Origin of the sequence: Cryobacterium sp. Hh11 (assembly GCF_004404045.1) — a bacterium.
Classification (GTDB): Bacteria; Actinomycetota; Actinomycetes; order Actinomycetales; family Microbacteriaceae; genus Cryobacterium; species Cryobacterium levicorallinum.
In genome coordinates this window covers 1-57,443 of record NZ_SOHF01000034.1, presented here as the reverse complement: position 1 = coordinate 57,443, position 57,443 = coordinate 1, and the positions used below count along the sequence as shown (strand labels likewise).

At 64.7% G+C, this 57,443-nt stretch carries 55 protein-coding genes and 1 pseudogene (1 of these 56 running past the window's edge); 6 read left to right on the top strand and 50 right to left on the bottom strand.

Going from position 1 to position 57,443, the window contains the following annotated elements; genetic code table 11:
* From rplE to E3T46_RS18765, 31 genes are all read right to left on the bottom strand, one after another.
* Positions 1–351, bottom strand: the 5' portion of a protein-coding gene (rplE, locus tag E3T46_RS15520) for a 50S ribosomal protein L5 (protein ID WP_092451141.1). The gene continues 258 nt to the left of window position 1, outside the view; only the first 351 of its 609 coding nucleotides appear in the window; its start codon is at positions 349–351; its stop codon lies off the left edge, out of view.
* Positions 351–710: a 50S ribosomal protein L24 gene (gene rplX / locus E3T46_RS15515; protein ID WP_134579240.1), complete on the bottom strand. Its 360-nt coding sequence runs from the start codon at positions 708–710 to the stop codon at positions 351–353. Before rplX ends, rplE begins: the two co-directional genes overlap by 1 nt.
* A gap of 2 nt (positions 711–712) precedes the next feature.
* A complete protein-coding gene (gene rplN / locus E3T46_RS15510) occupies positions 713–1,081 on the bottom strand; it encodes a 50S ribosomal protein L14 (protein ID WP_092451145.1) in 369 nt (122 codons plus the stop codon).
* A gap of 34 nt (positions 1,082–1,115) precedes the next feature.
* Entirely contained in the window at positions 1,116–1,415 is a 300-nt protein-coding gene (gene rpsQ / locus E3T46_RS15505) for a 30S ribosomal protein S17 (RefSeq protein WP_092451147.1), read from the bottom strand.
* 2 nt (positions 1,416–1,417) lie between these two features.
* Positions 1,418–1,762, bottom strand: a complete 345-nt coding sequence (gene rpmC / locus E3T46_RS15500) for a 50S ribosomal protein L29 (RefSeq protein WP_104132055.1) — start codon at positions 1,760–1,762, stop codon at positions 1,418–1,420.
* On the bottom strand, positions 1,762–2,181 hold the full coding sequence (gene rplP / locus E3T46_RS15495; RefSeq protein ID WP_092451151.1) for a 50S ribosomal protein L16: 420 nt from the start codon (positions 2,179–2,181) through the stop codon (positions 1,762–1,764). Before rplP ends, rpmC begins: the two co-directional genes overlap by 1 nt.
* Entirely contained in the window at positions 2,181–2,951 is a 771-nt protein-coding gene (gene rpsC / locus E3T46_RS15490; protein ID WP_092107240.1) for a 30S ribosomal protein S3, read from the bottom strand. The genes rplP and rpsC overlap by 1 nt, the downstream gene beginning before the upstream one ends.
* Positions 2,951–3,316, bottom strand: a complete 366-nt coding sequence (gene rplV, locus E3T46_RS15485) for a 50S ribosomal protein L22 (protein ID WP_092339439.1) — start codon at positions 3,314–3,316, stop codon at positions 2,951–2,953. The genes rpsC and rplV overlap by 1 nt, the downstream gene beginning before the upstream one ends.
* A 26-nt stretch (positions 3,317–3,342) precedes the next feature.
* Positions 3,343–3,624, bottom strand: a complete 282-nt coding sequence (rpsS, locus tag E3T46_RS15480; protein WP_092107237.1) for a 30S ribosomal protein S19 — start codon at positions 3,622–3,624, stop codon at positions 3,343–3,345.
* Positions 3,625–3,633: 9 nt separating this feature from the next.
* A complete protein-coding gene (gene rplB, locus E3T46_RS15475) occupies positions 3,634–4,473 on the bottom strand; it encodes a 50S ribosomal protein L2 (RefSeq protein ID WP_134579239.1) in 840 nt (279 codons plus the stop codon).
* 22 nt (positions 4,474–4,495) lie between these two features.
* Positions 4,496–4,798: a 50S ribosomal protein L23 gene (gene rplW / locus E3T46_RS15470; protein ID WP_092107233.1), complete on the bottom strand. Its 303-nt coding sequence runs from the start codon at positions 4,796–4,798 to the stop codon at positions 4,496–4,498.
* A complete protein-coding gene (gene rplD, locus E3T46_RS15465) occupies positions 4,798–5,448 on the bottom strand; it encodes a 50S ribosomal protein L4 (RefSeq protein WP_092451155.1) in 651 nt (216 codons plus the stop codon). The genes rplW and rplD overlap by 1 nt, the downstream gene beginning before the upstream one ends.
* A gap of 5 nt (positions 5,449–5,453) precedes the next feature.
* Positions 5,454–6,113 (bottom strand): 50S ribosomal protein L3, encoded by a 660-nt coding sequence (rplC, locus tag E3T46_RS15460; RefSeq protein WP_092451157.1) that lies wholly within the window; start codon positions 6,111–6,113, stop codon positions 5,454–5,456.
* A gap of 8 nt (positions 6,114–6,121) precedes the next feature.
* Complete coding sequence (rpsJ, locus tag E3T46_RS15455; RefSeq protein WP_035834607.1) at positions 6,122–6,430, bottom strand: 30S ribosomal protein S10; 309 nt, start codon at positions 6,428–6,430, stop codon at positions 6,122–6,124.
* A 491-nt stretch (positions 6,431–6,921) separates the two neighbouring features.
* Positions 6,922–7,395 carry a hypothetical protein gene (locus E3T46_RS15450; RefSeq protein WP_134579238.1) on the bottom strand — a complete coding sequence of 158 codons (474 nt, stop codon included), beginning with the start codon at positions 7,393–7,395 and terminating at the stop codon, positions 6,922–6,924.
* A 197-nt stretch (positions 7,396–7,592) separates the two neighbouring features.
* The gene (gene tuf, locus E3T46_RS15445) at positions 7,593–8,786 is read right to left on the bottom strand and encodes an elongation factor Tu (protein ID WP_134579237.1); all 1,194 of its coding nucleotides are present in this window, start codon (positions 8,784–8,786) and stop codon (positions 7,593–7,595) included.
* A gap of 133 nt (positions 8,787–8,919) precedes the next feature.
* Positions 8,920–11,034, bottom strand: coding sequence for an elongation factor G (gene fusA, locus E3T46_RS15440; protein WP_134579236.1), 2,115 nt, complete (start codon positions 11,032–11,034; stop codon positions 8,920–8,922).
* A gap of 121 nt (positions 11,035–11,155) precedes the next feature.
* The gene (gene rpsG, locus E3T46_RS15435; RefSeq protein ID WP_092107221.1) at positions 11,156–11,626 is read right to left on the bottom strand and encodes a 30S ribosomal protein S7; all 471 of its coding nucleotides are present in this window, start codon (positions 11,624–11,626) and stop codon (positions 11,156–11,158) included.
* On the bottom strand, positions 11,626–12,000 hold the full coding sequence (gene rpsL / locus E3T46_RS15430; RefSeq protein WP_035834602.1) for a 30S ribosomal protein S12: 375 nt from the start codon (positions 11,998–12,000) through the stop codon (positions 11,626–11,628). The genes rpsG and rpsL overlap by 1 nt, the downstream gene beginning before the upstream one ends.
* Before the next feature lie 436 nt (positions 12,001–12,436).
* Positions 12,437–13,195, bottom strand: coding sequence for a spermidine/putrescine ABC transporter substrate-binding protein (locus tag E3T46_RS15425; RefSeq protein WP_134579235.1), 759 nt, complete (start codon positions 13,193–13,195; stop codon positions 12,437–12,439).
* 54 nt (positions 13,196–13,249) lie between these two features.
* A complete protein-coding gene (locus E3T46_RS15420; protein WP_134579234.1) occupies positions 13,250–13,750 on the bottom strand; it encodes a DUF6121 family protein in 501 nt (166 codons plus the stop codon).
* Positions 13,751–13,970: 220 nt separating this feature from the next.
* On the bottom strand, positions 13,971–15,038 hold the full coding sequence (locus E3T46_RS15415; RefSeq protein ID WP_134579233.1) for a hypothetical protein: 1,068 nt from the start codon (positions 15,036–15,038) through the stop codon (positions 13,971–13,973).
* Positions 15,039–15,125: 87 nt separating this feature from the next.
* Positions 15,126–15,812 (bottom strand): type 4a pilus biogenesis protein PilO, encoded by a 687-nt coding sequence (pilO, locus tag E3T46_RS15410; RefSeq protein WP_134579232.1) that lies wholly within the window; start codon positions 15,810–15,812, stop codon positions 15,126–15,128.
* A gap of 2 nt (positions 15,813–15,814) precedes the next feature.
* Positions 15,815–16,483, bottom strand: coding sequence for a hypothetical protein (locus E3T46_RS15405; protein ID WP_134579231.1), 669 nt, complete (start codon positions 16,481–16,483; stop codon positions 15,815–15,817).
* On the bottom strand, positions 16,480–17,574 hold the full coding sequence (gene pilM, locus E3T46_RS15400) for a type IV pilus assembly protein PilM (protein ID WP_134579230.1): 1,095 nt from the start codon (positions 17,572–17,574) through the stop codon (positions 16,480–16,482). The genes E3T46_RS15405 and pilM (E3T46_RS15400) overlap by 4 nt, the downstream gene beginning before the upstream one ends.
* Before the next feature lie 64 nt (positions 17,575–17,638).
* Positions 17,639–19,504: a hypothetical protein gene (locus E3T46_RS15395; RefSeq protein ID WP_241980824.1), complete on the bottom strand. Its 1,866-nt coding sequence runs from the start codon at positions 19,502–19,504 to the stop codon at positions 17,639–17,641.
* The gene (locus E3T46_RS15390) at positions 19,501–20,181 is read right to left on the bottom strand and encodes a type II secretion system protein (RefSeq protein ID WP_134579229.1); all 681 of its coding nucleotides are present in this window, start codon (positions 20,179–20,181) and stop codon (positions 19,501–19,503) included. The genes E3T46_RS15395 and E3T46_RS15390 overlap by 4 nt, the downstream gene beginning before the upstream one ends.
* Positions 20,178–21,587 carry a type II secretion system protein gene (locus tag E3T46_RS15385; protein WP_166790303.1) on the bottom strand — a complete coding sequence of 470 codons (1,410 nt, stop codon included), beginning with the start codon at positions 21,585–21,587 and terminating at the stop codon, positions 20,178–20,180. Before E3T46_RS15385 ends, E3T46_RS15390 begins: the two co-directional genes overlap by 4 nt.
* Positions 21,588–21,652: 65 nt before the next feature.
* Positions 21,653–22,126 (bottom strand): prepilin-type N-terminal cleavage/methylation domain-containing protein, encoded by a 474-nt coding sequence (locus E3T46_RS18770; protein ID WP_134579227.1) that lies wholly within the window; start codon positions 22,124–22,126, stop codon positions 21,653–21,655.
* A 301-nt stretch (positions 22,127–22,427) separates the two neighbouring features.
* On the bottom strand, positions 22,428–23,657 hold the full coding sequence (locus tag E3T46_RS15375; RefSeq protein WP_166790302.1) for a type II secretion system F family protein: 1,230 nt from the start codon (positions 23,655–23,657) through the stop codon (positions 22,428–22,430).
* Positions 23,657–25,309, bottom strand: a complete 1,653-nt coding sequence (locus E3T46_RS18765; protein WP_277870983.1) for a type IV pilus twitching motility protein PilT — start codon at positions 25,307–25,309, stop codon at positions 23,657–23,659. Before E3T46_RS18765 ends, E3T46_RS15375 begins: the two co-directional genes overlap by 1 nt.
* A 718-nt stretch (positions 25,310–26,027) precedes the next feature.
* Here E3T46_RS18765 and E3T46_RS15365 point away from each other — a divergent pair.
* Complete coding sequence (locus tag E3T46_RS15365) at positions 26,028–26,999, top strand: HNH endonuclease signature motif containing protein (protein WP_134579226.1); 972 nt, start codon at positions 26,028–26,030, stop codon at positions 26,997–26,999.
* Positions 27,000–27,057: 58 nt separating this feature from the next.
* On the opposite strand, the gene E3T46_RS18080 is transcribed toward E3T46_RS15365, so the two are convergent.
* The 9 genes and pseudogenes from E3T46_RS18080 to E3T46_RS15325 all read right to left on the bottom strand — a co-directional run bounded on the left by E3T46_RS18080 (position 27,058) and on the right by E3T46_RS15325 (position 34,316).
* Complete coding sequence (locus E3T46_RS18080) at positions 27,058–27,333, bottom strand: hypothetical protein (protein WP_206751486.1); 276 nt, start codon at positions 27,331–27,333, stop codon at positions 27,058–27,060.
* Positions 27,334–27,355: 22 nt separating this feature from the next.
* Positions 27,356–27,739: a hypothetical protein gene (locus tag E3T46_RS18075; RefSeq protein WP_166790300.1), complete on the bottom strand. Its 384-nt coding sequence runs from the start codon at positions 27,737–27,739 to the stop codon at positions 27,356–27,358.
* A gap of 44 nt (positions 27,740–27,783) precedes the next feature.
* Positions 27,784–28,443, bottom strand: coding sequence for a hypothetical protein (locus E3T46_RS15355; protein WP_134579224.1), 660 nt, complete (start codon positions 28,441–28,443; stop codon positions 27,784–27,786).
* Positions 28,440–29,492 carry a type IV pilus assembly protein PilM gene (pilM, locus tag E3T46_RS15350; protein ID WP_134579223.1) on the bottom strand — a complete coding sequence of 351 codons (1,053 nt, stop codon included), beginning with the start codon at positions 29,490–29,492 and terminating at the stop codon, positions 28,440–28,442. The genes E3T46_RS15355 and pilM (E3T46_RS15350) overlap by 4 nt, the downstream gene beginning before the upstream one ends.
* A 57-nt stretch (positions 29,493–29,549) precedes the next feature.
* Positions 29,550–30,383, bottom strand: coding sequence for an A24 family peptidase (locus E3T46_RS15345; protein ID WP_134579222.1), 834 nt, complete (start codon positions 30,381–30,383; stop codon positions 29,550–29,552).
* Entirely contained in the window at positions 30,380–31,021 is a 642-nt protein-coding gene (locus E3T46_RS15340) for a hypothetical protein (protein ID WP_134579221.1), read from the bottom strand. The genes E3T46_RS15345 and E3T46_RS15340 overlap by 4 nt, the downstream gene beginning before the upstream one ends.
* Before the next feature lie 50 nt (positions 31,022–31,071).
* Positions 31,072–31,278, bottom strand: a pseudogene (locus E3T46_RS15335) (ATPase, T2SS/T4P/T4SS family); the annotation flags it as partial.
* Positions 31,279–31,559: 281 nt separating this feature from the next.
* A complete protein-coding gene (locus E3T46_RS15330; RefSeq protein WP_134579219.1) occupies positions 31,560–33,281 on the bottom strand; it encodes an ATPase, T2SS/T4P/T4SS family in 1,722 nt (573 codons plus the stop codon).
* 528 nt (positions 33,282–33,809) lie between these two features.
* Positions 33,810–34,316 (bottom strand): OsmC family protein, encoded by a 507-nt coding sequence (locus E3T46_RS15325; RefSeq protein ID WP_134442804.1) that lies wholly within the window; start codon positions 34,314–34,316, stop codon positions 33,810–33,812.
* Between the two features lie 156 nt (positions 34,317–34,472).
* Between E3T46_RS15325 and E3T46_RS15320 the strand changes: the two genes are divergently transcribed.
* Entirely contained in the window at positions 34,473–35,780 is a 1,308-nt protein-coding gene (locus tag E3T46_RS15320; RefSeq protein ID WP_134579218.1) for an O-acetylhomoserine aminocarboxypropyltransferase/cysteine synthase family protein, read from the top strand.
* Positions 35,780–36,349, top strand: a complete 570-nt coding sequence (locus E3T46_RS15315) for a CoA-binding protein (RefSeq protein ID WP_134579217.1) — start codon at positions 35,780–35,782, stop codon at positions 36,347–36,349. Before E3T46_RS15320 ends, E3T46_RS15315 begins: the two co-directional genes overlap by 1 nt.
* A gap of 88 nt (positions 36,350–36,437) precedes the next feature.
* Here the strand turns inward: E3T46_RS15315 and E3T46_RS15310 are convergent, their stop codons facing one another.
* Positions 36,438–37,811: an LLM class flavin-dependent oxidoreductase gene (locus E3T46_RS15310; protein ID WP_134579216.1), complete on the bottom strand. Its 1,374-nt coding sequence runs from the start codon at positions 37,809–37,811 to the stop codon at positions 36,438–36,440.
* 137 nt (positions 37,812–37,948) lie between these two features.
* On the opposite strand from E3T46_RS15310, the gene E3T46_RS15305 reads away from it, so the two are divergent.
* The gene (locus E3T46_RS15305) at positions 37,949–38,539 is read left to right on the top strand and encodes a flavin reductase family protein (protein ID WP_134579215.1); all 591 of its coding nucleotides are present in this window, start codon (positions 37,949–37,951) and stop codon (positions 38,537–38,539) included.
* A gap of 70 nt (positions 38,540–38,609) precedes the next feature.
* A complete protein-coding gene (gene acs / locus E3T46_RS15300) occupies positions 38,610–40,667 on the top strand; it encodes an acetate--CoA ligase (protein ID WP_134579214.1) in 2,058 nt (685 codons plus the stop codon).
* 441 nt (positions 40,668–41,108) lie between these two features.
* Here the strand turns inward: acs and E3T46_RS15295 are convergent, their stop codons facing one another.
* The 9 genes from E3T46_RS15295 to E3T46_RS18595 form a co-directional block, all read right to left on the bottom strand.
* Positions 41,109–41,774, bottom strand: coding sequence for a hypothetical protein (locus E3T46_RS15295; protein ID WP_134579213.1), 666 nt, complete (start codon positions 41,772–41,774; stop codon positions 41,109–41,111).
* The gene (locus E3T46_RS15290) at positions 41,761–42,615 is read right to left on the bottom strand and encodes a protein phosphatase 2C domain-containing protein (RefSeq protein WP_134579212.1); all 855 of its coding nucleotides are present in this window, start codon (positions 42,613–42,615) and stop codon (positions 41,761–41,763) included. Before E3T46_RS15290 ends, E3T46_RS15295 begins: the two co-directional genes overlap by 14 nt.
* A 2-nt stretch (positions 42,616–42,617) precedes the next feature.
* The gene (locus E3T46_RS15285) at positions 42,618–43,886 is read right to left on the bottom strand and encodes a DUF5684 domain-containing protein (RefSeq protein ID WP_134579211.1); all 1,269 of its coding nucleotides are present in this window, start codon (positions 43,884–43,886) and stop codon (positions 42,618–42,620) included.
* Positions 43,887–46,493 carry a transglutaminase domain-containing protein gene (locus E3T46_RS15280; protein WP_134579210.1) on the bottom strand — a complete coding sequence of 869 codons (2,607 nt, stop codon included), beginning with the start codon at positions 46,491–46,493 and terminating at the stop codon, positions 43,887–43,889.
* The gene (locus tag E3T46_RS15275; RefSeq protein ID WP_134579209.1) at positions 46,490–47,878 is read right to left on the bottom strand and encodes a DUF58 domain-containing protein; all 1,389 of its coding nucleotides are present in this window, start codon (positions 47,876–47,878) and stop codon (positions 46,490–46,492) included. Before E3T46_RS15275 ends, E3T46_RS15280 begins: the two co-directional genes overlap by 4 nt.
* Positions 47,875–48,840 carry a MoxR family ATPase gene (locus E3T46_RS15270; RefSeq protein WP_104131522.1) on the bottom strand — a complete coding sequence of 322 codons (966 nt, stop codon included), beginning with the start codon at positions 48,838–48,840 and terminating at the stop codon, positions 47,875–47,877. Before E3T46_RS15270 ends, E3T46_RS15275 begins: the two co-directional genes overlap by 4 nt.
* A 33-nt stretch (positions 48,841–48,873) precedes the next feature.
* The gene (locus tag E3T46_RS15265) at positions 48,874–54,894 is read right to left on the bottom strand and encodes an Ig-like domain-containing protein (RefSeq protein WP_134579208.1); all 6,021 of its coding nucleotides are present in this window, start codon (positions 54,892–54,894) and stop codon (positions 48,874–48,876) included.
* The gene (locus E3T46_RS15260; RefSeq protein ID WP_134579207.1) at positions 54,894–56,033 is read right to left on the bottom strand and encodes a serine/threonine-protein kinase; all 1,140 of its coding nucleotides are present in this window, start codon (positions 56,031–56,033) and stop codon (positions 54,894–54,896) included. Before E3T46_RS15260 ends, E3T46_RS15265 begins: the two co-directional genes overlap by 1 nt.
* A 167-nt stretch (positions 56,034–56,200) precedes the next feature.
* Positions 56,201–56,338, bottom strand: a complete 138-nt coding sequence (locus tag E3T46_RS18595; protein WP_233194867.1) for a hypothetical protein — start codon at positions 56,336–56,338, stop codon at positions 56,201–56,203.
* A 454-nt stretch (positions 56,339–56,792) separates the two neighbouring features.
* Between E3T46_RS18595 and E3T46_RS15250 the strand changes: the two genes are divergently transcribed.
* A partial coding sequence (locus E3T46_RS15250; RefSeq protein ID WP_198419235.1) for a hypothetical protein occupies positions 56,793–57,443 on the top strand: 651 nt, incomplete at its 3' end.

Below are 57,443 nucleotides of genomic sequence, written 5' to 3'. Positions count from 1 at the left end.
GAACTCCCACATGCGGTCGCCACGAAGGGTGACGTGGGCACCGATGGGCTGTCCCTCACGCAGTTTGAACTGCGCGATGGACTTGCGAGCCTTGGTGACCTGCGGCTTCTGGCCGGTGATCTTGGTGAGGTCAGAAACCGCACCGTCCATCACCTTGCCGTCGCGTGCTGCTTCTCCGACACCCATGTTGACGACAATCTTCGTCAGGGTGGGGATACGGTGCACGTTGGTGAAGCCGAGTTCCTCGGAGAGCTTGGCACTGATCTCATCGCGGTACTTCTGCTTCAGACGCGGCAGGGCCTTGACGGGCGCGGTGCCCTCAGGGGCGGTGCCGGTAACGGTGTCAGTCATTAGAGGTCCTTCCCTGACTTCTTGGCGTAACGAATGCGGACCGTCTTGGTGACGCCGTCCTTCGTTACCTCTTCCTGGCGGAAGCCGACGCGGGTCGGCTCCTTGGTCTCCGGGTCGACGATGGCAACGTTGGACACGTGGATGGCGGCTTCGAAGGTCTCGATGCCACCCGTCTTGGTGCCGCGCTGGGTCTGTCCGACGCGAACGTGCTTGGTCACGAAGTTGATGCCCTCAACGAGGACACGGTTCTTCTCGACGTCGACGGAGATGATCTTGCCCTGCTTGCCACGGTCTCCGCCGCGAGCCTGGCTGCGGCCGCTGATGACCTGTACGAGGTCACCCTTTTTGATTCTGGCCATGATTAAATAACCTCCGGTGCCAGCGAGATGATCTTCATGAACTTCTTGTCGCGAAGCTCGCGACCGACCGGTCCGAAGATTCGGGTGCCGCGGGGGTCACCGTCTGCCTTCAAGATCACTGCAGCGTTCTCATCGAACTTAATGTAGGAGCCGTCTGGACGACGGGTTTCCTTCTTGGTGCGAACGATGACAGCTTTGACGATGTCACCCTTCTTGACGTTTCCGCCCGGGATTGCATCCTTGACCGTGGCGACGATGACGTCGCCCAGGCCGGCGTAACGACGGCCGGAGCCACCGAGAACGCGGATGGTCAAGAGTTCCTTGGCGCCGCTATTGTCGGCAACCCGTACTCGTGATTCTTGCTGAAGCACTTTATAACTCCTTTACGTCAAGTAAGCGCGAGGCTTACTTGGCCTTCTCAAGAATCTCGACCAGGCGCCAGCGCTTGGAGGCGCTAAGCGGACGGGTCTCACTGATCAGGACCAGGTCGCCGATGCCGGCGGAGTTCGCCTCGTCGTGCGCCTTCAGCTTGGATGTACGGCGGATGACCTTGCCGTACAACGGGTGCTTCACGCGGTCTTCGACCACGACAATGATGGTTTTGTTCATCTTGTCGCTGGTCACGTAACCACGCAGCGTCTTGCGGTAACCGCGAACGAGAGCTTCTGCCTCGGCTGCGACGACCGTTTCGTCAGTCTTCGCCATGACTAGGCCTCCTTCGTCTCGACGGTCTCGGCTGCAGCGTCGTCCGTGGACTCGTCTGCGGCCTTGGCCTTCTTGGTTTTCTTGTCGGCCTTCTCAGCCTTGGCCGGAGCCGGGGCCGCAACCGGGGTGGCACGAATGCCCAGCTCGCGCTCACGGAGAACCGTGTAGATGCGAGCGATATCGCGCTTGACCGCGCGGAGGCGGCCGTGGCTCTCGAGCTGACCGGTGGCCGACTGGAAGCGCAGGTTGAACAGCTCTTCCTTGGCCTTCTTCAGCTCTTCGAACAGCTTCTCATTGTCAAAAGTGTCGAGCTCGACTGGGGCGAGCTCCTTGGTTCCGATCGCCATTATGCGTCGCCCTCCTCGCGCTTGATGATGCGTGCCTTGAGGGGCAGCTTGTGAATTGCACGGGTAAGTGCCTCTTTCGCAACGGCGTCGGTGACACCACTGAGTTCGAAGAGAACGCGTCCCGGCTTGACGTTGGCAACCCACCACTCGACCGAACCCTTACCGGAACCCATGCGGGTTTCGGCCGGCTTCTTGGTCAGCGGGCGGTCGGGGTAGATGTTGATCCACACCTTTCCACCACGCTTGATGTGACGTGTCATAGCGATACGAGCGGACTCGATCTGACGGTTGGTCACGTACGCGGGGGTCAGCGCCTGGATGCCATAGTCACCGAAGGAGACCGTGGTGCCACCAGTAGCGTGGCCGGTACGACCCGGGTGGTGCTGCTTGCGGTGCTTGACTCTACGTGGAATCAACATTATTTAGCCTCAACTCCTGCTGCGACCGGTGCCGCTGCCGGAGCATCTGCACGAGGTGCACGGCGCGGTCGATCGTCACGACGCTCGGGGCGGGACGACTTAGCGTTGGCCTGCTCGCGAGCGAGTTCCTTGTTGGTGATGTCGCCCTTGTAGATCCAGACCTTCACGCCGATGCGGCCGAAGGTGGTCTTGGCTTCGTAGAAGCCGTAGTCGATGTTCGCGCGAAGCGTGTGCAGAGGCACCCGGCCTTCGCGGTAGAACTCGCTGCGGCTCATCTCGGCGCCACCCAGACGACCGGACACCTGGATGCGAACACCCTTGGCGCCGGCGCGCTGTGCGCCCTGCAGGCCCTTACGCATCGCGCGGCGGAAAGCCACACGTGCGGAGAGCTGCTCGGCGATACCCTGCGCGACCAGCTGGGCATCCTGCTCGGGGTTCTTGACCTCGAGGATGTTCAGCTGAATCTGCTTGGCGGTGAGCTTCTCCAGGTCAGAGCGGATGCGCTCGGCCTCCGCGCCGCGGCGACCAATCACAATGCCCGGACGGGCGGTGTGAATGTCAACGCGAACGCGGTCACGAGTGCGCTCGATCTCGATGCGGCTGACGCCGGCACGGTCAAGGCTGGTGCTCAGCAGGCGACGGATCTTGACGTCTTCTGCGACAAAGTCAGCGTAACGCTGACCCGGCTTGGTCGAGTCAGAGAACCAACGCGATACGTGATCGGTGGTGATTCCCAGACGGAAGCCATAGGGGTTTACTTTCTGACCCATTACTTCGTACCCTCCTCAGGAGTGGTGAGCACAACCGTGATGTGGCTGGTGCGCTTCTTGATTTCGAATGCGCGGCCCTGGGCACGAGCCTGGAAACGCTTGAGGGTCGTACCCTCGTCAACGAATGCCCGGCTGATGAACAGGTCCTGCTCGTCCAGATACGTGTTGGCTGCATCTGCCTTGACCCGGGCGTTGGCGATGGCCGAGGCCACCAGCTTGTACACCGGATCGGATGCGCCCTGGGGCGCAAACTTCAGAATTCCCAGCGCTTCATGCGCCTGCTTGCCGCGGATCATGTCAACGACGCGACGAGCCTTCTGGGGGGTAACGCGGATGTGACGCACGCGTGCGATCGACTCCACCATTTCTTCTCCTCCTTCACGTCCCCGCGCTAGCGGCGACGGCCCTTCTTGTCGTCCTTCACGTGTCCACGGAAGGTGCGGGTGGGCGCAAACTCGCCGAGCTTGTGGCCGACCATGCTCTCGGTGACGAACACCGGGATGTGCTTGCGTCCGTCGTGCACTGCGATGGTGTGTCCGAGCATGTCGGGGATGATCATCGAGCGGCGCGACCAGGTCTTGATTACGTTCTTGCTCTTGGCTTCGTTCGCCGCGAACACCTTGCGAAGCAGGTGGTCGTCAACGAAAGGGCCTTTCTTAAGACTTCTTGGCATCGTCTACTCCTACTTACGCTTCTTGCCGACGGTGCGGCGACGAACAATGAGCTTGTCGCTTTCCTTATTCGGGTGGCGGGTGCGCCCTTCCTTCTGGCCCCAGGGGCTGACGGGGTGACGTCCACCGGACGTCTTACCCTCACCACCACCGTGCGGGTGATCGACCGGGTTCATGGCAACACCACGAACGGTCGGGCGAACGCCTTTCCAGCGCATACGTCCGGCCTTGCCCCAGTTGATGTTCGACTGCTCGGCGTTACCGACCTCGCCGATCGTCGCGCGGCAGCGAGCATCCACGTTGCGGATTTCACCAGACGGCAGACGAAGCTGGGCGTAGACGCCCTCCTTCGCGACCAGACGAACGGATGCTCCGGCGGAGCGGGCCATCTTGGCGCCGCCACCCGGACGCAGCTCGATCGCGTGAATGATGGTCCCGGTGGGGATGTTCTTCAACGGCAGGTTGTTGCCGGGCTTGATGTCAGCCCCGGCTCCCGACTCGATGATGTCGCCCTGGCTGAGCTTGTTCGGCGCGATGATGTAACGCTTCGTGCCGTCAATGAAGTACAGGAGCGCGATGCGCGCCGTGCGGTTCGGGTCGTACTCAATTTCAGCGACGCGGGCGTTGACGCCGTCCTTGTCGTTGCGCTTGAAGTCGATCACGCGGTACTGGCGCTTGTGGCCACCACCGATGTGACGGGTCGTGATGCGGCCCTGGTTGTTACGTCCACCGGTCTTGGAGAGGGGACGCAGAAGCGACTTCTCCGGGGTGGAACGCGTGATTTCCGCGAAGTCGGCAACGGATGAACCGCGTCGACCCGGGGTCGTGGGCTTGTACTTACGAATAGCCATTAGTTATCCCTCTGCCTGTCGCTTAGCCGACGGCCGTGAAGATGTCGATGGAGCCAGACTTGAGCGTGACAATGGCACGCTTGGTGTCCTTGCGCTTGCCCATGCCGAACTTGGTGCGGCGAGTCTTGCCCACGCGGTTCAGGGTGTTGATCGAAGCGACCTGCACCTTGAAGATCTTTTCGATCGCGAGCTTGATCTCCGTCTTGTTCGAGCGGGGGTCAACGATGAAGGTGTACTTACCCTCGTCAATCAGGCCGTAGCTCTTCTCAGAGACAACCGGAGAGATGATGATGTCGCGGGGGTCCTTGTTGGTCGCGATAGTCATTATGCGGCCACCTCTTCCTTCTTGGTCTTGCTCTCCACAAACGCGTTGAACGCGGCGGTGGTGAAGACAATGTCGTCGCTGACGAGCACGTCGTAGGCGTTGAGCTGGTCCCACGAGAGGATGTGCACCGTCGGGATGTTGCGAATGCTGCGCAACGTGATCTCGTCGGTACGCTCAAGAACAACCAGCACGTGCTTGCTCGTGGCGATCTGCGAGAGCAGCTCCAGGGCAATCTTCGTGTTGGGGGTCTCAGCCGTGAACAGTGCCTCGACGATGTGCAGGCGGCCACCGCGGGCGCGGTCGCTCAGTGCACCCTTGAGGGCTGCGGCAATCATCTTTTTCGGGGTGCGCTGGTCGTAGCTGCGCGGGGTCGGTCCGTGGACGATTCCACCACCGGTCATCTGAGGAGCGCGGATCGAGCCCTGACGAGCGCGACCGGTTCCTTTCTGCTTGAACGGCTTGCGGCCGGCACCGGAAACTTCTCCACGGCGCTTGACCTTGCTCGTTCCCTGGCGTGCGGCAGCAAGCTGCGCAACAACGACCTGGTGAATGAGAGGAATGTTGGCGGGAACGTCGAAGAGCTCGTCGGGAAGCTCGGCAGAGCCTGCCTTCTTGCCCTTGGCGTCAATGATGTCGAGTGCTGTAGCCATAAGGACTACGCTCCCTTCACTGCGTTGCGAACGAATACGAGGCGGCCACGAGCGCCGGGAACGGCACCCTTGACGAGCATGAGGCCCTTATCGGCGTCAATAGCGTGCACCTTGAGGTTCAGCACGGTTACGCGCTCGCCACCCATACGACCAGCCATGCGCATGCCCTTGAAGACACGGCTCGGGGTCGAAGAAGCACCGATGGAACCGGGCTTGCGGTGGTTACGGTGCGAACCGTGTGAGGAGGAAACACCCTTGAAGTTGTGACGCTTCATAACACCGGCGAAGCCCTTACCCTTGCTGGTGCCCATGACGTCAACCTTGGTGCCGGCAGCGAAAACACCGTCAACGGTGAGCTCCTGGCCGAGGTTGTAGTCAGCGGCATCCGCGGTGCGGAGCTCGGTGATGTGGCGACGCGGCGTGACGCCGGCCTTGTCGAAGTGACCGGCAAGGGGCTTGTTGACCTTGCGCGGGTCGATGGGGCCAGCGGCGATCTGAACGCCGTTGTAGCCGTCGACGGCCTTGGTGCGAACCTGCGTGACAACGTTCGGCGCGATTTCGATGACGGTAACGGGAACAAGCTTATTGTTCTCGTCCCACACCTGGGTCATGCCGAGCTTCTTGCCAAGGAGACCCTTGGTGGTTTTGGTATCTGCGTAAGACATCGCGGGCCCTAGAGCTTGATCTCGATGTTGACGTCGGCCGGAAGGTCGAGGCGCATGAGCGAGTCAACAGCCTTCGGGGTCGGGTCGATGATGTCGATCAGACGCTTGTGGGTGCGCATTTCAAAGTGCTCCCGGCTGTCCTTGTACTTGTGAGGAGAACGGATGACACACACCACGTTCTTCTCGGTCGGAAGCGGCACCGGGCCGACGACTGTAGCGCCCGCACGGGTCACTGTGTCGACGATCTTGCGCGCCGAAATGTCGATGACCTCGTGGTCATACGACTTAAGTCGAATGCGGATCTTCTGTCCCGCCATGTCGAACTCTCTCTCTGTCGAGGCGTCTTACAGACAACGGCACTGTTTGCCGAGGTTGCATTGGACGCCGTAGTAGCACTGCTGCTGAAAGCACCACTGTTCAAATGTCAATTTGATTCACGTACGAATAAACGACGCTCATCATCAACGCCGACTCCCAGAGCAGAACCTGGGGGACGACACGGTTTTACCCACGCCGACCAGATCGTTGATTTATGCTGCGCTCTGCTCCCTGCGGCCTAGCCTGCGATCGTTGCTCTTGCGACAAGTGTTCTTCGTAGAGGGTGGCGCGACTATGCACTGCCTGGCAGTGATTCCGGCGACGCGTAGCGCACACCGAAAGTGTTGAACTAGAAGAGTCTGCCACACAGTTGCCACTTCATGCAACCCGGGCGTGTCGCACGCGTCTCGTCAGCTCGTTCTTATAGGGCGATTCTCAGACGGAGGACCGCGGCCGGCCATGGTCCTGCACTCTGCTGCTCTGTGCGGGGCTAGCCCTGGGCGATGCCGACGGCCACGCGCTCGCTCTGGTCTGCGCAGCTCTTCGCTGCGGATTCGGTCAGCACCCGCTGCGCCATGATCTGGCGTGACGCCTCGGACAACCCCGTTGTGGGGTATTCGGCGAGCACTTTGTTGATGATCTGCGGAATCGACTTGTCGGCCTGCTCCTTGAGGTTGTTGCAGACCAGCACGCTGTAGACGCTGACCGTGCTCGCCACGATGTCGTCGAGGATCTGCTGTTCCGTCTTCGCAGTCGGCGCGGGAGCGGGGGCAACCGTCGGAGTCGCCGACCGGGACGGCGTCGGGATCGCGCTCGGGGTCGGCGTAGCCACTTGCGTCCCGGCGGCCGATTGGGCAGCGGGGGCGGACCCGACCAGTCGCGGCACGATCACCACGGCGAGGATGCCGACCACCAGGATCGCGATCGCCATCAGGATGCGCATTTCGAGCTTAGATATCTGCATGGGCAGACCATAACCGGAAACTGAGGATTTTGCAGGGAACCGAACGCAACGCCATCCGCCGGAACCCAGACCCTGGCATCCTCGCGACGAGCGGGGCCGAGGTATCCGTCTGCAAAGTGCCGACAGCCGCGTGGGTACAAAAAAGGGGTCGGGCCCGAAGGCCCGACCCCTTTCAGGAGATCAGTAGGTGAAAAAGACTACTTGATGATCTTGGTCACCGTGCCGGCGCCGACGGTGCGGCCACCTTCACGGATAGCGAAGCCGAGGCCCTCTTCCATGGCGATCGGCTGAATCAGCGCGACAGTCAGGTCGGTGGTGTCGCCAGGCATAACCATCTCGGTGCCCTCGGGCAGCGTGATGACGCCGGTGACGTCCGTGGTGCGGAAGTAGAACTGCGGGCGGTAGTTCGCGTAGAACGGGTTGTGACGCCCACCCTCGTTCTTGCTGAGGATGTACGCGGTGCCCTCGAAGTCGGTGTGCGGCGTAACCGAACCCGGCTTGACGACGACCTGGCCGCGCTCAACGTCTTCGCGCTTGGTGCCACGAAGAAGAAGTCCACAGTTCTCGCCGGCCCACGCCTCGTCGAGCTGCTTGTGGAACATCTCAATACCGGTAACCGTGGTCTTCTGCGTCGGGCGGATGCCGACGATCTCGACCTCAGAGTTGATCTTGAGGGTTCCACGCTCGGCGCGGCCCGTAACAACGGTGCCACGGCCGGTGATCGTGAAGACGTCCTCGATCGGCATCAAGAACGGCTTGTCCTTGTCGCGGATCGGGTCGGGGATGAAGTCGTCAACGGCCTTCATGAGCTCAAGGATGTTGGCGGTCCACTTCTCGTCGCCCTCAAGCGCCTTGAGTGCGGAGACCTGGATAACGGGGGCGTTGTCGCCATCGAAACCCTGGCTGGAGAGAAGTTCACGAACTTCGAGCTCAACGAGCTCCATGATCTCTTCGTCGTCAACCATGTCGGCCTTGTTCAGCGCGACCATAAGGGTCGGCACGCCGACCTGCTTGGCGAGAAGAACGTGCTCACGGGTCTGAGCCATCGGGCCGTCAGTAGCGGCAACCACGAGGATTGCGCCGTCCATCTGAGCAGCACCGGTGATCATGTTCTTGATGTAGTCAGCGTGGCCGGGAGCATCGACGTGCGCATAGTGACGCTTGTCAGTCTCGTACTCAACATGCGAAATGTTGATCGTGATGCCGCGCTGGCGTTCTTCCGGAGCCGAGTCAATCGACGCGAAGTCGCGCTGAACGTTGATCTTGGACGGGAACTTATCGGCAAGAACCTTGGAGATCGCTGCAGTCAGCGTGGTCTTTCCGTGGTCAACGTGACCGATCGTTCCGATGTTTACGTGCGGCTTTGTCCGCTCGAACTTGGCCTTGGCCACTGTGGGTCCTCCTCAGGACTCGCGTGCAAATTCACGGCCGCCGTTATGAACGGCCGGTATGCGCTGGATGTGTCTACTTATGGTACTCGGGCCAGGTGGCCGAAGCGATTCGGCCCGAAGGCCAGAATAGGGGCTATTCGCCCTTGTTCTTGTTGATGATCTCGTCGGCGACTGCCTTCGGGACCTCCGCATAGCTCTCGAACGTCATCGAGTACACCGCACGGCCTGAGGTCTTCGACCGCAGGTCACCGATGTATCCGAACATCTCCGACAGTGGAACGTGAGCGCGAATTACCTTCACGCCCTGCGCATCCTCCATGGTCTGGATCTGCCCACGACGCGAGTTGAGGTCTCCGATTACGTCACCCATGTATTCCTCAGGGGTGCGAACTTCGACCGCCATCAGCGGCTCGAGCAGAACGGGGTTCGCCTTACGAACGGCTTCCTTGAAGCCCATCGATCCGGCAATCTTGAAGGCCATCTCCGAGGAGTCAACGTCGTGCGCAGCGCCGTCAAGCAGGCTGGCGCGAACGCCCACCATCGGGTAGCCGGCCAGGACGCCTACGCGAAGCGCATCCTGGATTCCAGCATCCACCGAGGGGATGTACTCACGCGGGATACGGCCACCGGTGACCTTGTTCAGGAACTCGTACGACTTCTCAGCAGTGATTTCCATCGGCTCGATCGCGATCTGAATCTTCGCGAACTGGCCGGATCCACCGGTCTGCTTCTTGTGCGTGTAGTCGTGACGCTCAACGGACTTGCGGATCGTCTCACGGTACGCGACCTGGGGCTTGCCGACGTTCGCCTCAACGTTGAATTCACGCTTCATGCGGTCGACCAGGATGTCCAGGTGAAGTTCACCCATTCCCTTGATTACCGTCTGGCCAGTTTCCTGGTTCTGTTCGGTACGGAAGGTGGGGTCTTCTTCGGCGAGCTTCTGAATGGCGAGGCCCAGCTTTTCCTGGTCCTGCTTGGTCTTCGGCTCGATCGCGACCTCGATAACCGGGTCAGGGAACGTCATGGACTCCAGTACGACCTGGGCGTTCGGGTCGCACAGGGTGTCGCCCGTGGTGGTGTCCTTGAGGCCGATGACCGCGTAGATGTGACCGGCGGTCACGAAGGCCACCGGGTTCTCCTTGTTGGCGTGCATCTGGAAGATCTTACCGATGCGCTCCTTCTTGCCCTTGGTCGAGTTGATGACCTGGGCTCCGGAGTCGAGACGGCCCGAGTACACGCGAACGTAGGTGAGGCGACCGAAGAACGGGTGCACCGCAACCTTGAACGCGAGAGCCGTGAAGGGCTCCTCGGCGTCGGGGTGACGCATGATGACCTTCTCTTCGTCGCGCGGGTCGTGTGCCTCAATGGCAGGCACGTCGAGCGGCGTCGGGAGGTAATCGATGACAGCGTCGAGCATCGGCTGAACGCCGCGGTTCTTGAATGCAGAACCACAGAGAACCGGGTAGATGTCGCTGTTGATGGTGAGCTTGCGAATGGCGCCCTTGATCTCGGCAACCGTCAGCTCTTCGCCGGCGAAGTAACGCTCCATGAGGTCGTCGTCGGTTTCGGCAACGGTCTCGAGCAGAAGCTTGCGGTACTCGGCAGCCTTCTCGACGAGGTCAGCGGGGATCTCTTCGATGGCGTACTTCGAGCCCATCTCCACGTCACCCTTGGAGTCGCCACGCCAGGTCAGTGCACGCATCTGAACGAGGTCGACAACACCCTCGAAGTCAGACTCTGCACCGATCGGCAGCTGGATGACCAGCGGCTTCGCGCCGAGGCGCTTAATGATGGTGTCGACCGTGAAGTAGAAGTCAGCGCCGAGCTTGTCCATCTTGTTGACGAAGCAAATGCGGGGAACGTCGTACTTGTCGGCCTGACGCCACACGGTTTCGGACTGGGGCTCAACGCCCTCCTTGCCGTCGAACACGGCAACAGCACCGTCGAGGACGCGGAGCGAACGCTCCACCTCCACGGTGAAGTCGACGTGTCCGGGGGTGTCGATGATGTTGATCTGGTTGTTGTCCCAGAAACAGGTCGTCGCAGCGGAGGTGATCGTGATGCCACGTTCCTGCTCCTGCGCCATCCAGTCCATCGTCGAGGCGCCGTCGTGGGTCTCGCCGATCTTGTGGTTGACACCCGTGTAGAACAGGATGCGCTCAGTCGTGGTGGTCTTGCCAGCATCAATGTGAGCCATGATGCCGATATTGCGGACCTTACTCAGGTCGGTGAGCACGTCAAGTGCCACGGGGGTCCTCCAGCGGGTAGGGGTGGGTCATGCGGAACAGGGCCGTAAGCATCCGCTTCTCAGCGAGGCAGGCGCGTTTACACGCGCCTGCCTGCTGACCAGGAATGCTCGATGGAGCTAGCTACCAGCGGTAGTGAGCGAAGGCCTTGTTCGCTTCAGCCATCTTGTGAGTGTCTTCACGACGCTTGACAGCGGCACCGAGGCCGTTGCTCGCGTCGAGGATCTCGTTGGTGAGGCGCTCGGTCATGGTCTTCTCGCGACGCGCCTTGGCGTAGCTGGTCAACCAGCGCAGGGCCAGCGTGTTGGCGCGGTGCGGCTTGACTTCGACGGGCACCTGGTAGGTGGAACCACCGACGCGGCGCGAACGCACCTCGAGGGTCGGACGGACGTTGTCGAGTGCCTTCTTCAGCGTGACAACGGCATCCAGCTCGTTCTTGGCGGACACTCCGGCGAGGGCATCGTAAACGATGCGCTCGGCGAGGCCCTTTTTGCCATCGAGAAGGATCTTGTTGACGAGCTGGCTGACGATGGGTGCACCGTAAACCGGGTCGGCAATGACAGGGCGCTTGGGAGCGGGTCCTTTACGGGGCATTACTTCTTCTCCATCTTTGCGCCGTAGCGGCTACGTGCCTGCTTACGGTTCTTGACGGCCTGGGTGTCCAGTGCGCCGCGAATGATTTTGTAACGCACACCGGGGAGGTCCTTAACACGGCCTCCGCGCACGAGCACCATGGAGTGCTCCTGCAGGTTGTGGCCCTCGCCGGGAATGTAGGCGGTGACCTCGGTGCCGTTGGAAAGCTTGACGCGGGCGACCTTGCGAAGAGCCGAGTTCGGCTTCTTCGGGGTGGTGGTGTAGACGCGGGTGCAAACGCCGCGCTGCTGCGGGTTGGACTTCAGGGCGGGAGCCTTGGTCTTGGTGACCTTGGGGCTACGGCCCTTCCTGACCAACTGCTGAATGGTGGGCACTAATTACTCCTTGATATTGCTGCACGGTGACAGCTTTGTGATGGTTAGCATTCGACTTAGCTCTTGCGAGTTAGGTCGAGTTCATCTGGACCCGCTTGAACCCACACGATTGCTCGCGCGTGTTTTGGTGGGTATGCCGTGGGGGCATGGCCTTCGACCAGCCCTACATGTGTGGAATCTCGCACCTGTGCTCTCAGGAGGGCATAATTCAGGCGCACGACAAAGCGCACACCCGGTAATTCTAGCCCGGCGGGGCCTTGACGGTCAAATGGGTTGTGCCCCGCGTCGCAGGTGCCGCCGCGCGCCCCTTCTCCTGCACTTCTACTTCCCGGGCCTGGGCCCGGTCGCTGGGCCCATGATCTATCGTGGGCCCGGTTTCCGGGCCCGGGCCCGGTCGGTATTTACCCCTCGTATTAGAGCGGATGCGCGGGCTCGGCTAGGGATTGCGCGGCCACAGCGGGGAGTCGAGGGTGCTGTCGAGGTCGGCGAGCAGGGCCTGCACCTGGGGCTCGACGTGCTCGGCGATCGCGGCGAGCAGGCGAGGCTGCTGTTGCCGGAGTTGGGCACAGACCCGGCGGCCGACCTGGGTGGCGAACTCGTCGGCGAGGCCGATTTCTACCCGGAGGGCGGCCTTTTCTTCGGGGGTGAGCGGCGGGAGGGGCTCCTTTGCTGTTTCGTCTGGGTCGTGGTCGACCTGGGGGTTCCGGCCGGGACCTTGACCGGGTTCGGACTCGAAGTCACCGCCCGGGGCGGCAGGCTTGGGGTCCGCAGGCGGTGAACCGGGGGGTTCCAGGCCGGCGAGCTCGCTGAAGGTGAAGAGGTAGGGGGCATCCACTGCCGGTTGCGGGTCAAGGTCGAGCCCGCGAAATTCCGGCTCGAGCCCTTCGGCCGGGCGATACGCCTGCGCGGATTGACGGCGCTCGCTCAGGTTGAGTTCGTGCGCGAGCAGCGGGAGGTTGCGCTCGGTGTATTCATCCACCGATGCATCGATGACGATCTTCATGCGCATGGAGAGGGCGTGCTGCACGACGTGGGGCACGTCGACGGCGAGTCCGGCCGACGCGATGATCGGCGAGCCGAAGCACTGACGGCAGAGCCGTGCGCGGCCGCGGTGCGTTGCGGGCCGCCACCGGGTGATCCAACGCAGCCAGTTCTCAACCTCATGGTTGACGCGCGATTCGATGGACCCTTCCATACTGCACAAGGGTACTCGACCGGCGTTACCCGCGACATGCCACGAACGACCCCATCATCGGGGCTCGTTGTCGTCGTCCTTCTGCCAGGGCCACTCGGGGGTGCCGGATCCGTCGGGCTTGGCCAGCAGCACGACGAAGTAGAGAAACGCGATGAGCCAGCCGCAGACCGCGACGGAGATCGCGAAGGGACTCGTCATCTCGCCGCCGATGAAGATTACCGAGCGAAAGAGTTCGCCGGCGCCGAGGCTGTAGAAGACTCCCCCGAAGACGCAATAGGCCAGGTAGGCGGCGATTCCGGCGAGGAAGATCGGCAGCGGCGGCACCTGGGTGAGGCGCTCGGGCGAGCGCAGCACTGCGGAGAGAATGACCCAGACCAGGGCGAGGACCGCGGTCGTGACCATGAGGGGGCCGAGGAGGGCACCGGCATCCGTTTCGTTGATGACGTCGCGATTGAGCAGCAGGCTGAGCACCCCGAATGACGCCACGATGAGGGCCACATAGAGGACGACCGAAAAGGCCGCCATGGTGATCGCGTACTTTCGGTATTCCCGCATGGCTCTAGCGTAGGCCCGCGGGCGCAGCGCGAGCCGCCGTACACGGTGCAGCGAAGCGGATGCCGCGGCTGGTGTGAAGACCGGGCCCCTCTGAACCCAGGCCCAGTTTATAAACTGGGCCCACGGCCGGGGCCCGGGCCTTGCCCGTCCACCGGAGTCCTGTCTGCACAGCACGAAGCCCCGACCACCCCCTGGGGCGGCCGGGGCCAAAAACAGAACGTTACGGGCGGGTGGGGTGCGGGCCGTCGGCGAGCAGGCGCTCGTACTCGGTGCGGGCCTCGAGGTTGCGGGCGGTGACGCGGCGTCCGCGACGGGCGATCCAGGCGCCGGCCCAGATCGGAACCTCGCGGGCGATGAGTCCGGCGGCGATCGCGCCCGGGTTCAGCCAGAGCGAGGACACGAAGCGACTGAGGTCGGCAGCACCGACCGTGTCGGCCGTTCCATCGAAGACGAGGCCGAGCAGGGCCCCGCCGATGTAAGAGAAGTAGACGACGACGGCGACGATGAATCCGAACAGCACGTACGCCCACCAGCCGCCCCGGTTGACCAGAGCGATCAGTCCGACATAGGCGAGGAAGAAGAACAGGATGGGGATGTAGAAGACCGGCAGAGCGGCAAAGGTGGTGAACCCGGTCACGGTCGCGGCGACGCTGGTGCTGGTCACCCCGATGATGATGAAGGCGGCTGCAGCGTAGAGCAGGGCGAAAACCACCGTGGCGAGCAAGGCGATCAAGATGCCACCGCCCCGGTTGCTGCGCAGGCGCGGCTTGGTCGGCGCCTGCACGTAGATCGGCGACTGGGCTGCGGGCGCGGCGTAGGCCGGAGCAGCAGGCGCGTCGACCGGCACGTCATCGACCGGCACAGTGGAAGCGGCGGCGGGCGTTCCGACAACGAGGGGAGCCGACGCGGTGACCACGGGTTCTGAATCGATGGCCGTGCTCCGGGCCGGCACGGTGGCCGCCGGAGTATAGGAGTCGGCGTAGTCGTCGGCGAGGCTCGGGGCGGCAACGTCGGCCGATGCAACCGGCTCGGCCGTCGACATCGGCGACAGGTTGCGAGAATTCGCCGAAGCGGTCGCGGCATCGGCACGTTCGGCCGCGCTCAGGTTGGCATTGATGGCGTCATAGTCGATGACGAGGGGCTCCTGCACCGGCTCAGGCGAAGCTGCCTCCGCTGAAGGTACCTCTGCAGGCTCCGGCACGGCATGCCCGCGAGCGGTCTCGTCGGGCGACGCCGTTGCATCCGTTTCAGAATTCTTCTTGCCGTCAAGTGGCGTGTTGTCGCTCATGTTGAACTCCTCGTGGCCTTCGCCGTGACTGGCTTTTATTGTACCAAGGGCACGGCAAATGCCACGGAGACTCGGCGTGCCGCGCCATTATCCAACGGATGTCGTCGCCGCTACCAGCGAATACACCAGTCCAGAGATGGTCGCGTCCACCAAGGTCTCTTCGCCGGAGGCCTGCGCCGTATCGATCCCGTGCACGAGGAACAATCGGCTCCCGGATTGCACACTGGCGACGAATTCAAGCACCTGTGCGTAGGTTCCCGTCACGGTGATCTGAAGCGGGAAGGCGGCAAAGTTGCTCTCCGTGATCAGCGCGACGGGCGCTGGCGTTGCAGCCTCCGCGGCCGAAGAAGCTGCCGCAGACGCGCCTTCTGAATCCGGCGCAGCCGACCCAGTAGAAGTCGCAGCCGCCGGAACCTCGGGCAGCACAGGCACATAGGCCTGCGCCTCGGTCACGGTCATTCCGGTGAGGGTGAGACCCACCGCCTGGGCCTGGGCGTCGAGCTGGTCGACGAAGGCCGGCATGGCCGAGCCGCTCGGCACGGATTCGTCGAGCGCCTCAGCCGTCGCGGTCAGCACGTCCAGGTCTTCGAAGTCGTGCTTGAGGCGGGAGAGCAGGGCGACGTGCCCGGCATTCGTGCTCTGCACGGCCGCCCGGCTCGCGTCGGCGGCGTTCATGCTGTCGAGCTGCGGCTGCACTCCGAGAAGCACGCCGAGAACGACGATGACGCTCGTCACCAGCACCGAACCGATGAGCCAAAGCTTGTTCTTGTCCATAGCTAGTCCTTTTTCGGCGGGTCGAAGCGGTGCGCGAACGCCACGTCATTGACGTGCATCGTGATGGTGACGGTATAGCTGCCCAAGTTCTGGTCGAGCGAGACCGAGCCCGGCAGCGCGTCGGCAAAGCCGTCGAGCGTACTGAGCGCGTTCAGCCAGGCTGGAATGTCCGGCAGCACGGCGCTCGTCGCGGTAAACGACACGGTCGCCACCCGCAGTCCCTGCAGCGGTGCGGTCGCCTGGGTGTATGCCGCGAACGGGGTCGCCGAATCCACCTGTACCGTGCCGATCGCGACGCTGCTCGGCAGGGTGCCCTGCACTGCGTCGAGGTAGCCCTTCCAGTCAATTTCAGTCGAGGCGCCCAGCTGCTGCGCCGCTTCGCTTAGCGCGATCTGGTGTTGCAAAGACCGCACGGCGAAGTACTTGCCCTGTTCGGTCAGCAGGGTTTCGGTGCGGGCCTGCTCGGTCGCGAGTTTGGTTTGGGCGCTCAGCGCGAGCGCCGTTGACGCGCCGACTGCGAGGGCGACGAGCACGGCGATGCCCGTGACGCCGAGGGCGAGGCTGCGCCGTTGCCGCTGGCCGCGCCGCTCGGCTCGCACCTCCGGTGGCAGCAGGTCGACCCGTTGGTCGCCGCCGATGACGGGCACATCGTCGTTCGAAGCGCGTCTCATGCTGCACGCCCGAGCGCGAGGCCGAGGGCCACGGTGTAGGCGGAGCCGCTCAGCCGCAGCGCTTGAGCATCGATAACGGATGCGAGACCCACCGTTGCGAGCGGATCCCCCCGGGTCACGCCGAGGCGGGTCAATTTCGAGACCGCCTCGGCCAGGCCGGGAAGCTCGGCTCCCCCACCGCTGAGTACGATGGCCGACACTGGATCGCTCGGTCGGGTGTTGGCGAAGTAGCTGAGCGTGTTGACGATGCTGCCGAGCTGGTCGTGCATGGTGTTCGCAATGATGCGGGCGGCTGCCGCTTCGATCGGGCTGGAATCCGGCACTGCGGCGTCGAACAGCACTGCGGCGGCGGACGATTCGGTCGCGGCCGGCAGACCGACGCGACGTTTCAGCTGCTCGGCGGCGGCGGCATCCGTTTGCAAACCGTCGCTGAGAGCCTGGGTGAGATCGTTGGCTCCGGTGGGGATGATGCGCACGAACTGGGGTACACCGTTGCGGGTGATCACGATGCTCGTGGTCGTCGCGCCGAGGTCGATGACGGCCACAACGCCGTCGATGCCGGGGCGGGTGACCAGCAGGCGGCTGACCGCGAAGGGGATCAGGTCGACGTCGATGGTTCTGAGTCCCGCCAGACGCACCGCGGAGACATTGGCGACGACGGCCGCCTTGACGGCAGCGATGAGCAGCCCGTTCACGGTTGGGCCGTGCTCGGTCGTCGACTCCGAGATGGGATAGAAGTCGAGCAGTGCGTCGGCGACCGGTACTGGCAGCAGGTCCTGCACCTCGAACGGGAGCGCCTGTCGAATGCGCGCGAGCGACATTTTGGGCACGCTCAGGTCGCGGGCCAGCACGCGCTGGTTGCCCATGCCGAGCACTACCTGGCGGGAACGGAACCCACCGCCAGACCACAGCGCTTTGAGCGCGGCGGCCACCGTATTCGGCTCGATCACCTCGCCGGCGATGACGGCTCCAGGCGGCAGCGACACCTCGTGATAGCGCAGCAGCATCGGCCGGGGCTTGCCGGGACCCCGCACCTCGACGGCGCGCAGGTGCGCGGTGCCGATGTCTATTCCGACGATGCTCTGAGCCACGAGAAGTGCTCCTTATAAATAGGGATGGGTGAACTGACGAGTGGATGCCGGGCGCGGCCGGTCATTACGGAACCGTCGCTCCCCGCGCGGTGAACGCCGAACTCACTTCAACCAGCAGGTTCACGCTGTAGCGGGCCGACACCGGTGAGGGGAATTTGGGCGGCGCAATGTAGCGAAAGCGCGGATCGTAGGTGTAGTTCTTGCTGTACCCGTTGGCGCCGCCGCTGTTGGTCATTCGCACGGAGCCGCGATATTTCTGGGCGAGCGACCCGTTGATGGTCAGCACGCCCTGATTGCCGCCGCGGTCGTAGTTCTGAACCTGAATGGTGTGGTCGAGCGAGAGCATGGCCGCGTCGATGCGCCGATTGTCAGGCAGGATGGCGCCACCTTCACCGCGGCCAACCCCCGGGCAAACCTCCCCATGCGTACTGTCGCAGTACGGGTTCCAAACCCAGATGGCATTCTGCGCGACCAGCCCGAGCACGTCGGTGGATGCATCCGAATAAATGATGTCGCCGGTGACGTAGAGAAAGTTGTCGGTGGCGATGGTCATCGTCCCGTCCAGGGTTCCCTTGACGAAGGCATCACCCTTGCGGCAGTCATAGGACCGGGCGCTTGGCGCGGTTTCATGCGTCACGGGAAAGCCGATACCGTTGCCGACGGAGCAGGTGGCCGCGCTTTGGCCGCTCGGCCAGACGGTGCTGCTCGTATAGTTCGGATCAGTGACGACGCCCGGAACGCTCTGGACGAAGAGCAGGTTCGCGTTCAACACCGGGACGGTGGCGCCGGCCGTCGATCCGAGCCGGCCATTGGCCGTTCCCGGTAGGCCGCAGGCCGCCGGCGTGCTGCCCGCCGTCGCCGGGTCCCCGACGATGCGGGTCTTTTTGGTCCAGGGCGAACGGATGGTCATGGTGCCCGAGCTGTTCAGTACGATGCTGGTCGGGCCGGTGTAGAGGCAACCCGGAGCGTCGATACCGGCGTCCGTCCGGGTTTCCTGCTTGAGCTGCATGTTGGTAGCCGGCATCGCGATGACCGGGCTGGTCGTCGGCTGGCCGCCGTTGAAAACCTGCCCAGAGCAGTTGCTGCCGTCGGAGGCTTGCTTGAGGTAATTCGCTCCGGGCGCTCCCGGATCGCCCGTCGTGATCGTGCCGTTGAACGTGGCCCCGCAGATGCGCATGGTGTCGTTGGAGTGCGCCGGACCGTTGACGACGTCGCTGCTGCCGAAGGCGATGTCGCCGCACACGCTCGTGCCTCCGGAGGGCATCGGCCGACCGGCCCAGGCGTAGGTGTCGGCGCAGCCGGACGTCGTGATCCCGCTCTGCGCCGGGTCCTGCATCTCATACACGGTGAAGTAGAGGTAGTCGATGAAGCCGTCCTGCCGGATATTGGCGACGATGCTGCGGGCCACGGCTCCCACCCGCCCGGTGGAGCGGATGCGCAACACCCCCGACGACGCATAGGCCGCGTTGTCGACCTCGTAGCGGAAAGACGCGGTACCGCCGCTGCCGGTGACGGTGCCCCAGGCGCCGTCGGTGCCGAGGCCGAATGCCGGGTTCTCGGTGGCCGCCGAGGGCGCAGTGACTGTGCTGCCCGCGCTGAAGCGTGCCGCCGGGTTACCGAACCGGTAGTAGGTGTTGTCGTTGGCGAGGCGGCTTTCGTAGTCGGCCACACCGGCATAGGCGGCGGCCATGGCGCCGTTCCAGTTCTGGTCGCTCGAGGCTTTGAGGCTGCCGCTGACCGAGAACGTCATCGCGGTAGCGACGAGGGTGAGCAGCAGCAGGCCGAGGCCGATCACGATGACGAGGGCGGCGCCGCGTTCGTCCGGTTCTCGGCGGATGAGGCGACGAAAGACGCTCAGCAACGCGAATCGCTTTCGGGGCGTCCAGGTGCTTCGGCGCCGGGAGGGGCGCCAGAACGGGTAGGCGCTCATGACGCCCCCGCCGCGACGGCAACGTTGGGCATGCCGACGGTATTGTGCAGGGTGACCGCGCTGCGGGCATCCGTCACGGTGGCCTGCACCGTGAGATTCACCGAAACGGATGCGACGCTGCGCAGCTCGGTACTGGTGAGCAGCGTGCCGTCGCCCCCTGAGCCGAGCAGAGGCAGGCCGGCGGCGTCACGGTAGCCGAATAGAAATGTGCCGGGGTCGCCCGGCGCCACCGTTTCGGCGATGATGCGCGACGATTCCGGCTCGCCGGAAAACCCGAAATACCCGCCGCTGAGGGCGGTGGCGGCCCAGCGGGTCTCGACCAGTCGCCGGTCGGCGTCGAGGGACAGGCGAATCTTCACCGGCTGCTGGGTGGGCATGCCGAGGTTGACGTAGGCATAGAGGGTCACCATTTCCGGGGTCGCTTCGACGAGGGCCGGGTCGGGCAGCGGATGCCCGGACACCGGGTTCTCGGTGGCCGCGCGGATGACCCGGGCGACCTCGTTCATGCCGTTGGACACCTGCCGGGTGTTCGCGGTGAGCAGCTTGGCCTGGCCGAGCGAGCGGGAGGCGCTCAGATAGAGGCTCGAGATCATGGTCATGAACACGCCGAGCAGCAGCATCGCCACGAGCAGCTCGACCAGCGACAGACCGGCGTCGTTTCTCCGGGGCGGCATCATGGCGTCACCGCTCGCGGGTCGAGGGTGACGATGCCGCCGGCGGCCACGCCCCGGGTGAGTACGGCGAGGTTTGCAGCGGGCACGGGCGTCGTCTCGGAGCCGCTGGCGGCACCGGAGAAGAAGGTCCAGGAGCCAAACGGCAGGCCGAGTTGGGTCGTGGCGTCGGCGGGGAGCTGCCCAAAGTTGTAGGTCGTGGCGACTGCGCAGCCCGGATCCCCGCTGCCGGTCGGGGCGGTCGTCGTCTCGGCCCGCAGGAATTGCCCGGCCAGGCCGGTCACGGACAGCACACCGAGCGGCACGTCGACGGTGGCACTGCCGCCGGGAAGCATACCGATGGAGGCGGCCGCGATGCCGATTGCCCCGTCGGCGGCCGCGGTGGTCCAGGCAGCCGGGTCGCCCGATACGCAGCCGGGGGTGCTCGGGGTAGCCGCGATGAAACGGCCGGCGAAGACCTCATAGCCGAACGGGTGCAGCCGAAAGGTCTGCACGTTCGCATTGCTCGGGTTGACGGCCACGTAGGGCTCGTAGGTGCTGCGAAAGGTGGTGCTCAGGTTGTTCGGCAGCAGCGTCGTGCCCTCCGAATAGTTGGTGCCGTAGTGGGCCGTGACGGTTCCGGCCAGATCGTAGGCGAAGGCGACGGATGCCGCTCCTCCGGCCGCGACGCCGACCGTCTGCGCCCCGCTGGTCGCCTGATTTTTGTCGACGAAGTTGGGGCGGGAGACGGTGACGTCATAGGTGCCGGGCTGCACCTTGAGCAGATAACTGCAACCCTCGGCATCCGTTGCCGCTGGTGCCTCGCTGAGCATCGCAGCGCCGTTCGGGACGACACCCGGCGCTGCGGAGATGGCCACGCCAGCGGCGCCGCTGCCGGAGGCGGTCAGTACCGACACGAGAATGGTGCCGAGTGCCGGATCGTTGATGCGGCTGCCGGGGGCGAGTGCACTGTCGGCGCGCACGACCGGAGTCGTGGCGCGCATGCTGTCCCAGGTGACGGTGACGTTGACGCGGCGGTAACGCAGCTGGCCACCGCCGGAACCGCAGTTGCCGTCGGCACCGGTGGTGGTTTCCCAGTCGGTGGAGCGGCGCAGGGTGAAGGTCGTGCCGTTTTGTACGACCGTGCTGGTGCTTTCGAGCACGGCGAATACGTTTCCGGCCGAGCGGGCGAGGTCGATCTCTTGCGCGGCCAGGTTGACGGCCGATTCGCGGGACCGTGCGTCGTTGCCGAGATAGAGGGACGTGACGAGTCCGTAGCCGACACCGACGGCGACGATGGCGAAGATCAGCATGGCCACGAGGACTTCGATGAGACTGACACCTTCGTCGTTTCGGGCAAGGCGGCGGCCCAGGCTGAGCTGTTTTGGAGCGTGCACGAGGGCCTCCTTCGCGAGAATCAGGTCGAGGGTCAAACAGAACCGCGGCCAGGGCGGCCCGAAGGCCCGCCCCGGCTTTGGCCGGTGATGCGCTGGTGCTACTAGCCTGCGACGGGGGCGAAGCAGTTCGTTGACGAAGTGGTATCGGTGTCGGCATCATCGGTGATGCCGAGAGAGTCAGTCACAAAGTATTTTGCATTTGTTGTGCTGACGGCTCCAATGCAGAAGGTCGTCGGCGTGAGCTGCTCGTAGTTGATCGTGGTTGTGTTCGGGCCTTGGGTGTAGCCATAGCTGGTCACGCCAGGCATATCCGTCTCGTTGAACCCACCGGTAGCGGGCATCTCGCCCGACTCCGTCTGCAGCGCGATGATCGCGGTCTTGGCGTTGGCGAGGTCGCTCTTGACGCTGGCGTCCTTGGCGTTGTTCTGCACGCCGAGGTACACCGGGATGGCGATGGCGGCGAGGATGCCGATGATGATTACGACGACGAGCAGCTCGATCAACGTGAACCCTTTCTGGTTCTCGGTGAAGCGTGCGCGGCGCTGGTTCAGTGAAGCGAGCAGGCGAATAATCATGGTGTGTCCATTCGGGTTGGAAGTGGGCCGTACAAAGCGAGCCGGGTAAGGGCTGGTGGTTCCGTGTTTCTTACGTGCTGTGTTTCTTGGCGACCAAGGGTGCGATCGGAGCTTCAGATTAGGGGGCCATTTTTCTTCCGCACGACCCACAAGTGAGGGTGATTTTGGGTATTACCCACCCCCACAACGGGATCGTTCGCGCTCCGCGGTCACACCAAACGCCCCACACCGCGGGTCGAGAAGCCGGCACGCTTTACGCCGACGTCTCGACCCGCGAGGCGGGGTCGAGGGCAGTGCTGGCTTACTTGATCATGCTGGCGATGCTGAAGATGGGCAGGTAGAGGGCGATCACCATGCCGCCGATGACGACGCCGAGAAAGGCGATCAGCAGCGGTTCGATCATGGCGGTGAGCTGCTCGGTGGCAGATTGCACCTCCTGGTCGTAGAAGTCGGCGATCTTGTCGAGCATCAACTCGAGCGTTCCGGCATCCTCTCCTACGGCGATCATCTGCACGACCATGGCCGGAAAGACCGGGTGTTCGAGCAGCGGCTCCGAGACGGATTTTCCGCGCCGCACTGCCTCTCCGACCTTGGTCAGCGCATTTTCGATGGCCCAGTTGCCGCTGGTCTCCCCCACGATCTTCAGCGCCTGCAGAATGGGGACGCCGGCGCCGAGCATATTGGCGAAGTTGCGGCTGAACCGTGCCACGGCGATCTTCTTCTGCAGCAACCCGAACACCGGCAGTTTCAACCGCAACGGGTCGAGTCGGCGGCGCACGGCCTCGGTGTGTTTGTTGCGTCGCCACCAGAGGGCGAAGGCGACGCCGAGCACCGCGCCGATCGGTACAACGTAGATCATCGATTCCGAGAGGGTGACGAGTAGCTGGGTGGGCAGCGGCAGGGCGCCGCCCAGGCCGGTGAACATGTCTTGAAAGATCGGCACGATAAAGATCAGCATGATCAAAACGGCGGCGAACGACATCGCCAGCACGATCACCGGGTAGGTCATCGCCGACTTAATGGTGCCGCGCAGCTTGACCTCCTTCTCGAAGTTCTCGGCGATCGAGTTCAGCGCGCCGTCGAGAAAGCCGCCGGTCTCACCGGCGCGAACCATATTCACCATGATCGGCGGAAAGGTCAGCGGATGCTTCGCGAGCGACTCCGAGATCGACTGCCCGGCTTCGACGTCGTCGCGGACCAGGGCGAGCACAGCGGCGAGGGGTTTGCTCTCGGTCTGCTCGGTGAGGATGCTCAGGGCGCGCAGCAGCGACAGCCCGGCCCCGATCATGGTCGCGAACTGCCGGCTCATGATGGCGAGGTCCTTCAGGCGCACTCCGCGCGAGAATACCGACAGAGTCAGTGACCGCCCGAGCCCGGTTCCCGGCACGACCGGGGCGATCGAGATGGGGGCGATACCCAGGGCGTTCAGCCGGGACGCCACCTGGGACTCACTCAGGGCATCCAGTTGCCCCTTCACGTTCTTGCCGGCGGTGTCCCGCCCGGTGTAAGAAAAAGCGAGGGCGGTCGACATCAGCTCGCCGACCGGGCGAGGTCAGCGGTCGGGCCGTCCGCCGGCGCCACGCCGTTCGCGCCGGGCAGGCCGGCCGCCACCTCACGAAAGCTGGTCTGCCTGAAGCTGGGCTCGACAAACGGCTTCTCCGCAAATCCAGACGGCGCAAATCCAACCGGAACGAATCCCGCCGGCGCAAGTCCAGCCGCAGCGAAACCGGCCTCCACGAAGCCCGGATCGGCGGCGAACGAGAAGCCGCCGGTCTGTCCTGGCGTGTCGCTGCGACGAATGAGTTTGTCGAGTCCCACGGCGTTTTGGGCCTTCTCCAGCGCGGCCTGGCGCGTCACCTGGCCGCTGTTCACGAGTTCGGCGAGGTGCTGATCCAGGGTGTGCATGCCACGCTCGCGCCCGGTTTGCATCATCGATTCGATCTGGTGGGTCTTGCCCTCGCGAATGAGGTTGGCGATCGCCGGAGTCGTCACGAGAATCTCGGTGGCCGCCACACGCCCGATGCCGGTCGCCGACTTGACCAGGGCCTGGCAGATCACGCCCTGCAGCGTCTGGGCCAGTTGCGCGCGCACCTGGTTTTGCTGGTGCGGCGGAAAAACATCCACGATGCGGTCGACGGTCTGGGCCGCGCTCTGCGTGTGCAGGGTCGCGAAGACGAGATGCCCGGTCTCGGCGGCGGTCAGCGCCACCTGAATGGTCTCGAGATCCCGCAGCTCGCCGATCAGAATCACGTCGGGATCCTGCCGCAACACGTGCTTCAAAGCGGATGCGAAACTGGCCGTATCCGCTCCCACCTCGCGCTGGGTCACCACTGACTTCTTGTGCGCGTGCAGAAACTCAATTGGATCCTCCACGGTCACGATATGGTCGGCCCGCGTGCTGTTGACGAGGTCGACGAGCGCGGCGAGGGTGGTCGACTTTCCCGAGCCGGTCGGCCCCGCCACGAGCACGAGCCCGCGGGGAAGCTGCGCGAACTCGGCCACGGACTCGGGCATACCGAGCGACTTGAGGTCTTGAATCTCGCTCGGAATCAGTCGAAAGGCAGCCCCGGGCGTTCCCCGCTGCTGGTGCACATTGACCCGAAACCGGCTGGCTTTCCGGCCTGCGCCGTGCAGCGTGTAGGCGAAGTCCAGCTCGTGATCGCGGTCGAAGATGTTCTGCTGCGGGGCAGAGAGGATGCTGCGGATCGCCCGGCTCGCCTTCTCCGCCGACCAGATCGGCGCATTGTCGATCGAGCCCAGTCCCCCGTCCCGGCGGATCATCGGCGGGGACCCCACGGTGACGTGCAGGTCGGAACCGTGCTGCGCGACGACACACTCGAGAGCCGCGAGCAGGTCGGCGTCGATCGGACCGAGCGCTTTATCGGCCGGCTCGAGCGGGTGCACCGGCTGAGGCTGGTCGGCGGATGGCAACGGTGGCTCCCCGTCGAACGGCGTGGCAACACTATGGACTGGGCGCGGCTCTGGCGCGGAGCCGGGCGTGGCGTCGGCGAGTGACCGGGTGCGGGCACGGAGCTGGGGCAGCACCTGCACCTCACCGGGGCGGCTCTCGTCCCGCGCATCGCGGGCCGAAACGGGGTGCCAGTCGATGGCGTCGCTCGCCGCGGGGGTCTCGTGCCTGCCCGCATTGTCGGTCGGCGACGGGGGCATTATCGGGTCGTCCATGGGATCCTTCTCGCAAAGCAATGGCGTCGGGTACTGATTGCCGCGAAAGACACGGCCGCGCTGGTTGTTCGGGGCAAGACGACCGGTCATCGAGGGTGCGGTGACCGACGTTGGCAGGCCTGGCGCCGCGAGGGTAAGTCGTGTTCGCCGAGGTCTACGTAAGCCGTAACGCTAACGACGGGACTGCCGGCTCGGTAGTCCCGCGATCTGGGGGTCTGCACCGGTATGTCACTGTTTTCCCGATCTCTCGCTGAGCGCCGCAGCGTTCAGTGGACTCTCGCTGTGCGCCGAGACTCTCGCCCTGCCGCCCCGCAGTGTCCGTGGGGCCCTCGTCCTGCTCCACGCCCCCTCGCCGCGTTTCACACCCTGCACGTTGTTCCGGGCCCGGGCCCGAACAGCGGGCCCACGATAGATCATGGGCCCGCTTTCGCAATATGGGCCCGGCATGCGCGCGCACGCTGTTTGTGGATCGACGCATCAATCGCTCTAGCCTGATCTTCATAAAATAGTGACAGAGTTTCGATAGTTATTTTTATTTGTCGCTCGCGTTAACGCAACGCCTCCGATGGCACGAACCTTTCAATCGAAAGTGAGTCAGGGTTTTCCAGCGCGCGGGAGGCTCCGCCAACTCGCTGTGGCACCGAAATCCGTGTAGAAATCTACCTGAGTTTCTCTCGCTTGTGTGTTCGATTTGGGGTAGAATCATGGGAAGGAGGCAATGGCGCCCATGTTCATGGAAAACCCGAGCGAGTCCAGTTCGAACCCCACTATTGTGGCGGTGGAGCAGGCGCGGGAGGCGTTGTTGGCGGCGCTGGGTGGGCTGTCCTTCGGGCTGCTCAGTGATGAAGAATCCTTGAACATGCTGCTCGTGCTGGAGAGTGTGGGCCGGGTTGTTGATGGGGCCCGGGTGCTGTCGACGACGGATGTGCTGCGTCGTTCCGAGTACTTTGATGCGTCCGTGGCCACGACGGCTGCGGCGATGACCGCCGATCAGACCGACGGCCAGCACGGCCAGCACGGCCGGCACGCAGGCCTCCACGAGCGGACTGGAGCAAGCGACGGCCAGGTGTTCAGTCCGTGCCCGCAGGAACCGGGCGACATCCGCTCCATTGGTGAGAAGCGGGCCGGGATCCTCCGCGCGGTGTTCGAAGCGGCCGCTCGACAGCCGGGAACCCCGACGATGGGCGGCGCGGCACCAACGGTGCTGGTGCACATCCACGTCGACGACCTTCTCGCCGGGCGCGGCGCTGGCTGGATCGACGGCCCCCTCAGTGTCAAACAAGTCGACGAACTCGTCTGCGCCGGCGGCTATCAGCCCGTGTTGTTCGGCCACCAGGGTCAGGTTGTGCACCTCGGCACCACCAACCGATTCTTCACCAACAGCCAACGCCGAGCATTAGCAGCCCGTGATGGTGGCTGTGTCATCCCCGGCTGCACCGTTCCACCGCACCTGACGCAGGCTCACCACGTTATTCCCTGGAGTAAGGGCGGTCTGACAAATATCGACAACGCCGTTCTCATCTGTAACGCCGCGCATGCCAGCATCGAAACGTCCGGCTGGAACATCGCCATGCGACACGGACGCCCCTGGGTGCGCGGCCCCCTCATCTTCGACCCCACCCAAACCTGGCGCCCCGCCGGCCAAAACCGTGCCGCCACCCCAGCCGAGAAACCACACTGGGAAAAGTAAGCGCCACCGCGATGCGTGGGGCGCCCTGGTCGCGGTGTCCACCAGCGCCGGGCAGGTACTACTGGTCGAGGGCCAGGGCGCTGGGATCCAGAAGCACGGAGATCATCCCGGTGATAGCCAGCTCCGTGGTGTCTGTTCCCTGGGGGGCCTCGGTCACCAACGTGGAAATGAACACGGTTCGCTCGCCATGCTGCAGACCAGCAACGAAGTCAAAGAGATTACTCTGGGCTCCCTGAACCGACATAGTGATGGGAAGGGCGAGGTAGGCGCCGTCGCTGAACGAGTTCGCCGCGGCGTTGACAGAGTCGGCAGAGTCCGCATCCGGCACTGGCATCCCTGGTGGCGGCACAGCGTCATCACCAGCACCAGCACCAGCACCAGCACCAGCACCAGCACCAGCACCAGCCGACAGCCGACAGCGCAGCCCCCGCCACGTGTTCATAGGCCACCGCGTCGCCGAGGGTCAACGACTCAAGGGTCACATTGTTCTGATGAGCGATAACTTCGAGCTGCCCGACGAACGCCGGAATCGCCGCGTCGGGCGGGACAGCCGTCTGCAGCGTGCCCAGATAGGTGCGGAATTCTGCGATGCCGTCAAAGTCGCGTTGCAAGCTCTCGAGGGCGATCTCATACTCGGCGTTCTGCGCGTCCACGAACTCGCGGTGGGCGGTTACGGCTCGCACCTCCTCGAGCTTCGGCGCAATCCCCAGGAGCCCGCCAAGAACTACGGCGGCGCTCACGGTAGACGCCATCACTGCACCGAATAGTCGATTTCGATTCATGATCAGTTTCCCCCGCCTACGCGGTTCGCACGGGCATCCGCATTGATGTTGATTTCAATGTCCACGACGTAGGCACCCAATTCTGAGCGCGTGATCGAACCGGGGCTGGCATCAGCAAACCCGGGCAGCATCTTCAGAATCGTCAGCCATTGCGGCACGGCCGGCAATGATGGACTGGTCAGGCTGAGGGTGAGAGTGGCCACGCGGGGGTTGTGCAGGGCAACGGTGCTTTGGGCGTAGTCCTCCCACGGCGAGCCGGAGTCAATCGTCACCGCATCGATGGTGACCACGCTGGGCAAAATTACGCGCACTTCAGCCAGGTAGGCTCGCCAGTCGATTTCGGTTTTGGTTCCGACCGTTCGTGCGGCCGCCGTCAGGTCGATCTGTGCCTGCACACTCCGCACCTGCGAATACTTGGCAGATTCCACAAGCAACTCGTTGGTGCGCGCCTCAGCGTGCGCGAGATCGGCTTGGGCAACCCCGGCTTGCACGGAGACCGCCCCGATCGATGCCGCCATGAAGAAGACGACTCCAGCGGATGCGGCCAGAATGATGCGGCGCAACATTCTGCCCTTGCGTTTGACCTTAAGTTCAAGGGGCAGCAGGTTGGCTCGAGGCTTGCCGCCGTAAACCAGCTCCCGCCGGTTGCTGCTGTGCTTCATGCTTTGCTCCCCAGGGCCAGCCCGAGAGCTGCAACGAAAGTGCACTCCGATTCTTGCAATACGGCCCGATCCACATCGGGCCCCAATTCCAGACCCCCGAAGGGCTGAGCCGTCAGCACCGGAAAGCCGGTGACGTCGCGCAGAGCGGTTGGAAACCCACCAAGCCGAGCTCCACCGCCCATGAGCACGATGTGATCGATCGGCAGCTCCGGCCAATTGTTGGTGAAGTACTGCACCGTATTGCGCAGGCTTTCGAGCAGTTCGGCCGTGACCTCGCGGATGACCGTGGCAGCGATCGCGTCGTGCGGTGCCACCACGTCCGTCAGACCGAGCCTCATTTTGAGCACTTCTGCTGCCTCCTCGTCAATACCGAGGCGCGCACGCAATGCCTTGGTCAGCTGGTTGCCGCCCGAGGGGATAACCCGCACAAACTGCGGTACACCTCCAGAGGAAATGAGCACGCTCGATGAGCCACCACCAATATCGATCTGTGCGATCACACCGGGAGCCGTGACCCCGCGGTGAATGGCCCGGCTGCGCGCAAACGCCATAATGTCGACGTTGATGCTGTGCAGCCCAGCGAGTTTTGCGGCCTTGATGTGGGCCTGCACGACGTCCTTCGTCGCGGCGATCAAGAGTCCGGAAACTTGCGGTTCTGACTCGCCTTCACCGTCGACCTCCTTGATGGGGTAGAAATCGAGCAGCGCTTCGGCCGTGGGGAACGACAGCAGGTCCTGCACCTGAAACGGCAGCGACTCACGAATGCGTCGCAGCGACATTTTGGGCACGGTCAGGTTTCGCACCACCATGCGGTGATAGCCCATTCCGAGCACAACGTCCTTGCTCGTGAACCCGCCGGTCGACCAGAGACGCTTGAGGGCAGCACCGACGACGGCCGGTTCGAGTACCTCGCCGCGGCTGACCGCGCCGAACGGCAGTGGATGCTCATGGCACCGCAGCAACACGGGATTCTCCGTTTCGGCGTCGCGCACCTCGACGGCGCGCACGGCGGTGGTGCCGATATCGATTCCGACCACACGTGTCGTCATTGTTGTTCCCCCGGTGAAATGTGAGTGTGCAAGGTGAAGGTAGTGAGGCGCGAGCGTCTAGGTGAGTCCGAACAGGGTCAGGTAGCCGGCCGCTATCAACTGACCGAACACGGCGCCGAGCCAGGCGGCCAGGAGCATCCAGGGGCCAAACGGAATGCTGCTGCGCCGCCCGGCCTTGCGGGATACCAGCAGCCCGATTCCGAAGAGCCCCCCGAGCAGAAATGCCCCAAATGCGCCCACGATCAGCGGTGCCCAGCCGAGCCAGCCGAGGTAGAGGCCGAGCACACCGGCGAGTTTCACGTCGCCGAGGCCCATGCCGCCTGGGCTGATCAGGGCCAGCGCAAGGTAGAGGCCGAACAGGGCGGCCGCACCGATCAGCGCGCTCAGCAGACGGCCCGGTTCTCCAGCGACGAGAGCGGCCGCGGTGAGCAGCACTGCGCCCACCGGATAGACCGGCAGCAGAATCTTGTTGGGCAGGGTGTGGGTATCGAGATCGATCATGGCGAGCGCGACGCTCACCGCAGCGAGGTACAGAAACGCGACGAGCACAATGATCTGGGCGAGCAACGCATCCGTCGAGACCAGTGCCCCACCGTCGCCGCTCGAAAACACCCAGAGTGCGACGACCGCGAAGAACACGCCGGTGCCCAGCTCCACCAGCGGGTAGCGCACCGAAAAGGCGGCCCCACAGTGCCGGCATTTGCCCCGCAGCAGCAGCCACGACAGCACGGGAATGTTGTCATACGAGCGGATGCGCGCGCCGCAATTACCGCAGGCACTCGGCGGGGACACTATGGACTTGCCTGCCGGAATCCGATAGATAACGACGTTAAGGAAGGACCCAATGAGCAGGCCGAATATGCCGGCGAACACCGCTAGTAGTGCCGTCATTTGTCGCCGTTTTTTCGATCGCGGCTGGAAAGCAGAGTCCATCGGGAATCGTCTGGGTCAGAACCCGCGGGCATCGCGCCGTAGAGGTCCGTGCCCGGGATGCTCATCGGGACAAAGTCAACATTGCTGGTATTGTTCACCACAAAACTTTCGGAATAGATTTGTCCCCGCCACTGGGTCCGGTTGAAGACGACGGCGCATGGCGTATACAGCATCGCCGAAATCTCGGTATCGAATTGTACGGAGCCGTTGACGGTGAAGTTGGAACTGCATTTGTTCGCTCCGAGCGCCTCAACTCCCGGTGCGATGAACCATATCTTGTGGTCGTTTCCGTCACTCGCGACCACTGAGAAATCATTGACGACCACCTCGTGGAAAAGAAAAGCAATGTCAGATTTCACATTCATTTCAATGCTGCCAAAGTCAAAGGTGTCACACTGGCGAAGATCGACGATAGTCGGCTTCGTGAGGTTGCGAAGGTCCTCATAGAATCGGTGGAGCGAATCACCCGAATTGTCCTGCACCCATGATCCGAGCTGGCACTTCTTACTGCCCGGCGCGACAAGCTCATTGCTGTCGGTCGAGAAGGGAACAAAACCCTCCTTCTCGAAGTCACTCCAGTCGTAAGCAAACGTCACCCAACTGGCAATGTCGACGGTGCCGTTGGCGTATATGGGACTGCCCCCGGTTTGAGTGCCGCGGCGAAACTGTGCGTGTCCTGCCCGACTTCGCGCTGGCTGATCACCCACTTCTTGGACTCGTGCAAGAACTCGATCGGGTCTTCCACCGTGACGATGTGGTCGGTGCGGGTGCTGTTGACAATGTCGACGATGGCCGCGAGCGTGGTCGTCTTGCCCGAACCGGTCGGACCGGTGACCAGCACCAGGCCCCGCGGCAAATGCGCACGCTCGGCGGTGCACCGCCGGCCACGTGCAGGTCTGACCCGCCAGCATGAGCGACCAGGCGCAGGGCGGCGAGCAGGTCGGGGTCGATATCAGTGGCTGGTGGCTCATCTGTGACTAGGTCGGTTGCCGGTGGTTCGCCGGGCTCGCGCTCGCTGGACAGGGCGCGCATCGCGTGCAGAATGCGAGCCGTTGGGGTGGTGTCTGCGGTGCTGTCGTCGGTGGGCATCCGGTCGTAATCGGGTTGGCTCATGACAACTGCCCTCCCGCTGCTCTAGGAGACAACGCGGAGTACCTCTTCCACCGAGGTCAGGCCGAGGGCGACCTTGGCCCAGCCGTCTTCACGCATGGTGATCATGCCCTGCTTGCGCGCGGCGGCCCCGATCTGGGCGCTCGAAGCGTGCGCGACGGTGAGGCGCTCGATCTCCTCGGACACCGTCATGACCTCGTGAATGCCGAGGCGACCGCGGTACCCCGTCTGCGAGCAGCTTGAGCATCCGGCCGACTTGTAGATCACGGTGCCGGTGGTGGTGGGGTCGATGGCCGGACCGATCTCGGGCCGGATCGTTGAGCGGTTCGAGACGTAACCCACGGTGGGGTTGACCACGAAACCCAGATAGGCGAGGTCGGTGCGGTGGTCTGGCACCTTGCAGCGGTCGCAGAGCCGACGGGCCAGTCGCTGGGCCACAACACAGTCCAGGGCCGATCCCACGAGAAACGGTTCGACTCCCATTTCGATCAGGCGGGTCATGGCACTTGGCGCATCGTTGGTGTGCAGCGTCGACAGCACGAGGTGACCGGTGAGCGAGGCCTCGATCGCGATTTTCGCGGTCTCCTGGTCGCGAATCTCACCGAGCAGCACCACGTCGGGGTCTGAGCGCAGAATTGAACGCAGGGCGACGGCGAAGGTGAGGCCGGCCTTGCGGTTCACCTGCACCTGATTCACCCCGGGCATGCGGTATTCCACCGGGTCCTCGACCGTGATGACGTTGATTTCGGGCCGGGAGATGGCGTGCAGCGTCGTGTAGAGCGTGGTCGACTTGCCCGACCCGGTGGGGCCGGTGACCAGGATCATGCCGTACGGCTTGGTATACGCCATTTCGAACTCGTTGAAGTTGTCGGTGAGCAGATTGAGGCCGCTCATCTTCATCGATGAGGTGGCGTTGTCGAGAATACGCAGCACCACCTTTTCACCCCAGACCGTGGGCAGAATGGCGACGCGCAGATCGACGGTGCGGCCGTTGTGGTGCACCGACATGCGACCGTCCTGCGGTTTGCGCCGCTCGGCGATGTCGAGGTCGCTCATGATCTTGATGCGCGAAGTGACGCCGCCGGCGATAGTCGATGGCGCATTCTGCATATCGTGCAGCACGCCGTCGATTCGGTAGCGCACCCGCAGGCCGCCTTCGCCGGGTTCGATGTGAATATCGGAGGCCTTGTCCTGGATCGCCTGGCTGACCAGCAGGTTGACGAAGCGCACGATCGGCGCCGCGTCATCCGCTTCTGTATAAGTTGACGCCTCGTCGACATCGTCGCTCTCGGCCGTGAGGGTGGAGCTGAGGTCGACCAGTTCACTGTCGGCGCGGTGGTAGCGGGCGATGGCCGCCTGCAGGTCGGAGGGTTCAACGACGACCGGGGTGACCCGCATGCGGGCGGCTTCGCGCACGTCATCGACGGCGAACACGTCGCCGGGATTGACCATGGCCACCACGAGACGGCCGTCTTCGAAGGCGATGGGCAGCACGTTGGCGCGGCGGCAGACTGCGGCCGGCACCTTGGCCACGGCGAGCCGGTCGACGGGATAATCCAGCAACTCGACGAAGGGCAAATTCTTCTGCTCGGCACGCGCCTGGGCGAACTGCACCTCGCTGATCGTGCCCGCGTCGACCATGTTGCGCACGGCGGCCTCATCGGCGCGGTCGCTCCGGCGCACGGTGTCGAGGTCCTCGATCGGAAGCAGGCCGTGCACGATCAGAATTTCGGTCAGGCTGGTCACGAACACGCTCCCCCGGGTACCACCTGGATGTCATCACCCGGTTCATGCATTTTGCACAAAACGGATGTCGACACAACGGTAGATTTTTCAGGTTATCCGTGACCAAATCAGCTGGACAGCCCCACTGTATGGGGCGCTCATTCGGGGGTGTTTCGGTCCGGTCCGCGGCAGGGTGTCGGCGGTTAATGCGCCCTTGGCGGCTGGACGCCGAAGTTGAAGACCTCGTCAGTGAGGTGGTGCGGAAGCAGCTCCTGATGAATCGGAGGTAGTCGCCGTCCTGTGCCCCAACGATTCGTCCGTCCGGAGCGAAGGTCGCTTCAAACCGCCTGGGCTTCTTGTTCTTGAATCTCTGAATAACCTTGACCCGAAGACCTCTGGCGAGGACCTTTGCCTCTGCTGAGTTCGGGTTCGGGTTCGCCAGATTAACGAACTTGGTCAGATCACGAATCACGTCATCGGCCAGGTGCTTGTTCGCGCTTGACAGCTGCTGTACTGCTTAGCCTCGATCCACCGATCGGTGGATTGAGGCTAAGAGTGGACGCTGTGCGATACCGCTAATTTTGGTGGAACGGCCAGTGTCTGGAAGACGACGCAATAGCGTTCCGTCAAACGGATAAGGGTGGCGATCTGCTCCTCATCCGCCTCGGATGTTAATTCGAACCGCATCCTGATGTCCTGAAATCCGACCGCCGTCTGCTTGTCGACGGCGAGCGTGCCGCGAAAATCGAGGTCTCCCTCGGCGTGCACCACACCGGTGACGTCGATGCCAAGCGAGGAAGCGACTGCGGCCAGAGTCACACCCGCGCAGGCAACGAGTGCCTGGAGGAGCATATCGCCTGAGCACACGGAGAGACCGTCGCCTCCGGTCGCGGGGTGCAAACCAGCCTCCACCAGGGCCTGCCCGGTCTGCACCGAACAACTGATACCCGCGCCCAATTCACCGTTCGCCCGAAGCGTCACCAGGGCGGCGTCGGGGTCGTCGCGGTACTGCTGCTTCAGAGGAGCTTGCACCGTGCGCAGGTCACTGATAGTCACTGGTCATCATCTCCAAGTAGTTTCGAAGCGTGCGGTCGGCGACGCTTCCTCCTTTACAGTATCCGCCGGTAACTGGAGCTACCGCAGATTGCTCCCATTGTTACCGTGCATGTCCACGCAAAGTTGCCGGGGAGCACGTTCCGGTAGCGTGAAGGAATGGCAAACCACGACCGCACAGACAGGGAGTGGGGTTTTCGCACCCGTTCCATCCACGCAGGAAATGTTCCGGATGCGGTGACTGGCGCCCGAGCCATTCCCATCTACCAGACCACGGCCTTCGTGTTCGATGACACCGCTGATGCTGCGGCCCGGTTCGCCCTACAAAAGTACGGCAATATCTACTCCCGCCTCGCCAACCCGACGGTCGCCGCATTCGAGGAGCGCGTGGCAAGCCTTGAGGGTGGGCTGGGCGCTGTCGCCACCTCGAGCGGCCTGTCGGCGCAGTACATTACCTTCGCTTCACTCGTGGGTTCCGGCGACCACATCGTCGCATCTGCGAGCCTCTATGGCGGTTCCCTCACGCAGCTCGACATCACGCTGCGTCGGTTCGGAGTTGAGACCACTTTTGTGCCGGGCACGGATGCGGCCGACTATGCCGCAGCGATTACTGACAAGACCAGACTGATCTTCGCCGAGTCCATCTCCAACCCGTCCGGCGAGATCGCCGACCTCGAGGGTCTGGCCGACGTCGCCCACGCCGCGGGCATTCCGCTCATCATCGACTCGACCTTTGCCACCCCCTACCTGAACCGGCCAATGGAATGGGGAGCAGACGTGGTCATCCACTCGGCGACGAAATTTCTCGGCGGCCACGGGACCACTCTGGGTGGTGTCGTGGTGGAGTCCGGTCGGTTCGACTGGAACAGCGGCAAGTTCCCCCTGTTCGATATTCCAGTGCCGGCGTACGGCGACCTCAACTGGTCGGGCAACTTCGGCGAGTATGCCTTTCTCACCCGCCTGCGTGCCGAGCAGCTGCGGGATATCGGACCTGCCCTGGCCCCACACTCCGCGTTCCTCCTCGCCCAAGGCGTCGAAACCCTGGCCTTTCGGATGGAAGCGCACGTCGCCAATGCCAGGATTGTCGCGGAGTGGCTCGAAGCCGATCCCCGAATTGAATTCGTCAATTGGGCCGGGCTCCCCTCGCACACGCACTTTGACCGCGCAAAGAAATACCTGCCGAAGGGACCGAGCTCGATCTTCAGCTTCGGCGTCAGGGGCGGCAGGGATGCCGGGCGCACTTTCATCGAGTCAGTGACCCTGGCCAGCCACCTCGCCAATGTCGGCGACGCGAAGACACTGGTTATTCATCCGGCGTCCACCACTCACGCACAGCTCACCGAGCAGCAGCTTATTGACGCGAAGGTGTTGCCGGGCCTTGTCCGCATTAGCGTGGGGATCGAAGATCCAGACGACATTATTTACGACCTCGACCAGGCGCTGAGCCTGGCAACCGGAGGCAAGTGATGAGCACGGAAGCAGTACCCTCCCCATTGGCCAACGGCCCCGCCTGCGAACTGCGGGTGAGCGTGGCCGGCGCGAACCGAGTGCAGTCCCCGCGAACCTGGATCGGTCCCAGCGCCAAGGAACGCCTCAAGATTCTGCAGAGTGCCACGTCGGTCGCCATCGTGGGCGCATCGCCCAACGCGGCGCGGGCAAGCTACTTCGTGGGAACCTACCTGCTGCAGTCCAGCAGCTACCGGGTGTATTTCGTCAACCCGAACGCCGACGAGATTCTCGGCCACAAGACCTACCCCTCCCTTGCCGCACTGCCCGAGGTGCCCGACATCGTCGACGTGTTCCGCCGGGAAAGCGAAATCTCCTCGGTTGTCGATGATGCCGTCGCCATCGGCGCTCCGACCGTCTGGATGCAGCTTGGCATTTGGAACCAAGATGCGGCGACCTACGCGCAGAGCCAGGGTCTGACGGTAATCATGGACCGCTGCCTCAAGATTGAGCACGCCCGTTTCAACGGCGGCCTCTATCTCCTCGGCTTCAACACCGGCGTGATCTCGGCACGAAAGACGGCCCGCTGAGAGCCGACACCGTCCTCGTAATTTCACCGTGCGACGCCGCCCAGCGGCTCTCTGATCACTCGAGAGCCGCTCACCGACTGGCCGTGACCTAAGCGGATCGCACCCGGTAGTTCGCCCCCTTGTGCTCGTCAGGAAGACGGCCGCCCCGTCCGTGCAACTTATTGCGCAGCGTGCCCTCGACGTACTCCTTCGGGTAGGCACCACGAGCCTGCAGCTCGGGGATCACATAGGTGACGACATCCTCAAACGTTCCGGGGGTGATGGCATAGGCCAGGTTAAAACCGTCCACATCCGTCTCCTCCACCCACTCCTGCAGGGTGTCGGCAATCTCCGCGCCTGAACCAACGATGAACGGGCCGAGGCCGCCGATAGCCGCCAGTCTGGCTATATCGCGTACCTTCCATTCGCTGCCGTCTGCATTCGCCTCCTGATAGTTGGCCACTACGGACTGAATCGCGTTGCTCTTGACATTACCGATGGGCTCGTCGAGGTCGTACTGCGAGAGGTCGATGCCCATCCAGCCGGACATGAAGACGAGCGCGCCCTCCTCGCTGGCATACGAGAGGTAGTCCTGGTACTTGTCCGTCGCCTTCTCCGACGTCTCGTCGGTGATGATCGTGAGGAGGGTGTAGATGCGCGCGGAATAGCGGCTGCGGCCTGCTTTTTCGAGGGCATCCCGAATTTTCGTGACGGTGGCCTTCAGCCCAGCCTTGGTCGATGACGCAACGAAGATCGCCTCTGCATTACCGGCAGCGAAGTCGATGCCGCGGGAGGATGCCCCCGCCTGGTAGATCACCGGTGTACGCTGCAGCGACGGCTCAGAGAGGTGGATACCCGGGACCGTGAAGTGCTTGCCGTGGTGGCCGATCTCGTGAACCTTGCTCGGGTCGGTGAACACCCCGGATTCGCGGTCGCGGATGACGGCGTCGTCCTCCCAGGACCCTTCCCACAACTTGTACAACACCTCGAGGTACTCGTCTGCGTGGTCATACCGCGCGTCGTGCTCAAGCTGGTCTTCTTGACCCATGTTTCGTGCGGCGGATGGCAGGTATCCGGTGACCACGTTCCAGCCGACCCGCCCATTGGTCAGGTGGTCAAGGGTGGACATCCGTCGTGCAAACGGATACGGATGCTCGTACGCCGTACCAGCGGTCACCCCGAACCCCAGATGATCTGTCACGAGTGCCATCGCCGAGATCAGCAGCACGGGGTCATTCACGGGAACCTGCGCACCATGCCGGATCGCGGCCTCATTCGAGCCGCCGTACACGTCGTAGGTGCCCAGAACGTCAGCGATGAAGATTCCGTCGAATTTTCCGCGCTCCAATAGTTTTGCGAGCTCGGTCCAGTAGTGCAGGTCTTTGTACCGCCAGGACTGGTCATCCGGGTGCCGCCACATTCCAGAGGACTGGTGGGCGACACAGTTCATGTCAAAGGCGTTGAATCGAATCTGTCTGGGCATCTGTCTATCGTGACTGTTGAGACGCGAACCGCGGCTTATGACGCAACATGGCGTCACACTACGACAGACATTCACGCTCAAAGCTCCCGACGGGGGACCCTTGGTTCTGTCTTTGATTATTTTGCGAACGGAACCCGATGAGAACTCAAGAACAGGCCGCACTCGCCGGGCCGTGGCCGACCGACGGTAAGCAGGGTGCGAAACATCTCGGTGGGCTGCATCCGGACGAGTTCAAGCTGGCGTTTCGCAATCACGCCGCCGGCGTCGCGGTGATCACCGCCGATGCCGGCGACGGCCCGGTCGGCCTGACCGCCACCTCGGTGTTCTCGGTGAGTGCCGAGCCACCGCTGCTGGTGTTCTCCCTCTCGGATCACGCCTCCAGCGCTCCGACCATCCGCCGCGCCGACACTGTCGTCGTGCATCTCCTCGGAGCTGAGCAATTGCACATTGCAAAGCTCTGCGCCACCAGCGGCGTCAACCGTTTCGCCGATACTGAAATTTGGGCCAGGCTCGCTACCGGTGAACCGTATTTCCCCAGCGCACACGCCTGGATTCGTGGGCGCATCATCAACCGGATGGCCGCGGGCAGTTCCACGATCATTGCCGTGCACGCCCTCGAAGCGACGGTCGCCAGCGATCAAGGCGGATCCGACCCGCTGGTCTACCACAACCGCACGTGGCACAGCCTCGACGAGCACTCGGCGCTGCGGAGCGTTCCGGGAGCGTGAAGAGCGCCTACATTACGCCGCCTTACCGGCTCGTGTGCGCCCCCCGGCGCGGCGCGGTAGCGTCAAAGCGATGACCCTTCCCCTCGAGACCGCTGCAGCCAACGACAGCCTCTACTATCCGCCTGCTGACCTCGTCGCCTCCGCCAACGTGGGCTCCGGCGCATGGCCCACCGCCGCGACTGACCCCGTCGCATTCTGGGAGCGGCAGGCCGACCGCCTCGACTGGGCGGAACGCTGGCACACCGCACACACGTGGGAGCCGGCCCTCGCCGACGCCAGCGGCGCGCTCGAATCGGACGGGCATCCGTTGCTTTCGATCCCCCGTGCCCAGTGGTTTCTCGGCGGTCGGTTGAACGTGGCAGTCAATTGCGTCGACCGCCACGTCGATGCCGGGCACGGCGATCGGGTCGCCATCAACTTCGAGGGAGAGCGCGGCGACCGTGAGGTGATCACCTATGCAGATCTCCAGCGCAGGGTTGCGCAGGCCGCGAACGCCCTCATCGCTTTGGGAATCGTGGCGGGCGACCGCGTGGTCGTCTACCTCCCGGTCATACCGGAGACCATTGTCATCACGCTCGCCATTGCCCGGCTCGGCGCGGTGCATTCCCTGGTGTTCGGGGGCTTCTCGGCCGCGGCGCTGCGATTTCGCCTTGAGGACACCGGGGCCAAACTGCTCGTCACCTCCGACGGCCAGTTTCGCCGCGGGGCCGCCGTAGCGGTGAAAGAGCAGGCGGATGTAGCTGTTGCGGGCATCGACGCGGTCGAACACGTGCTCGTCGTGCGGCGTACCGGAGACCTGACCCCCAACGTGCCCTGGACCGCCGGCCGGGATGTCTGGTGGCACGACGTCGTCGATACCGCCGAAAACACCCACGAAGCCGAGTTCTTCGACGCCGAAACGCCCCTCTTCATTATCTACACCTCGGGCACCACGGGCACCCCCAAGGGGCTCGTGCATACGTCGGGAGGCTATCTCACCCAAGCGTCGTGGAGCCACTGGGCAATCTTCGACGCAAAAGACTCCGACGTGTACTGGTGCACGGCCGACCTCGCGTGGGTCACGGCCCACACCTACGTGCTCTACGGCCCGTTCTCCAACGGCGCGACCTCCGTCATTTACGAGGGAACCCCAAACATTCCGCACCCTGGGCGCCATTTCGAGATCATCGAACGCTACGCCGTGACAACCTATTACACCGCTCCGACCCTCGTGCGCACCCTCATGACCTGGTTCCCAGACGGCGTGCCCGCCACCTTTGACCTCTCCAGCATCCGCCTCCTCGGCTCGGTTGGCGAGGCGATAAATCCGCACGCCTGGCTGTGGTTTCGAGAGAATATCGGCGCCGGCACGGCCCCCATCGTCGACACCTGGTGGCAGTCCGAGACCGGTGCGGCAATCGTGGCCCCGCTACCCGGGGTCACGGCCCTGAAGCCGGGGTCAGCTACCCACGCGCTGCCGGGACTCACCGTGCGCGTGGTCGACGATCAGGGCACGGATACCGAGCCCGGGTCGAGCGGATCCCTCGTGGTCGACGGCACGTGGCCGGCTATGGCCCGCACTGTGTGGGGCAACCCCGAACGGTACCGCGACGCGTATTGGAAGAAGTACGCCGAGCAAGGTTACTTTCTTGCCGGCGACAGCGCGAAGATCGACGCCGACGGCTACCTGTGGCTGCTCGGACGCATCGACGACGTCATCAACGTGTCCGGACACCGGTTGTCGACCATCGAGATCGAGTCAGCACTGGTCGCGCATCCCGCCGTCGGCGAGGCCGGGGTTGTTGGCGTTCATGACGAGACCACCGGGCAGGCCATCACCGCCTTCGTGATCCCCGCTCGGTCGCTCTCCGCTGCGGAGGCCGCCGATCCCCGAACCTGGCGTGCCCTCGAAGCGGAACTCTCGCCGGCGCTCCGCTCCCAGGTCACCGTTCAGGTCGGAGCGATCGCTAAGCCGAGGGAGATCGTGGTGGTACCCGACCTGCCGAAGACTCGATCGGGCAAGATCATGCGTCGCCTGCTCGGCGATCTCATGGACGGACGCGAATTGGGCGATACAACGTCGCTGCAGGATGACACGGTGCCGCTCCAGATCAGACAGATCCTAGACGCCAGGCGCTCACTGGGCTAACCGCGTCAACACCCGATACAGCGTCAACGGTGCGCTCAGCAACGTGCCTTTTCAGCGCGGGAAATATGCGCAGGAATCGATTGGTCAGGAACGGCACCAGCGCGGGATTTCTGTGCCAACTAGTTGCGATGAGGTAACCACTGATGGCAGAAATGCGTAGCGACCAAGACTATGAATCGGGATCCCGAGGACTCGGGGTGCTGCAGCGATGCCGGTCAACGTGAACGAGTGGCCCACAATCACAGCCAGAGCGGAGACGAGACGCAACCAGATTATTCGTCGGCTTGATGATCGCTCCCCACAATTCGCCCAAGAGGCGACGGTGCCTCTGAACGAAGTATTGCAGTGAGAATGCGCTACCCGTAAGTAAACGGACTCACGACGCGAACCGGCAACGGTCTTCTGCAATGTCACCTTGCGGGGCTGGGGGCCAGCTGAAGTTCACCAGGTGGCGAGGGCGAAGACGGTGAACCCGACGGCCGCGACCAGAGCGAGCAGGGTGCTCGCAATTATCGCGACCAGAGTGATCTGACGTCGACGACGGATGCCCGCCGCGGCTCGCTGACGGATCTCGGCCGCCGCCTCGGCGAGGGCGATCCGGGCCGGATCGGGCGCGATCGGCGGCGACCCGGGTGTGGGTTGGGCGGGCGCGACGATGATTGGGACCGGTCGGGCCTGGTAGCGCACGCTCGCGCCGCTCTGCACCTGCGGAGGCTGGTAGCGACGCTGCAGATCGTCGACGACCGGGATGCGCGCCGGCGGGGTCGCCCGTCGACTGCTCAGGAGAGTGTCGCTCGCCGCGCTGCCACGGGGCGAGCGCACGGTTGCTTCGCCGTCGTCTTCAGGGTCGGCGGCGGGGTCGACGAGCGGATCGACGGCAAGATCGACGGCTGGCTCGACAGCTGGGTCCACAGCCTCGGGTCGGGCGTGCCGGGCGCGTGCCACGATGCGGGTGCGTTCGTCTGTGGCTCGCTGCACGATGACAGTGTCGTCGTTGTCCGTGCGCTGCACGATCACGGTGTCGTGGTTGTCCGTGCGCTGCACGATTACCGTGTCGTCGTCATCGTCACCGGTGTCGGCCCCATCGCGTGGATCAGCGGGCGGCATTGCGGGCCACTCGTTGAACCGGGCGGGTGTCATCGGTTTGAGTGTCGATTGTCTCGGCGTGGTCTTCCTCGATCGCGACACCGTGCCAGGAGCTGACCCCGCCGGCGACGACGTCGATGACGATCACCGAGACGTTGTCGCGCCCGCCGTGCTCGAGAGCGCCGTCGAGCAGCAGGTCCGCGGTCTGCTGGGTGCTGCCGCCGAGCGTGAGCCCGGCCTTGATGCTCTCCTCGGAGAGCTCGCCGTGGAGTCCGTCGGAGCAGACCAGCAGCCGTTCGCCGGTCACCACCGGGCGCAGCCAGTAGTCGGTCGGGCTGTTGTCGGCGCCCATGGCCCGGGTGATCACATTCTTGCGGGCGAAGGTGGCGACATCCGCTTGCAGCAGTGTCCCCTCGTCGATGAGTTCCTGCGCGAGGGAATGGTCGACGGTGAGCTGGCTGAGTTCGCCGCCATACAACCGGTAGACCCGGGAGTCGCCGACGTTCACGATGAGCCATTGCGGGGCATCGTCGTGGTCGATCAGGACGAGGCCGGTGAGGGTGCTGCCGGCGCCGCGCCCGGTCGCGTCCGACACCGCGCGCACCGCCGCGTGGGCGCGCTCAACGGCTGCTCCGACGTCCTCGGCCAGCAGCCCGGGGCGCGCGACGCAGCTCTGGAATTCGTCGATGACGGCGGAACTGGCCCGATGGCCGGCTTCGAGGCCGCCCATGCCGTCGGCGACGATGAACACCGGGGATGCGGCCAGCAGCGAGTCTTCGTTCTGCTGACGCTTGCGACCGACATCGGAGCGAAAGCCGCACTGCAATAAGACCTGGGCGCTGGTTGGCTGGAGGTGGGTCATGTTCAGTCCTCCAGGTAGATGCGGGCCGCGAGCTCCCCCAGCAAAAACCGCTCGGTCAGCGACGCGCCCGCGCCCGCATCGAGCTCGCTCTCGTCGCCGGCGCCATCGATGAGCACGATACCGTTGGTCGACTGCAGGTCGCGAATGCCCCAGGCCCCGTCAACGAAATCGAGGCGGGCGTGGGTCTTCGACACGGTCTTGCCGGGGTCCTGCAGCAAAACCAATTGCGCATCCGGATGTGCGCTGCCACGCGCAGGGTTGCGTCCGAGCAGCACGACCGGTTTGGTGAGCGAGACTTTCAGGCCGTGCTCGGTTTCCAGCGTCCATGGTTTCATGCGGCGCACGACGATCATGGTCTCGTCGAAGTCGTCGTCCTCCGCGAGCTCGGTCTCGGTCTCGGTCTCGGTGCGGTCAGTGGCGCTCGCGGCCGGGATTGAGGCCGGGATTGAGGCCAGCGGAGCTCCTGGTGCCGGGACGACCGGTATCGCCGGGGCCGTTTGGACGTCCGGGGCCGGCGAAGCCGTGGGTGCAGCGGCGACCGGGGGCTCGAGCGGCGACTCGACCCGGGACTCGACCGGGGACTCGACCGGGGACGAAACCGGCGAGCGCACGTAGAACGGTGGCGGGCCCGTGGGCAGACCACGCACGACCGGCGGCGCGGGCGTCGTCGACGGAGCAGGCAGCACGCTCGGCGGGTCCGCGGCTGCGGGCGCGGCCGTCACGGGCGGCACCGGTTGCACCGGCAGCACGGGTAGCACTGCAGGCACCGCGGCAGCGGGAGCCGCGGCAGACGCGGCGGGAACGGGCACCGCCGGAACCGGCATCGCATTCGGTGCGGCCGGGCCCGTCAGCGGCGGCACCGGGGTGAACGGAACGTACCCGGTTGCGGCCGGTACCGGCAGCCAGCCGGTGTTGACGGACTTGCCGAATCCGAGCATGCCGGCCCAAATGGGGAAGGCGACCAGGTAGAGCAGGGTGAATCCGCCGCCGTGGCCAAGCCGTCGATTGACGTTGTTGACCGCCAGGATGAAGACGATCAGGGCACCGATATCGACGACAGGGATGAACAATCCCACGACCCACAGGGCCGGATACCGACCGAGCTCAAACAGGGTGATGATGTTGACGATCGGCACCCACGCCTTCCAGGCCTGTTCGCCGAGCTTGACGAAGACCTTGCCGAGGGCGATCGACGAAAACACATACAGGCCGAGGCCGAGTAGCACGGGCACCACGACGACGGCGATGACCGCTCCAGATGATTCATCCATTTACGATTTGCGGCCGCTGGTGCGCGGTCGCTCCCCCATTCTGCTGCTGGAGCGCCGGTTAGGGCGCACTGTGGTGACGTCTAGTCGAACTGTGCCGGGGCTGTGGTGTCGCAATCTGTGGTGTTGAAAACTGCGCGATCGGCCGGCATCCGCCAGTCGAGAGAAGGAGCGCAGCGAGAGGGCGGCACGCCAGCGGTCGCGCCTGGTGCCGCTCGCGGCCAGCCCGGCGCGCTCAGCGGTGACGAGCGCCCAGAAAGCGTCACTGTCACTGGCAACCGGGGGCACTTCGCCGAACACGGCCTGGTCGGCCAGCGCCGCGAGCATCTTGCCGCCGGACGACTGGTAGTGCCGGGCGATCTCGACCCGGGTCATGCTGCCCTGGTCGGCGAAGCCGCGGTCGACGGCGGCGTCAACGTATTCGTCCCAGCCGCCGGCGAACCGTGCCGACACGTCCGGCGCCCGCGCCCGGTCCCGGCGTCGCTTGAGCTTGGCGCCCAGAATGACCAGGAACGGTGTGCTCACCACGAGTAGGGCGGCGAGGCTGATGCCGCCGATCTTCAGGGCCGCGAACAGCCAGGCCAGGTCGGTGCGGGTGACCGGTTCTTCTTCCTGCTGGTCTTCGCCGCTGGTCGGGTTGGCCTCGGGGGCCCGCTGTTCGGTGGCTCCCTCGGGCAGCACCTCGGTGTTGTACTGCGGGTCGCGGGTGGCATCGTCGATTGGTGAGAGCGGGTTCTGAAACTGCGGGGTCGCGTCCACGGTGATCCAACTGCCGTCGACTCCGGCCACTTCGACCCAGGCCGCAAGGTTCTGGCCCGAGCAGACACCCTCGACGCAGGCCCCGGGTGCGCCAGTTACCGCGTCGGCCGCCGCGAGGCTGAATCCCAGCACCACACGGGATTCAAACCCGAGGTGCTGGGCCAGCAGCGCGGTCGCCACGGCGAACTGTTCGTCATCGCCGACGGCGGCGACCAGCTGGGAGTTCTCGGTCGAGGTGGTGTTGTTCTGCTTCTCCAGCAGGGCGGTGAACAGGGCGTCGATGCGCGCGACCGAGTGGCCGGACAGGCTCGGCGAAAACTGGTAATCACCGAGGTCAGCGGTCCAGGACTGTGCCGTTGGCGTGGTCAGTGCGTGGCTGAGATAGCCGCGCTCCCGCAGCCGGCTGACGAGTTCGGCCAGTCCGGCACCGTCACTGCTGACCTCCTGCGCGGTGACCCAATCGGCGAGGCTCGCCGGAATCAGCGACTCATCGATCAGTCTGGACGCAGCCGCCGGGCGGGCGAGACCGGCCAGATCCGTCGCATCCGCTTCGCTCGGGGCAATGATCGTGTAGCGGTCGCCGCTTTCGAGGGTATTCAGTTGAATACCGGATGCCGTCCCCGCGTTGTAGAAGAACCCGTCGTTCAGTTCCGCCGCGCGTTCGCCGGCAAAGCGGATGCTCGACAGCGCGTCGGTCCCCGGCATCCACACGCCCTGATACCCGCTGATCGCAAACGCGGTCGCCCGGCCGCCGCTGGCCGAGCCGCGGCTGTTGGGCACCCGGGCAAACGCGGTGTCCTGGTCGCTCACGCCCGATATAGGGTCGACGACCCGAAAGACCTCGCCGTCATAGTGACTGAGCACGGCCAGGCGCACCCGGCTCGCCGGGTCGCCCTCAGCAGAAGTCACTGTGAATAGCTCCTCGTCATACCGCTCGGCGCTGAAGTAGCTGCGGTACTGGCTGAGCGGGCTGACGTACTCGCGCAGCTCGACGGCGGGGTCGATACTGCTGCGCAGCACCTCGCGGGCCGGAGTCGACGCCACCGCCGACAGCCCGCCGAGCGACACTGCGACGGCGAGTGCGAGCACACCGAAGGCGAGGGCGCCGCGGCGCACCCGCCCGCCGAGGCCGCCAGGAGTGCGGCGCACCCCGGTCGTGCGGGCCGCCAAATTGAGGGCTTCGCTGCGGGCCAGGTGGGTGCGCCAGGCCAGAAAGCCGAAGCCGAGCAGCAGTGCGGCCAGGCCGATCAGGCTCTCCCGCGGCGCCGGAACGGTGAACCCGGCGACCGAAAGCGGCGCGCTCTCGGCGCCGGACCCAAACACCAGCCCGAATAGTTGCACGGCGAAGATCAGGGGAACGGCGAGGGCGGAGCGCCGGCCGCCGCGCCAGGCGAGCGTCAGCGCCGCTGTCGTGCCGCCGAGAAACAGCACGAAGGCCGGAACCAGCAGGGTCTGGTATGACCCGACCGGCAGTGAAATGGTGACGAGTTCCTTCCAGCTGAACACCGTGGCGGCGACCAGGTCGAGCAGGCCGCCGAGCACGTTCGACGCGCTCGATAAGGCCGATGGCACCGCGAGCGGAACGCCCAGCAGCAGGTAGACGCCGAGGGTGGCCAGCAGCAGGCTGAACCAGGACCAGCCGCGGGCGCGAGCAAGCCAGGCCAGCAGTATGCCCGCCGCGATCGCTCCGGCCGCCATCACCAGATAGCTATTGTCCTGATAGATCGGCCAGGCCGCCCAGACGGCGACCAGCAGCATCAGCACCACGAACAGGGCGTTGATCACGAGGGACCGTCGCTGACTGGGTGCGCGGCGCGGCCGACGCGGGGGCAGGGAACCGGGCGCACTCATGCGGCCCGCCGGCTCAGCAGGGAACGAAAGTCGTCGAGCACGCCGATAGTCAGCACGCTCGTGCCGGCCAGGTCACGAAAGCTCGGCTGAACTTTCGGGTCGCACAGAACGGCAACGACCCGAACGTTGCCGTCGAATTTGAGGGTGAGCGCCTGCAGCCGCCGGGCGGTCATGGTGGAGCCGCAGACCACGAACGCGATCGACATATCAGGCACCACCTGGGCCGCGAGCAGACAGACGTCTTCAACGTTCATGGCCTGCGCGCTGGTCTCAATCGCGGTGAGGTCGTCGAGCAGGGTGCGGGTCGATACGACGCTCAAACTCCGCACCGAACGGATGCTGCTGCGCACGATATCGGGAATCTCCGTACTCGCCACGACGGCCAGGTCCCGACCGTCGCGAATCGCGCGCACGCCGAGCGAACCGGTGGCGCTGACCGCCATCTCGAACTCGTCCTCGGAAGCGTATTCCGCCTGGTTCAGGCTCAGCACGATAGCTAGGCGCGAACGCCGGCTCTCCTCGAACTGGCGCACCATGAGCTTGCCGGTCTTGGCGGTTGACTTCCAGTGGATGTGTCGCTGACCGTCGCCCGGCGCGTACTCCCGAATGGCGTGAAACGAGATATCGGAGTCGACGATGTCACTCGTCGGGTTGCCCTCGAGGTCGCGCACGAATCCGGCGCTCGTGCTCGGAATCGACACGGTCACCGGGTGCACGAACAGGCGATTCACGTCGGCCCAGGCCACTTCGCGGCCGAGCACGCCGAGCGGGTCGCTGCGCACGGTCGTGACCGGGCCCACATCGATGATGCCGCGGCGGTACGCGGGCACGCGAACGTGTTCCTCGTGCACCTGACCGGCGCGCAGCAGCGGCACGTAGACATCCGCTAGCCCCCGGCCGATCGGAACGTCGACGCGACCGGGCAGTTCGAGCCGCTTGGAGATATTGGTGACGGTGAGGGTGCCGAGCACTTCGGAACCGGCCACGACCCGATCGACCGGCAGCGTGAAGTCGACGCTGTAGGCGCGGCCACCGGCCAGAAACGGCAGTGAAATGAGGATGAGGGCCACCGCCACCCAGCCGATCACGATCAATTCGGTCCAGCCGAACGCCAGGCCGAGCGGCAGCAGCACGATCGCGGCCGTGACCACGACCCAACCGGCCGGCGTGACCGTTTCGCCGACCCAGTCGACGGATGCCCGCACACCGATTCGCACAGCGCGCGCGGCCCGCATCCAGAGCACGACGGCGCCCACGAGGGTCAACGTCGTTGACCTATTCGTGCGCGTCGTGGCATACCGGGTGTGCGTTGCAGACCGGGTCTGGGTGCTGGTGCGCGCCAGGTTTGATGTCTGGGAGCGCCGCGATTCGGTGTGAAAGCTCACGCCAGGTCGCTCCGACTGGGCGGCAGCACGTCGAGCAGAATCTGGCCGATAACGGCGCTCGCGGTGACGCCGTCGAACTCAGCCTCAGGGTCGAGCACCATCCGGTGGGCGAGCACCTGCTCGGCGAGCGCCTTCACGTCGTCGGGGGTGACGAAGCTGCGGCCGTGCGCGACGGCCCAGGTCTTCGCGGCCTTGGTAAGGGCACGGGCACCACGCACGCTGACGCCCATACGTACCTGGCGAGCATTGCGGGTCGCCTCGACCAGGCGACCGATGTAGTCGTAGATAAGAGGGTTCACGAAGACGCCGCGGGCGATGTCGCTCATGCTCACGAGCGCCTGCGGGGTGATCACCGGCGCGAGGTCGTGCCGCACATCGGCGGTGCCCTCGAGAATACGAATGGTCGCGGCGAGGTCGGGGTAGCCGAGCGAGGCCTTCATCATGAAGCGGTCGAGCTGGGCTTCGGGCAGCCGGTAGGTGCCGGCGTGCTCGATCGGGTTCTGGGTGGCGATGACGAGAAACGGCACACCGGTGGAGCGGGTGACACCGTCGATGGTGACGTTGCCCTCCTCCATCGCTTCGAGCAGCGCCGACTGGGTTTTGGGGCTGGCCCGGTTGATCTCGTCGGCGAGCACGACGTTGGCGAAGATCGGGCCGCTGTGAAACTCGAACTCGCCGGTCTTCTGGTCGTACACGGTGATGCCGGTCACGTCGCCGGGCAGCAGGTCTGGCGTGAACTGAATTCGGGTCGAGACGCCCTGCACGGTCTGGGACATGGCGCGGGCCAGCGAGGTCTTGCCGGTGCCTGGGTAGTCTTCGAGCAGCAGGTGGCCCTCGCTGACCATCGCGGTGAAGGCGAGTTCGATCACGTGGCGCTTGCCGAGGACGACGCGTTCAACGTTGTCGACCATCATCGTGAAGGTCGCGGCGAACCATTCGGACTGCTCCGGGGTGATTGTCATGGGTAGCTCTTTCAGTGTCACGGTTTATTGCTGTCACGGTGTTGTGGTGGTCGCCGCGGTGCACGCGACGGCGGTGGTCGTCGTGGTACCTGAGACGATTTCCAGGCCCGAGGTTTCGGGGGCGGTCCAGCTCAGGGTCCAGTTCACGTTTCTGGTCTGGGCGGCATCCAGGGGCACATTCTGGTCGCCGTCCACCCACATTCGGCCACCGTTGGGGTTGATGACGTCGTACTGCGCAGCGGTGACCACGCCCTCGGCGAGGCCGGTGTCCGTTGCGTCGACCGCGACGGCGAGCGTGCCGCCGATGACGCAGCCACTGTTGTCGAGGCCGTTCACCGCGAACCTGACCTGCCAGGCGCGCGCGGCGTCGGCTGCTTCCACCGTCGACCAATCGCTGCACAGGGTGGAATCGGCCTCGGTGCAGTACCGCACGCGAATACGCGGGTCGGCGCCGAACACCGTCGAGCCCCTGACGACGTCGAAGTTTTCGAAGTCGACCACGAAATCGCTCGGCGCGGTCGTCGACGATGTGGGAGCGGTGATGAGGTACTGGCCGTCAACCGGCGCCGCCAGGCCGTAGGTGTATTCCCCGTTGCCCGGGGCGGGCGGCTGCTCCCAGGTGGTGATCGAATCGGCAGCGGCTGCGGCCACCCCGTAGCCGTTGGAGTAGCAGACCGTCACGAAATATTCCGTGTGTTTGGTCAGACCGTCGATTTCGCGGTCTTTCGAAGTGGCCGCGGCGCCGGCCGAGGTCAGACCGGTCGCGGTGAGTCGGCAGGTCGCGCCCTCGGTGAGTGAGGCGACGTAGAGAAATTCTTCCGGCAGGGTGCTGAAGTTCTTCTCGAAGCGCGCCTGGGCCACGGTGATCGACCGGTTCTGCGAGCTCAGCACACCGGCACTGGTGATGGCGGGCGATCCGGCCACGCGCACCGTCTGCGACGTCGTCTCCTCTGTCGGGCCGGTTCCGGCGGGCTGCTCGTGGCGGCTCAGCGGGGTCACGGTGATGTTCTGGTCGCCGACCTCGAGTGCGAGAGTGAGCTCGGTCGTTCCGAGACCGGGCGAAGCGACTCGTTGTTCGACCCCGTTGACGCTGTACCGATTGGTGGACCGGTCATTATTTTCGATGGTCACGGTCACAGCACCGGTGCCGGCGCTGGTCACATCCTCGTCGAAGACCGGCTCAGCCGTGAGCGCTCCCATGCCGGGAGTGTCATAGGACCAGGCCGTAACGCTGACCGCACTGCGAGATTCGCCGACAGCGTTCACGGCCTTGGCCTCGTAGCGGTCCTTCAGACCGTTTTCGGTCGTTCGAATCACACCGCAGTCGCCCGAAACATCACAGCGACCGACCGAAGCCCCATTGCGGTACAGGGTGAATCCCGTGAGCTTCGGGTAGGTGGAGTTCGCGCCGCCGGGGCTGACCGCCAGGGTGATCGACTCGTCGCCGTAGGCGATCTGGGTGACCGCGTTCGGCGCCTTGGGGTACCCCTGCAGGTCGACCGTGATCGACCCGTTGCGGCTGCCGGCGCTGAGCTTGCCCTGCGCGTCGCGCACCACAAAACTGGCCTCGCAGACCCCGCCGGCGGTATCACCAGACCAGGAGGCCCGCACGCTGCGGGTGTTCTCCACCGCAAAGGAGACGCCGACGCAGGTGCTCGGCGCCGCGACCGACACCAGTACGAGCGGCGTGCTGCGGTACAGGTTGACCTCGCCGGCCACGCCGACGACGGCGATCGAGCAGCTCGAGCCGGAGGACTGCGAACAGGTCCGTGCCACCGTACCGCCCTTGGGCAACTCGCTCGGCGCCGGGCCGACTTTGAGCGCGAGCAGGGCCGGCTCGGCGTCGCGGTGGCTGGCGAGGCTCACCGTCACGGCCGCCTCACGGCCGGCCACGGCGTTGTCCGCGACGGAGATCGTGAGAATGGCACCGTCCTGCGTCACGGTGAACTGGTCGGAGACGATCTCGGTCGCGAAGGTCAGCGCCGGTACCGCTCCCTTACCCTGCCAGTCGACCATGTGGCTGAGGTCGTAACGAATGTCGTCGGCGCCCGGGCTTTGGGTCAGTGCCGCCGGGCGCAGGGTCGGCTGCGGATCAAGCGGTTCAACGACGATCGGCACGACCAACTGGGTGTAATCATCCTGGCCGTCGATGCGCACCGGCACGGTGCACGAGTCGCTCCAGGGGGCATCGGATCCGGCCGTGTAGGTGACGCTCGTTCCGCCTTCGAAAGTGCAGCTCGCGTTCACGCGTTCGCCCGATGAACGGATGCCCGACCGCTCCAGTTGCAGCTCGGTCCCGGCCGGAATCGACACCAGGCTGGCCAGGTCGAAGCTGACGGAGGCGTCTTCCCGAACGTTCTGCTCCACGTTGCCCTTTTTGAGCGCGAGGATGATGGCATCCGCTGAAGGAATGCGCAGGAACCCGTAGGTGGTGACTTCGACACCCTGAAAATTGAGGCCGGTCAGCGAGAACGGGGCGAGGAGTCCCTCGTCGGGAACCTCGCCGCTGATCTTCCAGCCGGAGACCGTGAGGCCGGGGTGGTCGCCCCACAGTGCGAGGGTCAGGCCCCCGACGTCGCCGGAGTTCCAGGAGACTTTGCCGGTCACGACGTCGATGCCTGTCGGGAACGAGTCGCGGTCGTCGAGAGCGACGGTCGTGTCGATGACGATGGGAAAGTCAGGAACGGAGGCGCGCACCACCTTCACAACGATGAGGCCCTGGCCGACGTCTTCGTTCTCGTTGGCGACGGAGTAGACGAAGGTGAGCAGTCCGGGGTCGTCGCCGGCGGTGAAGACCACCTGGCTGTCGGTGACCTGCTCGATGCGCTGCTGCAGGGCATCGTATTCGAGCGAGCCGGCCGTGGCGTCGGGCGTGACGCCGGTCAGGGTCAGGCGTCCGCCTCCGGGTTCCACGTCGTTGGCGGCCGGGCGCACGATCACCAGGTTGTCGGCACCGACCTGCACCTCGACGTAGTCACTGAACGTGATCGGGCTCGGGTTGGAGCGCTGGTCGAGCACACCGATGCGCACCAGGGCGATGCCGGTGGCGCCGCTGGCATCGCGCACCCGGTATTGGAATTCGATGGCGCCGTGGTAGTCGAGAGGGCTCGAATAGACAATGGCGTCGCCGGTGGCGTTGACCCCGGCGGTTCCGCGCGCCGGTTGGGTGAGCACCCGGTCGAGCACGACGGTGTCGCCGTCCGGGTCGAGGCCGAAGCTGTCGAACGGAATCTCGATGCTCTCCCCCGACAGCACGCGGCCGTAGAGGGTGTGCGGCTGTGGGGCGGTGTTGTCGCCCTCGGCGAGAACCTCGATCGAGACGACGGCCGAGTCGATCAATTCAGGGGCGCCGGCGACATAGACGCTGTAGCCGAGTTCATAGCTGCCCGGCTGGTCCGGCGCGAGGTAGCGCAGCTCGGCGCCGGCCGCGAAGGCGAGACCCCGATCGCTTCTGTTCTGCACCGATTCGGCGTTGAGCATCACGATATTGCCGTCGGGCGCGACGTCGTTGGCGAGCACGGGAATGTCAATCTGCGCGCCGACCCGCACCGAGACACTGTCGTTCCTGGCGATCGGTGCCTGCGGCACTGACGCCGGAAGCAGGTAGACGGTGGCCTCGCCGCGCACGGTGTACAGCGGATTTTCGGTGCCGTCAGAGACGGTGTAGCGCACGGTGCCGAGCTTGCCCGGCCGTTCGTCGGCGGTCGAGCCGCGCACGCGCAACACGTTCTGGCCGACCACGTCGACGCTGAGCGACGCGCCGAACACGGTGTCGGGGATGGCTTCGCCGAGCAGCAGCACCCGCCCGGCCGGGTTGGAGACGGCGGTGAAGACGTCGACGCTCGTGTCGGCCTTTGGCCGCACGAAAACGGTCACCGGGGAGGTGGTGAGTGCCTGCGCATCCGCTGACACCACCGAAATGCGCACGAAAGAGACGACTTCGCTGGCGTCGTCGGCGATGGTGAGGCTGACCGTGTAGTTGCCTGGCATGGTGGCGACGAAGTCGAAGGAGGTTCCGTTAGCGGTGACGCCGACCGTGGATCCCTCGGAGCTGGTCGGGGTGGTCGCCGAATTGATGCGGTACAGGCCGGCTGCGCCGGAGACGTAGTCGGCCGGGCTGACCGTGAGGCGTTCGTTCACCGAGGCGAGCAGTGCGAACGGTAGGGCCGTGAGCTGCGGGGTCGGCGTGACCGCGATCGTGAGCACCTTCTCGGCCGTGGCGCCGTGAATGTCGGAGACGCTCACCAGAATGGTTGCCGATTGCGCGGTCTGGTCGGCCGCGTTGGGGTGCTTGTAGACGAGCACCCCGGCCGGCGTCACGCTGACCGAGCCGACGTCGGTCGTGTTCACAACGGATGCGACAAAAATCGGATCCCCGTCGGGATCGACCCAGCCGGGCAGCACCGGAACGGTGACCGTACCGCCGGGTTGCACCTCGGGGCTCGGCCAGTCTTGCAGGCAGCCCTCGGTGCCGCACCATACCGGCGCGGCATTCACGTCGTCGCCGTGCACGGTCAGGGTGACCGTCGTGGCCGGCGAGTTGAGTCCGTCTGCGCGGGAACCGTCGGTGACGGCGTAGCTGAACGTGGCCGAGCCGCGAGCGCCGGCGGCGACCTGCACTGCGATGGCCTGGTTCGAGTCGGTGACGCTGACGGTGCCCCAGGAAGGGTCAAGCCCGGTCACCGAGGCCGGCAGCACGGTGAGCACGTCGTCGTTGGCGTCGTGGTCGTTGAGCAGCACGGGAAGCAGGGCGAGTTGGTCGCTGCGCACCCCGAAGGCATCGGCAACCGCCACGGGAGCCTTGGGCTCGACAATCTCTGAGGCTTCCTCCACGTCGTCCTGGCGCTGCGGTTCTTCAGCCGCGGCGAGGGTCCAGTCCTGGGAACTCTCGACCAGGGCGCCGCCCGGAACGGTCCACACCCATCCGCTCCGGGAGTCGTTGAGAATCATGAGGGAGTCGTTGGACCGAAACGCGGGGGCTGCGTCCCCGTTCGGTGTGGCCGTGCCGTAGCTGAGCGTCGTTTCGCCGGCGCTTTCGCTGAACAGAGTGCCGCCGGCGCCGGAGGACGGCAGCCAGGCCGCGTAGCGCTCACCATTAAAAGGGGTCGGTACGGCCGGGGACCCGAGCACAGTCTCAAAATCGCCCACCAGTTCGGTGCGGGCACCGTCAGCCAGCGCAAAGGAAACCAGGCCGGTCTGGTCGGCCACGAGTACGCCGTCGGAACCGCGCAGGTCCTCGGTGCTGCTCGGGCGCTGCAGCACGGCCAGCTCGCTCAGATTCGTCTCGACCGGTTCGTCCTGGCCGGCCAGCCAGAGTTCGTCGCCGGCCATGCTCAGCAGCGCCCAGGTATCGCCGACGACGCTCAGCTGGGTGCCTGGCTCGGTCGGACCGTCGGTGACGGTGTCATCACCCAGAATTTCGTCGTCCACTATGGAATAGCGCAGCACGCTGTTGGCCGCGCTGGAGTAGCTGTAGAGCACGCCGTCGGGGGTGATCGCGACGGCGTCGGAGACGTAGGAGCGGGCGGTTTCGCCCTCGATGACCTCGTCGTCGGCGTAGGGGTTGACCGGGCGCGGGGACTCGGCCGCGCCGACCGCCCCGGCGAACACCGCTCCGGTGCTCGTGAGGTAGCCGACCCAGGCCCCCGATGAGACGACGGTGCGGGTACCGGCCGGGGTCACGTCGTAGTCGGCGGCGTCGTCGCCGAGGTCGATCGGCGCGGCGAGGCTCACGTCGACGACTTTTTCGTTGTTCTGCGCGTAGAGCAGCACGGTCGCGTCGGTCTGCACCAATTCGCTCGGCGCCGGCACGGTTTTCACGGTGTCCAGTTCGAGCAGGTCGGTGTTGATGCGGGCGTACCGGTTGCCGTCGCCGCTCTGCAGCGCCCAGATCGAGCTCGCGTGCACCGGAGTCTGCTTTACGTCGAAACCGTCGACGACGATGGCCACCGTGGCCAGCAACGCACCGATCGCGGCCACCGCCATAATGCGAATAATGCCGCGACGCTTCTTCGATATCACCGGGAATCGGCGGCGGGTGCGCGGCCCGGCCACTAGATCAGCCCAACGAGAAGCAGGGCGCCGAACGTCGCGCCACCACCGACGACGACCGCCCCGACCAGAAGCAGGGCGAGGGCCACCGGGCGCAGGTGCGTTCGGCGGGGGCCGTCGACGTCGGTCAGCGTGCCCTCCCGCGTTTGTGAGGCCGGGCGACGGGTGCCCCGGCCGGGGCGCAGCGACGCGATGACCACGTCGGAGACGACCGGGCCGCGAGCCTCCAGGTTGTTGAAATCGACGGGCATGCCAGCGGATGCCCACGCTTCGTCCGCGACTTCGAGCGCGGTGATCGGCAGCCCCAGGTCGCGCTGCACCCGCTGCAGGTCGTGCGCGCACTCGAGCAGGCTCGCCTGGCGGCTGGCCGGGTCGCGACTCATCATGCGGGCGAGGATGGTTTCGAGGGCGGGGGGAACATCCGCTCGTCCGATGCTCGTGTATTTGGCCCGGCTGATGCGTTGTTTCAGTTGTGCGCGCGATCCGGCGGATCCGGTGGGCAGGTCGAACGGGGCCCGATCGGCCAGCAGCGAGTAGAGCGTGGCGCCGAACGACCAGACTTCGGTGGCGACAGTACCGGTCGTTCGTTCGTCGACAACTTCTGGAGCGCTCCACGGCAGCGACATGGCGAATAGTTCACCCGGGCCGCCGCCAGCCAGGGAAGCGGCGATACCGAAGTCACCGAGCACCGGACCGCCGAAGGTCGTGGTGAGAATGTTGGACGGTTTGATGTCTCGGTGCAGCACCTTGGAGCGGTGTGCGGTTTCGAGGGCGCAGGCGATTTTGACCGCGACGCCCAGCACCGTCGCCAGGGGCAGCGGCGCAGCGCGCTCACGCGAGGAGTATGAGCCAGGGCAGAATTCCATCACGAGATAGGGGCGGCCGTCGGCCGAGATGCTCGCGTTGTAGACGGTGAGAATAGACGGATGCGAGCTGAGCCTGGCCATGACATCGGCTTCGGCATTGAATGAGCGCAATACGTCATCGTCGACGATGTCCCGCAGCAGCACTTTGACGGCCACGGAGCGGCGCGGCATGTTCTGTTCGAACAGAAAGACGTCGGCGAATCCGCCGGTGCCGAGCGGGCGCACGTAGCTGTAGCCCGACAAAACGGGCGGAACAGAGGGAAGTCGCCTGCCCATTGCTCCCCCCGACCTGCGTTGTTTCTGTCGTGCAACCTTGTGCTGGTCTAAGGTTCAAGCTTAACCACGGCGCCCGATCCCGACACCCACAAGGGGACATGGTACACCCCCACAATGGGGGTGCAAAATGTGAGCGCGGTGGGGGCCACAGAACGCTTGACCGGGCGCTAGCCGCGGATAGCGTTGCCGAGCTCGGTGTCCGCGTTGCCGAGTGCGTCGGCGGCGGCGGTGAGGAACTGACTCATGCCGTCGAGGCCGTCGAGGCCGTTGACCGCGACGGGTCGCGCCCTGCGTGAACGAGTCATACGCGGTCCGGAAGGCACCCGAAGCCGAGTCCGTCACGAAGCGGGAACCGACCAGATTGTTCACGAGCGTCTGCAGCTCGGTCAGCTTGGTGATGAGGTCTTCCTTGCCGCAACTGAGTCGACCAGCGGCATCCGTCTTGTCGGACTAGGTCACAGTGCGATTGGCCACGGTGTCCCCACTGTTGGAGCCCGAAAGGCCGCGTGTGGTCCTGACCTAATGGCAATACCCCGGACGGGTCGAATAGGGGTGCACTCACCGTCCACTGCCCTCGCTGGACGCTAGCTGCACGAAGTCGGGGTGCTGGCTACCTGCGAGACCCGCCCGCTTCCGTTGGTCGAGCTTGCCGATACCGCCATGGACTGGGCCGAGCCGTCTCGACAACGCGCGGTCTGCCCGAATGCATATTCGCACATAAATTNCGACTCTGGCGCATGGTTTTGGTACACTTCTTCTATGAGCCAGAGCGGCGATACTCCCCAGCCGGGCCGTGTCGATCCGTTCTTCGCGGCTCACGGCTACCCGCCGTCCACACTCGAAGAGCGTGCCGAGTTCGAGGTGTTCTGGGCGCAGTGCCAGGCCGATTGGCGGTGTGAAATTGCCGAGGGGCTCGGAGAATTCGCCCCGTACGAGGTCACCGACCCGGTCGATCTGGAACCGGTCCACCCGACACCAGTGAGCCCGGCACCGGTGAGCCTGGCCGTTGGCCGCCCGGAGTTGATTGACGGCCCGACCATCCCGGCCGACCTCGATCTGACCGAGGTGTTCGCCGCGGTGCCGCCCGAGAACCTCTTCGATGAGGACCTCCGCGAAGAGTTCCTCTATACGAACTACCTCGCGGACAATTTTCTCCCGGACATTTTCCTCCCGGCCGAATGCACGACTGACGAGCGTCACACCGACCGTGCCGACGCTGAGGCGGCCGCCGGCCTTCGCACTGCGGGCAGCACTGGCGACGACCCGGACCCGTCCGACGCGGCTGCCGGCTTGAGTCCGTTTCAGCGGCACCAGGCGCAGTTCGTCGACCGGGTGCTTTACCTCGAGAAGGTGATCGCGTGGGCGCAGGCGAGTAAGGCTGAGGTCTTGACTGAGGCGTGGGATTACACC

Bases quoted from the DNA above. Each gene is read 5' to 3' on its own strand.
- E3T46_RS15280 (WP_134579210.1), bottom strand. From the start codon at position 46,493: ATGAGTGCGCCCGGTTCCCTGCCCCCGCGTCGGCCGCGCCGCGCACCC.
- E3T46_RS15315 (WP_134579217.1), top strand. From the start codon at position 35,780: ATGAGCACGGAAGCAGTACCCTCCCCATTGGCCAACGGCCCCGCCTGC.
- E3T46_RS15405 (WP_134579231.1), bottom strand. From the start codon at position 16,483: ATGAGACGCGCTTCGAACGACGATGTGCCCGTCATCGGCGGCGACCAA.
- E3T46_RS18595 (WP_233194867.1), bottom strand. From the start codon at position 56,338: ATGACTCGTTCACGCAGGGCGCGACCCGTCGCGGTCAACGGCCTCGAC.
- rpmC (WP_104132055.1), bottom strand. From the start codon at position 1,762: ATGGCGATCGGAACCAAGGAGCTCGCCCCAGTCGAGCTCGACACTTTT.
- rplB (WP_134579239.1), bottom strand. From the start codon at position 4,473: ATGGCTATTCGTAAGTACAAGCCCACGACCCCGGGTCGACGCGGTTCA.
- E3T46_RS15305 (WP_134579215.1), top strand. From the start codon at position 37,949: ATGAGAACTCAAGAACAGGCCGCACTCGCCGGGCCGTGGCCGACCGAC.
- E3T46_RS15425 (WP_134579235.1), bottom strand. From the start codon at position 13,195: ATGGAAGGGTCCATCGAATCGCGCGTCAACCATGAGGTTGAGAACTGG.
- E3T46_RS15355 (WP_134579224.1), bottom strand. From the start codon at position 28,443: ATGAAGCACAGCAGCAACCGGCGGGAGCTGGTTTACGGCGGCAAGCCT.
- E3T46_RS15270 (WP_104131522.1), bottom strand. From the start codon at position 48,840: ATGACAATCACCCCGGAGCAGTCCGAATGGTTCGCCGCGACCTTCACG.
- E3T46_RS18770 (WP_134579227.1), bottom strand. From the start codon at position 22,126: ATGATTATTCGCCTGCTCGCTTCACTGAACCAGCGCCGCGCACGCTTC.
- E3T46_RS15415 (WP_134579233.1), bottom strand. From the start codon at position 15,038: ATGAGCGACAACACGCCACTTGACGGCAAGAAGAATTCTGAAACGGAT.
- rplV (WP_092339439.1), bottom strand. From the start codon at position 3,316: ATGGTGGAGTCGATCGCACGCGTGCGTCACATCCGCGTTACCCCCCAG.
- rplD (WP_092451155.1), bottom strand. From the start codon at position 5,448: ATGGCTACAGCACTCGACATCATTGACGCCAAGGGCAAGAAGGCAGGC.
- E3T46_RS15320 (WP_134579218.1), top strand. From the start codon at position 34,473: ATGGCAAACCACGACCGCACAGACAGGGAGTGGGGTTTTCGCACCCGT.
- E3T46_RS15345 (WP_134579222.1), bottom strand. From the start codon at position 30,383: ATGACGGCACTACTAGCGGTGTTCGCCGGCATATTCGGCCTGCTCATT.
- rplP (WP_092451151.1), bottom strand. From the start codon at position 2,181: ATGTTGATTCCACGTAGAGTCAAGCACCGCAAGCAGCACCACCCGGGT.
- rpsG (WP_092107221.1), bottom strand. From the start codon at position 11,626: ATGCCCCGTAAAGGACCCGCTCCCAAGCGCCCTGTCATTGCCGACCCG.
- E3T46_RS15285 (WP_134579211.1), bottom strand. From the start codon at position 43,886: ATGGATGAATCATCTGGAGCGGTCATCGCCGTCGTCGTGGTGCCCGTG.
- rplX (WP_134579240.1), bottom strand. From the start codon at position 710: ATGGCCAGAATCAAAAAGGGTGACCTCGTACAGGTCATCAGCGGCCGC.
- rplW (WP_092107233.1), bottom strand. From the start codon at position 4,798: ATGACTATCGCGACCAACAAGGACCCCCGCGACATCATCATCTCTCCG.
- E3T46_RS18080 (WP_206751486.1), bottom strand. From the start codon at position 27,333: ATGCCAGTGCCGGATGCGGACTCTGCCGACTCTGTCAACGCCGCGGCG.
- E3T46_RS15310 (WP_134579216.1), bottom strand. From the start codon at position 37,811: ATGCCCAGACAGATTCGATTCAACGCCTTTGACATGAACTGTGTCGCC.
- E3T46_RS15260 (WP_134579207.1), bottom strand. From the start codon at position 56,033: ATGGGCAGGCGACTTCCCTCTGTTCCGCCCGTTTTGTCGGGCTACAGC.
- E3T46_RS15450 (WP_134579238.1), bottom strand. From the start codon at position 7,395: ATGCAGATATCTAAGCTCGAAATGCGCATCCTGATGGCGATCGCGATC.
- rpsJ (WP_035834607.1), bottom strand. From the start codon at position 6,430: ATGGCGGGACAGAAGATCCGCATTCGACTTAAGTCGTATGACCACGAG.
- pilM (WP_134579223.1), bottom strand. From the start codon at position 29,492: ATGACGACACGTGTGGTCGGAATCGATATCGGCACCACCGCCGTGCGC.
- pilO (WP_134579232.1), bottom strand. From the start codon at position 15,812: ATGGACAAGAACAAGCTTTGGCTCATCGGTTCGGTGCTGGTGACGAGC.
- E3T46_RS15395 (WP_241980824.1), bottom strand. From the start codon at position 19,504: ATGAGCGCCTACCCGTTCTGGCGCCCCTCCCGGCGCCGAAGCACCTGG.
- E3T46_RS15290 (WP_134579212.1), bottom strand. From the start codon at position 42,615: ATGACCCACCTCCAGCCAACCAGCGCCCAGGTCTTATTGCAGTGCGGC.
- E3T46_RS15420 (WP_134579234.1), bottom strand. From the start codon at position 13,750: ATGCGGGAATACCGAAAGTACGCGATCACCATGGCGGCCTTTTCGGTC.
- rplC (WP_092451157.1), bottom strand. From the start codon at position 6,113: ATGTCTTACGCAGATACCAAAACCACCAAGGGTCTCCTTGGCAAGAAG.
- E3T46_RS15295 (WP_134579213.1), bottom strand. From the start codon at position 41,774: ATGCCGCCCGCTGATCCACGCGATGGGGCCGACACCGGTGACGATGAC.
- rpsS (WP_092107237.1), bottom strand. From the start codon at position 3,624: ATGCCAAGAAGTCTTAAGAAAGGCCCTTTCGTTGACGACCACCTGCTT.
- E3T46_RS15365 (WP_134579226.1), top strand. From the start codon at position 26,028: ATGGCGCCCATGTTCATGGAAAACCCGAGCGAGTCCAGTTCGAACCCC.
- acs (WP_134579214.1), top strand. From the start codon at position 38,610: ATGACCCTTCCCCTCGAGACCGCTGCAGCCAACGACAGCCTCTACTAT.
- E3T46_RS18765 (WP_277870983.1), bottom strand. From the start codon at position 25,309: ATGGACGACCCGATAATGCCCCCGTCGCCGACCGACAATGCGGGCAGG.
- E3T46_RS15390 (WP_134579229.1), bottom strand. From the start codon at position 20,181: ATGATGCCGCCCCGGAGAAACGACGCCGGTCTGTCGCTGGTCGAGCTG.
- rpsC (WP_092107240.1), bottom strand. From the start codon at position 2,951: ATGGGTCAGAAAGTAAACCCCTATGGCTTCCGTCTGGGAATCACCACC.
- rpsQ (WP_092451147.1), bottom strand. From the start codon at position 1,415: ATGGCGAAGACTGACGAAACGGTCGTCGCAGCCGAGGCAGAAGCTCTC.
- E3T46_RS15375 (WP_166790302.1), bottom strand. From the start codon at position 23,657: ATGTCGACCGCCCTCGCTTTTTCTTACACCGGGCGGGACACCGCCGGC.